This window comes from Xanthobacter versatilis, assembly GCF_043193975.1.
Classification (GTDB): Bacteria; Pseudomonadota; Alphaproteobacteria; order Rhizobiales; family Xanthobacteraceae; genus Xanthobacter; species Xanthobacter autotrophicus_E.
Genome location: NZ_JBAFVB010000007.1, coordinates 1 through 55,785, shown reverse-complemented (window position 1 = coordinate 55,785; position 55,785 = coordinate 1). Strand labels below are relative to the sequence as shown.

The 55,785-nt window shown below is 64.8% G+C and carries 57 protein-coding genes (1 of these 57 only partly in view); 38 read left to right on the top strand and 19 right to left on the bottom strand.

Going from position 1 to position 55,785, the window contains the following annotated elements; genetic code table 11:
- A protein-coding gene (locus V5F66_RS14720; RefSeq protein ID WP_394094125.1) for a type I restriction endonuclease subunit R crosses the window boundary here: on the top strand, positions 1-73 show its 3' portion. Its footprint begins 3,071 nt before the window's first position; only the last 73 of its 3,144 coding nucleotides appear in the window; the start codon falls outside the window, past its left edge; it ends in the stop codon at positions 71-73.
- Between the two features lie 115 nt (positions 74-188).
- Here V5F66_RS14720 and V5F66_RS14715 read toward each other — a convergent pair whose 3' ends face one another.
- The 4 genes from V5F66_RS14715 to V5F66_RS14700 form a co-directional block, all read right to left on the bottom strand.
- Positions 189-698 (bottom strand): hypothetical protein, encoded by a 510-nt coding sequence (locus tag V5F66_RS14715; protein WP_394094124.1) that lies wholly within the window; start codon positions 696-698, stop codon positions 189-191.
- Between the two features lie 268 nt (positions 699-966).
- Entirely contained in the window at positions 967-1,404 is a 438-nt protein-coding gene (locus V5F66_RS14710) for a type II toxin-antitoxin system death-on-curing family toxin (protein WP_394094123.1), read from the bottom strand.
- A complete protein-coding gene (locus V5F66_RS14705) occupies positions 1,401-1,625 on the bottom strand; it encodes an AbrB/MazE/SpoVT family DNA-binding domain-containing protein (RefSeq protein ID WP_229646284.1) in 225 nt (74 codons plus the stop codon). Before V5F66_RS14705 ends, V5F66_RS14710 begins: the two co-directional genes overlap by 4 nt.
- 99 nt (positions 1,626-1,724) lie before the next feature.
- Positions 1,725-2,729 (bottom strand): PGN_0703 family putative restriction endonuclease, encoded by a 1,005-nt coding sequence (locus tag V5F66_RS14700; protein WP_394094122.1) that lies wholly within the window; start codon positions 2,727-2,729, stop codon positions 1,725-1,727.
- Positions 2,730-2,885: 156 nt separating this feature from the next.
- Here V5F66_RS14700 and V5F66_RS14695 point away from each other — a divergent pair, with 156 nt between their 5' ends.
- Positions 2,886-3,734 (top strand): hypothetical protein, encoded by an 849-nt coding sequence (locus V5F66_RS14695; protein WP_394094121.1) that lies wholly within the window; start codon positions 2,886-2,888, stop codon positions 3,732-3,734.
- 105 nt (positions 3,735-3,839) lie between these two features.
- Here the strand turns inward: V5F66_RS14695 and V5F66_RS14690 are convergent, their stop codons facing one another.
- From V5F66_RS14690 to V5F66_RS14680, 3 genes are all read right to left on the bottom strand, one after another.
- A complete protein-coding gene (locus tag V5F66_RS14690; protein ID WP_394094120.1) occupies positions 3,840-4,112 on the bottom strand; it encodes a hypothetical protein in 273 nt (90 codons plus the stop codon).
- Between the two features lie 381 nt (positions 4,113-4,493).
- On the bottom strand, positions 4,494-4,874 hold the full coding sequence (locus V5F66_RS14685) for a hypothetical protein (protein WP_394094119.1): 381 nt from the start codon (positions 4,872-4,874) through the stop codon (positions 4,494-4,496).
- Entirely contained in the window at positions 4,874-5,065 is a 192-nt protein-coding gene (locus V5F66_RS14680; RefSeq protein ID WP_394094118.1) for a MerR family transcriptional regulator, read from the bottom strand. The genes V5F66_RS14685 and V5F66_RS14680 overlap by 1 nt, the downstream gene beginning before the upstream one ends.
- Before the next feature lie 465 nt (positions 5,066-5,530).
- On the opposite strand from V5F66_RS14680, the gene V5F66_RS14675 reads away from it, so the two are divergent.
- Together V5F66_RS14675 and V5F66_RS14670 are read left to right on the top strand one after the other, a co-directional pair.
- Complete coding sequence (locus V5F66_RS14675; RefSeq protein WP_394094117.1) at positions 5,531-6,775, top strand: MBL fold metallo-hydrolase; 1,245 nt, start codon at positions 5,531-5,533, stop codon at positions 6,773-6,775.
- Positions 6,776-7,669, top strand: a complete 894-nt coding sequence (locus V5F66_RS14670) for a hypothetical protein (protein ID WP_394094116.1) — start codon at positions 6,776-6,778, stop codon at positions 7,667-7,669.
- 16 nt (positions 7,670-7,685) lie between these two features.
- Here V5F66_RS14670 and V5F66_RS14665 read toward each other — a convergent pair whose 3' ends face one another.
- The 4 genes from V5F66_RS14665 to V5F66_RS14650 form a co-directional block, all read right to left on the bottom strand.
- Positions 7,686-7,871: a hypothetical protein gene (locus V5F66_RS14665; RefSeq protein WP_394094115.1), complete on the bottom strand. Its 186-nt coding sequence runs from the start codon at positions 7,869-7,871 to the stop codon at positions 7,686-7,688.
- A 509-nt stretch (positions 7,872-8,380) separates the two neighbouring features.
- Positions 8,381-8,818 (bottom strand): hypothetical protein, encoded by a 438-nt coding sequence (locus V5F66_RS14660; RefSeq protein ID WP_394094114.1) that lies wholly within the window; start codon positions 8,816-8,818, stop codon positions 8,381-8,383.
- A gap of 17 nt (positions 8,819-8,835) precedes the next feature.
- Positions 8,836-9,282, bottom strand: a complete 447-nt coding sequence (locus V5F66_RS14655; RefSeq protein ID WP_394094113.1) for a hypothetical protein — start codon at positions 9,280-9,282, stop codon at positions 8,836-8,838.
- 55 nt (positions 9,283-9,337) lie between these two features.
- A complete protein-coding gene (locus V5F66_RS14650) occupies positions 9,338-10,315 on the bottom strand; it encodes a helix-turn-helix transcriptional regulator (RefSeq protein ID WP_394094112.1) in 978 nt (325 codons plus the stop codon).
- A 151-nt stretch (positions 10,316-10,466) separates the two neighbouring features.
- Between V5F66_RS14650 and V5F66_RS14645 the strand changes: the two genes are divergently transcribed.
- Entirely contained in the window at positions 10,467-10,727 is a 261-nt protein-coding gene (locus tag V5F66_RS14645; RefSeq protein WP_394094111.1) for a helix-turn-helix domain-containing protein, read from the top strand.
- A gap of 36 nt (positions 10,728-10,763) precedes the next feature.
- Here the strand turns inward: V5F66_RS14645 and V5F66_RS14640 are convergent, their stop codons facing one another.
- Positions 10,764-12,065 carry a tyrosine-type recombinase/integrase gene (locus tag V5F66_RS14640; RefSeq protein WP_394094110.1) on the bottom strand — a complete coding sequence of 434 codons (1,302 nt, stop codon included), beginning with the start codon at positions 12,063-12,065 and terminating at the stop codon, positions 10,764-10,766.
- Between the two features lie 532 nt (positions 12,066-12,597).
- Here V5F66_RS14640 and V5F66_RS14635 point away from each other — a divergent pair.
- From V5F66_RS14635 to cysG, 10 genes are all read left to right on the top strand, one after another.
- Positions 12,598-13,206: an ANTAR domain-containing response regulator gene (locus V5F66_RS14635; RefSeq protein ID WP_012113105.1), complete on the top strand. Its 609-nt coding sequence runs from the start codon at positions 12,598-12,600 to the stop codon at positions 13,204-13,206.
- Positions 13,203-14,450: a CmpA/NrtA family ABC transporter substrate-binding protein gene (locus V5F66_RS14630; protein WP_394052812.1), complete on the top strand. Its 1,248-nt coding sequence runs from the start codon at positions 13,203-13,205 to the stop codon at positions 14,448-14,450. Before V5F66_RS14635 ends, V5F66_RS14630 begins: the two co-directional genes overlap by 4 nt.
- Before the next feature lie 330 nt (positions 14,451-14,780).
- On the top strand, positions 14,781-16,184 hold the full coding sequence (locus tag V5F66_RS14625; protein WP_394094109.1) for a CmpA/NrtA family ABC transporter substrate-binding protein: 1,404 nt from the start codon (positions 14,781-14,783) through the stop codon (positions 16,182-16,184).
- Positions 16,185-16,254: 70 nt separating this feature from the next.
- Positions 16,255-17,343 (top strand): ABC transporter permease, encoded by a 1,089-nt coding sequence (locus tag V5F66_RS14620; RefSeq protein WP_012113102.1) that lies wholly within the window; start codon positions 16,255-16,257, stop codon positions 17,341-17,343.
- A 9-nt stretch (positions 17,344-17,352) separates the two neighbouring features.
- Positions 17,353-19,074, top strand: a complete 1,722-nt coding sequence (locus tag V5F66_RS14615; protein ID WP_012113101.1) for an ABC transporter ATP-binding protein — start codon at positions 17,353-17,355, stop codon at positions 19,072-19,074.
- On the top strand, positions 19,074-20,006 hold the full coding sequence (locus tag V5F66_RS14610) for a GAF domain-containing protein (protein WP_394094108.1): 933 nt from the start codon (positions 19,074-19,076) through the stop codon (positions 20,004-20,006). The genes V5F66_RS14615 and V5F66_RS14610 overlap by 1 nt, the downstream gene beginning before the upstream one ends.
- A gap of 11 nt (positions 20,007-20,017) precedes the next feature.
- The gene (gene nirB, locus V5F66_RS14605; protein WP_394094107.1) at positions 20,018-22,462 is read left to right on the top strand and encodes a nitrite reductase large subunit NirB; all 2,445 of its coding nucleotides are present in this window, start codon (positions 20,018-20,020) and stop codon (positions 22,460-22,462) included.
- Positions 22,463-22,467: 5 nt separating this feature from the next.
- Positions 22,468-22,797 carry a nitrite reductase small subunit NirD gene (gene nirD, locus V5F66_RS14600; RefSeq protein WP_041576434.1) on the top strand — a complete coding sequence of 110 codons (330 nt, stop codon included), beginning with the start codon at positions 22,468-22,470 and terminating at the stop codon, positions 22,795-22,797.
- A 1-nt stretch (position 22,798) separates the two neighbouring features.
- On the top strand, positions 22,799-25,492 hold the full coding sequence (locus tag V5F66_RS14595) for a nitrate reductase (RefSeq protein ID WP_394094106.1): 2,694 nt from the start codon (positions 22,799-22,801) through the stop codon (positions 25,490-25,492).
- Positions 25,464-26,936 carry a siroheme synthase CysG gene (gene cysG, locus V5F66_RS14590; protein ID WP_394094105.1) on the top strand — a complete coding sequence of 491 codons (1,473 nt, stop codon included), beginning with the start codon at positions 25,464-25,466 and terminating at the stop codon, positions 26,934-26,936. The genes V5F66_RS14595 and cysG overlap by 29 nt, the downstream gene beginning before the upstream one ends.
- Positions 26,937-27,115: 179 nt before the next feature.
- Here cysG and V5F66_RS14585 read toward each other — a convergent pair whose 3' ends face one another.
- Together V5F66_RS14585 and V5F66_RS14580 are read right to left on the bottom strand one after the other, a co-directional pair.
- Positions 27,116-28,450, bottom strand: coding sequence for an ATP-binding protein (locus V5F66_RS14585; RefSeq protein ID WP_394094104.1), 1,335 nt, complete (start codon positions 28,448-28,450; stop codon positions 27,116-27,118).
- A complete protein-coding gene (locus tag V5F66_RS14580; protein ID WP_012113094.1) occupies positions 28,447-29,109 on the bottom strand; it encodes a response regulator in 663 nt (220 codons plus the stop codon). Before V5F66_RS14580 ends, V5F66_RS14585 begins: the two co-directional genes overlap by 4 nt.
- Positions 29,110-29,184: 75 nt before the next feature.
- Here V5F66_RS14580 and dsbD point away from each other — a divergent pair, with 75 nt between their 5' ends.
- From dsbD to V5F66_RS14565, 3 genes are read left to right on the top strand one after another with little or no spacing between them, the layout of a single operon-like run.
- Entirely contained in the window at positions 29,185-31,008 is a 1,824-nt protein-coding gene (dsbD, locus tag V5F66_RS14575) for a protein-disulfide reductase DsbD (protein ID WP_012113093.1), read from the top strand.
- 22 nt (positions 31,009-31,030) lie between these two features.
- On the top strand, positions 31,031-31,660 hold the full coding sequence (locus V5F66_RS14570) for a DsbA family protein (protein ID WP_394052829.1): 630 nt from the start codon (positions 31,031-31,033) through the stop codon (positions 31,658-31,660).
- Positions 31,661-31,667: 7 nt separating this feature from the next.
- Positions 31,668-32,345 carry a L,D-transpeptidase gene (locus tag V5F66_RS14565; protein WP_394094103.1) on the top strand — a complete coding sequence of 226 codons (678 nt, stop codon included), beginning with the start codon at positions 31,668-31,670 and terminating at the stop codon, positions 32,343-32,345.
- A 103-nt stretch (positions 32,346-32,448) separates the two neighbouring features.
- Here the strand turns inward: V5F66_RS14565 and V5F66_RS14560 are convergent, their stop codons facing one another.
- On the bottom strand, positions 32,449-34,548 hold the full coding sequence (locus V5F66_RS14560) for a c-type cytochrome (protein ID WP_394094102.1): 2,100 nt from the start codon (positions 34,546-34,548) through the stop codon (positions 32,449-32,451).
- Between the two features lie 526 nt (positions 34,549-35,074).
- Here V5F66_RS14560 and V5F66_RS14555 point away from each other — a divergent pair.
- Positions 35,075-35,305: a DUF6429 family protein gene (locus V5F66_RS14555; RefSeq protein ID WP_100079116.1), complete on the top strand. Its 231-nt coding sequence runs from the start codon at positions 35,075-35,077 to the stop codon at positions 35,303-35,305.
- Positions 35,306-35,374: 69 nt separating this feature from the next.
- On the opposite strand, the gene V5F66_RS14550 is transcribed toward V5F66_RS14555, so the two are convergent.
- On the bottom strand, positions 35,375-35,803 hold the full coding sequence (locus V5F66_RS14550; protein ID WP_100079115.1) for a hypothetical protein: 429 nt from the start codon (positions 35,801-35,803) through the stop codon (positions 35,375-35,377).
- Positions 35,804-36,193: 390 nt separating this feature from the next.
- On the opposite strand from V5F66_RS14550, the gene V5F66_RS14545 reads away from it, so the two are divergent.
- Together V5F66_RS14545 and V5F66_RS14540 are read left to right on the top strand one after the other, a co-directional pair.
- Positions 36,194-38,305 carry a ParB/RepB/Spo0J family partition protein gene (locus tag V5F66_RS14545; RefSeq protein WP_394094199.1) on the top strand — a complete coding sequence of 704 codons (2,112 nt, stop codon included), beginning with the start codon at positions 36,194-36,196 and terminating at the stop codon, positions 38,303-38,305.
- A 181-nt stretch (positions 38,306-38,486) separates the two neighbouring features.
- Entirely contained in the window at positions 38,487-38,903 is a 417-nt protein-coding gene (locus V5F66_RS14540; protein ID WP_100079113.1) for a hypothetical protein, read from the top strand.
- An 8-nt stretch (positions 38,904-38,911) separates the two neighbouring features.
- On the opposite strand, the gene V5F66_RS14535 is transcribed toward V5F66_RS14540, so the two are convergent.
- Both V5F66_RS14535 and V5F66_RS14530 read right to left on the bottom strand, forming a co-directional pair.
- Positions 38,912-39,442, bottom strand: a complete 531-nt coding sequence (locus V5F66_RS14535; RefSeq protein ID WP_100079112.1) for a GNAT family N-acetyltransferase — start codon at positions 39,440-39,442, stop codon at positions 38,912-38,914.
- On the bottom strand, positions 39,430-39,771 hold the full coding sequence (locus V5F66_RS14530; RefSeq protein ID WP_100079340.1) for a type II toxin-antitoxin system TacA family antitoxin: 342 nt from the start codon (positions 39,769-39,771) through the stop codon (positions 39,430-39,432). Before V5F66_RS14530 ends, V5F66_RS14535 begins: the two co-directional genes overlap by 13 nt.
- A gap of 797 nt (positions 39,772-40,568) precedes the next feature.
- Between V5F66_RS14530 and V5F66_RS14525 the strand changes: the two genes are divergently transcribed.
- The 4 genes from V5F66_RS14525 (at position 40,569) to V5F66_RS14510 (ending at position 43,198) form a co-directional block, all read left to right on the top strand.
- A complete protein-coding gene (locus V5F66_RS14525) occupies positions 40,569-40,886 on the top strand; it encodes a DUF736 domain-containing protein (protein WP_100079111.1) in 318 nt (105 codons plus the stop codon).
- A 373-nt stretch (positions 40,887-41,259) separates the two neighbouring features.
- The gene (locus tag V5F66_RS14520) at positions 41,260-42,105 is read left to right on the top strand and encodes a DUF932 domain-containing protein (RefSeq protein WP_100079110.1); all 846 of its coding nucleotides are present in this window, start codon (positions 41,260-41,262) and stop codon (positions 42,103-42,105) included.
- Between the two features lie 309 nt (positions 42,106-42,414).
- Positions 42,415-42,630: a transcriptional regulator domain-containing protein gene (locus V5F66_RS14515; protein WP_100079109.1), complete on the top strand. Its 216-nt coding sequence runs from the start codon at positions 42,415-42,417 to the stop codon at positions 42,628-42,630.
- 88 nt (positions 42,631-42,718) lie between these two features.
- Positions 42,719-43,198 carry a DUF2285 domain-containing protein gene (locus V5F66_RS14510; protein WP_100079108.1) on the top strand — a complete coding sequence of 160 codons (480 nt, stop codon included), beginning with the start codon at positions 42,719-42,721 and terminating at the stop codon, positions 43,196-43,198.
- A 10-nt stretch (positions 43,199-43,208) separates the two neighbouring features.
- Here V5F66_RS14510 and V5F66_RS14505 read toward each other — a convergent pair whose 3' ends face one another.
- Positions 43,209-43,496, bottom strand: coding sequence for a DNA -binding domain-containing protein (locus V5F66_RS14505; RefSeq protein ID WP_100079339.1), 288 nt, complete (start codon positions 43,494-43,496; stop codon positions 43,209-43,211).
- A 471-nt stretch (positions 43,497-43,967) separates the two neighbouring features.
- Here V5F66_RS14505 and V5F66_RS14500 point away from each other — a divergent pair, with 471 nt between their 5' ends.
- The 13 genes from V5F66_RS14500 to V5F66_RS14440 all read left to right on the top strand — a co-directional run.
- Positions 43,968-44,237 (top strand): helix-turn-helix transcriptional regulator, encoded by a 270-nt coding sequence (locus V5F66_RS14500; RefSeq protein ID WP_100079107.1) that lies wholly within the window; start codon positions 43,968-43,970, stop codon positions 44,235-44,237.
- Positions 44,238-45,266: a replication initiator protein A gene (locus V5F66_RS14495; protein WP_100079106.1), complete on the top strand. Its 1,029-nt coding sequence runs from the start codon at positions 44,238-44,240 to the stop codon at positions 45,264-45,266.
- Positions 45,263-45,916 carry a ParA family partition ATPase gene (gene parA / locus V5F66_RS14490; RefSeq protein ID WP_100079105.1) on the top strand — a complete coding sequence of 218 codons (654 nt, stop codon included), beginning with the start codon at positions 45,263-45,265 and terminating at the stop codon, positions 45,914-45,916. Before V5F66_RS14495 ends, parA begins: the two co-directional genes overlap by 4 nt.
- The gene (locus tag V5F66_RS14485; RefSeq protein WP_100079104.1) at positions 45,913-46,167 is read left to right on the top strand and encodes a hypothetical protein; all 255 of its coding nucleotides are present in this window, start codon (positions 45,913-45,915) and stop codon (positions 46,165-46,167) included. Before parA ends, V5F66_RS14485 begins: the two co-directional genes overlap by 4 nt.
- The gene (locus tag V5F66_RS14480; protein WP_100079103.1) at positions 46,164-46,682 is read left to right on the top strand and encodes a DUF2840 domain-containing protein; all 519 of its coding nucleotides are present in this window, start codon (positions 46,164-46,166) and stop codon (positions 46,680-46,682) included. The genes V5F66_RS14485 and V5F66_RS14480 overlap by 4 nt, the downstream gene beginning before the upstream one ends.
- The gene (locus V5F66_RS14475) at positions 46,679-47,224 is read left to right on the top strand and encodes a S26 family signal peptidase (RefSeq protein ID WP_100079102.1); all 546 of its coding nucleotides are present in this window, start codon (positions 46,679-46,681) and stop codon (positions 47,222-47,224) included. Before V5F66_RS14480 ends, V5F66_RS14475 begins: the two co-directional genes overlap by 4 nt.
- Before the next feature lie 34 nt (positions 47,225-47,258).
- The gene (locus V5F66_RS14470; RefSeq protein WP_100079101.1) at positions 47,259-47,591 is read left to right on the top strand and encodes a DUF736 domain-containing protein; all 333 of its coding nucleotides are present in this window, start codon (positions 47,259-47,261) and stop codon (positions 47,589-47,591) included.
- A 3-nt stretch (positions 47,592-47,594) separates the two neighbouring features.
- The gene (locus tag V5F66_RS14465; RefSeq protein ID WP_100079100.1) at positions 47,595-48,497 is read left to right on the top strand and encodes a lytic transglycosylase domain-containing protein; all 903 of its coding nucleotides are present in this window, start codon (positions 47,595-47,597) and stop codon (positions 48,495-48,497) included.
- Positions 48,400-50,874, top strand: coding sequence for a relaxase/mobilization nuclease domain-containing protein (locus V5F66_RS14460; RefSeq protein WP_341769962.1), 2,475 nt, complete (start codon positions 48,400-48,402; stop codon positions 50,872-50,874). The genes V5F66_RS14465 and V5F66_RS14460 overlap by 98 nt, the downstream gene beginning before the upstream one ends.
- A gap of 100 nt (positions 50,875-50,974) precedes the next feature.
- Positions 50,975-51,688 carry a MerR family transcriptional regulator gene (locus V5F66_RS14455; protein ID WP_100079098.1) on the top strand — a complete coding sequence of 238 codons (714 nt, stop codon included), beginning with the start codon at positions 50,975-50,977 and terminating at the stop codon, positions 51,686-51,688.
- Between the two features lie 12 nt (positions 51,689-51,700).
- Positions 51,701-52,597, top strand: coding sequence for an alpha/beta fold hydrolase (locus tag V5F66_RS14450; RefSeq protein ID WP_100079097.1), 897 nt, complete (start codon positions 51,701-51,703; stop codon positions 52,595-52,597).
- Between the two features lie 108 nt (positions 52,598-52,705).
- The gene (locus V5F66_RS14445) at positions 52,706-53,617 is read left to right on the top strand and encodes a LysR family transcriptional regulator (protein WP_100079096.1); all 912 of its coding nucleotides are present in this window, start codon (positions 52,706-52,708) and stop codon (positions 53,615-53,617) included.
- 183 nt (positions 53,618-53,800) lie between these two features.
- A partial coding sequence (locus V5F66_RS14440) for a conjugal transfer protein TraG (RefSeq protein ID WP_100079095.1) occupies positions 53,801-55,785 on the top strand: 1,985 nt, incomplete at its 3' end.

Sequence of the window (55,785 nt, the reverse complement as noted above, 5' to 3'; positions counted from 1 at the left end):
ACCAGACCTTCAAAAGGCTGCGGTCGACTTGGTTGTTCGCCAAGCCGAGGCAATCGCTATCGACTGGGGCTAAAGCTGTGCATCACCATATAAATTGCATTCACCCAAAGGACTTTCTGTTGTGAACAGTGCTTCAAGTGCAGCTTATTCATCGGATCGCTACAGCGAAAACGTAGTGCTCATCGCCGTCACCCGGCACGGCCTCGGCCCGTCAATCCTTCGGCCAACAACGGTAGCGCGTCCACCAGGAACCGCATCGCCCATCGCTGAGAGACGACGCTCTCCATGGCGCCGAACGAAAGACTGCAGAAGGTCCTCGGGGTGGTCGGTCCATTGTCGGCGCTTGCGACGAGATGAAGGGTCGGTGACAGCGTCAGGCAGAGTCGCATTGCGTACCAGTCGTCAATGGGACCGGCCACATAATGTTCGCGGCCCGAGCCCGCAGGTTGATAGCTCATGCAGAGGGGCAGGCGTTCCTGGGTATCGGCGTGGGGAGCGCCAAGGGTGATGCTGGCGCGGTGCGTGGCTGCGGGATCGATGCTGAACGTGACGCCCATGTGGGGTTCGGTCGTGTCGAGCGAGGCGAAGAGAGCCGGATTGCACCAAGCTCCGATGATGGCTTCCGACGACGCATGAATAAGACGGCGGTGCCGGACGAGCAGCGGACGCCGGTGGGCTGAGGAAACGTGCGGGAACATGAGGTGACCTCTCGCGTGAGAAGAGCGCCTCACCCCGGCCTGGGTGGTGTTATGGAGCAGGTCGAGAGAAGACCCAACGATGATATTCGCTGGACGAGGATAGAAGGGGAGGGAAAGTACTGCTTCTGGCATTGAGACGGAGGGAGCCAGGCCGGGCATGAGACGCTGCCGGGCAGAAGCGCGTCGGCTCAACTCATATAGAAGTATCGTCTGCGTCAAAACACCGGGCACCTGTTCAGGGTAAGCGCCGCGTTATCTAAACAGAATGTCACCCTATGTTCAGCGATGCCTCTATTTTTATTGCGAGGTCATCTTCGGTCAACTCACTCGCGGCCAGCGCCAACCATGTTGTCACCGCTGCGGCATCATCCATAGTCAGATCGTAGCCGTTGAGGGCGAGAAACAGCTCGCACACCACGAAGGAGGTGCGCTTGTTGCCGTCCACGAAGGGATGGTTCTTGGCGATGCCGTAGGCGTAGGCAGCTGCCAGGGCCGCCACGTCAGAGGCGGACAACTGCTCTTGGCTGGCTTCGTCCTGCTGCATGTAATGGTAACGGTTCTTCGGGCGATCAAGGGCTGTTTCCAACAACCCCTCGTCGCGCACGCCCCTGCCGCCGCCATGCTCCGCGAGCTGGGCGTCATGAACGGCGAGCACCACGGCCTTTGTGACCCAGCGCGGTTCCTGCCGGACGGCCGGCTCGTTCACTTCGCCAGCTCACGCAGCACGTTGCGCCGCTTCTTCATGATCTTACGGGCTTCCTCCATCTGCGCCTCGAACTCGGGTTCGTAGGGCGTGAGGTGATAGCCATCCGGCGTCTCGGTCAGATAGAGCGTATCGCCCTGCTCCACCTTGAGGCGGGCCAACACCTCCTTGGGCAGCACGGCGCCGACCGAATTGCCGATCCTTCCAAGCTTGAGTGCGACCATGGCGATGGCTCCTTCCGTATGTACAGATGTATGAACGAACGCGGGACGTCAAGGCAGGTCCGCTTCCGCGCCCAGCAGAGCGGACCTGCATCAGCCCAATCAGGCCTCGGTGAAGGGCTCCCAGTCGTCGATGAGACGATGAACCGGCGAGAAGTCCGTGTACCGCGCATGCAGGCGCGCGGAAAGGTCGGGGTCGCCCGCAGCGCCAACGGCCGCGATCACATCCTCCAAGGCCAGCGCCATGAAGGGTACCCCGTCAGGTCGGCGGTCGAGCATGGAGCGGTAAAGCTCCACGGCATACCAGGCCTCCCGGTTGGCGGCAGGCGCGATCGTGACGAAGAGGCCATGAGCACCCTGCCCCCACTGCTCCCGGATCAGAGCGGCCAGGAGATGCTCGGCGGTGAGCTGGGCGAGGTGACCGGTCAAAAGGCTCGGCGCCTCGGGATCGAGATGAAGGGCGCAGGCACGGGTGAGTTCCCGATACCGGGCAGACCCGCTCCGCCCCGGCTGTCGCATATCCTCCGAATACTTGACCTCGATGGCGATGAAGGCGGGCCGACCGTTTGGGCCGGTACCGCTCACGAAGAGGTCGAAGGCGGTGTAGTCGCCAAGATAGCGCGGGTCACCACGGCCCGGCGAGTGCTCAAAGGCCAACTTCTCCACCTTCGCGAAGAAGCCGGGGAAGAGGCGCTCGAAGAGCCGATGGCAGCGCTCCTCGTCCACCTGGCACAGTGCGAACAGGTTGAAGGTGAGCGGCTGGCTCGACAGGAGATTTTCCCACAGGCGCTGCTCATCGATGAGGGCGCCATATTCTCGATAGGCTACGGCACGGCGAGCCAGCCGGGCGATGTCCGGCGTCAAGAAATTACGGCCACGACGCGCATCCGCGGGATCCAGGCGACTGCCCAGGACGCGGAGGCGCCCATCCCGCCCTCGATGCCGGCCGGCAGCAAGTCCACGCCCTGCACGCCACAAAGATTGCAAAAGGCGCGCACAGCTCGCAAATCGGGTATCCCCCGCCTCAAACACGTGATGCCTCTGGAGAATATCCCGCGGCACAAGGGGGAGATGTATATTGCCGTAAGTGTCTTTATTTTCAGTCATTTCGTCACCAAAACGCTTATTGGTGACGAAGCTTCCCGCGCATCAGCGACAATATAACGCAGACCTGCGCCAACTTGAAATTTCAGCAAAACACTATATGTTTAAAGCTTGGGCATCCCCCAGGCGTTTGGATAAATTGCCTGGAGTCACCTTCGGATGTCCCTTCCGACTTCTCAGCCCCTCCCGCCTTCTGCAACTCAGCCGCAGGTCACGGCGCGCTTTGGCGCTCATTTTGCGCCGGCCTTTCCCGTTGGCGCTCGTTCAGCCGAATTCACTTGGCGGAAGGCGCCCCCAGCGACAACCAAGTATATTAGCCGCGATCAGGCCATCAAACTTTACAGTTCTATACTTTTTGCAAACTATCAGGGCGTCGTTCTAAACGTAGAACTGACGATAGCGTGGAAGGTGGCGAATATCGTCAGCGCCAAGGCTGTTACCCAAAATTTGGAAAGGTTCCTCGATCGATTTCGCAAGTTTATGGCACACCGAAACCTTTCTGCATTCTATTACGCAGTGCATGAAAACGGGAAGACGCTTGGATACCACACACATTTAGCACTACATGTGCCGGATCGGTATCGAAAGGATTTTCACCGATGGTGGCACAATATTGACAATGCATCAGACGGCTCTGATGGCACGGAGAGCTTCATGAACGCGCGCTTTCATCGCGACGATTCGGTGCATAGCCAGTGGCGTTGGTTCCAGTACTGCATGAAGGGCCTCGACCCCAGGCTAATGCCCAAGGAAAAACCGATTAATGGGCAAAAGAATACTGACCTGAATACATTGGCTGGCGTTTGGCGCAGAGAAACCGGGCGGGTCGAAATGCGGAGGGTGCTGACATCACGGTCACTCGGCCCGGATGCCCGAAGCAAGGCGGGCTACCAGCCGCCCTTTTCCTTCAACCGTGCGCCCTTTGAAGAGCGCTATACGGATGCGGAGTATAAACGCGGCCAGTCGGAGCGCATGGCGACAAAATTCCCCATTTTAGAGCCGTGTTGATTAGGCCGTTTACGGAGGCTCCGCTTATGAAGATACTCAATAAGCGGAGCCTCCGTATCCCATCTTCCGCCTGGAGCCCGGCGAAGCGATCGATAAATCAATGGATTAGGAGGGGCATTTTTGGCTAACGCGATTGGAACCCCATTTCTTGGCCAACCGCGCAAGCAATGCCTCCAGGCCCCGGTCCTCCTCGGGCAAGCCGCCATCACGAACGATGGTCCCCCGGCCGGGGTAGAAATTCCACTGGTCAATCTTGAGCTGGTACAGGGTCTTGCGCTCGAACATGATCCCGAGGCTGTTGAGGCGGTCGATGGCCTGCACCATTTTGGGCGGATCATCGGGGAGAGGGGCATCAGTCTGGATCGTGGTCTTGGGCACGGTTTCCTCCTTTAGCCCGCTCCTGCTCAGCATTGGGCGCAGGGGGGCATTGGTGCTGGGGCTAGGGGGAGTGCTGGTGGTCATGGAGATGTTGGTGGGTGGATGGTGGGTGGATGGTGGGTGGACCGATCGTGATCGAAGGGGGGTATTGCGATATTGCGCGTGACGCGCAGCCTGAACACCGATGACCTGCGTCGCGTTTGGGGTGTGGCTCAGACAAGCTCGTGCGCTTCGGGAGCGGGCAATCATCGTTAGAAGCCTCGACGGGGCACCGATACAGCGTTCGCTCTAATTGCGTGACCCGGGGGCTGCACCGACAAAAAAGGCCCCGTCTCCCTTGGCTTCAGGAGACGGGGCCTTGTCCGGCTATCGCTTTAGAGGTCAATCCTTTTTGGCCGTCAATCCGAAGGAAGGCAGCCAAGAAAGATCGGGGGGTGGCGGAAGCTCGTCGCGGCTGTGGCCGAGCAGCTCGAGCATGCCGTCAATCCCTTTCTGTTCAAGCACTTGACCGTCACGGACAATCAAACCCTTTCCGGGATAGAAAGTCAGGTCGCGCACCTTGAAGTAGGTCTGATCCTCATCCATGCGGAAAGGAATGTTGAAGATGAATAACATCTCCGAAAACTCTTCCGTATCGAAGATTTCACGGACAAACTGCTGGTAGGTTTCCACCTCGTATGGCGACGTCTCCGTTGGCATGTTTGGCTGGTCCTCGTGCGGCGGTTGTCCGGAGCAGGCCGCGGCTCGGTTACGCTCCTCCATCACCCTGCTCCGCCAGGCAGTGCGTGGAGCCAGTCCCGAGCTGCATCCATGGTGACCAGAGTGCGGCGGCCGACCTTCTTGATCTTCAGCTGTCCGGATTCGATTTCCTTGTAGGCGAGTGACCGGCCGATCCCGGCCCACTTACAAAACTGCAGAACTGAGAGGGCACCATGCCCGTTTTCTTCTGCCATATTCAGCCTCCATTTGATGTTGGCTCCGACGATATAGAGGCGGCTTCGCGGATGACTCATCGCGGTCGCGATTTTTTTGCTGGGCTTCGAAGCAATTGGGCGGGACCTCTACGCGGAGGCTTGGCCGTCGGACTAAAGCAGGCCGTCGGGGGCGGGCCGGAGCTGCGGCAGCATTGGCCGCAACCCGATAACGGTATCCAGACAATCAGCTTGTAGGGTCCTGGATAGGCGCTGGGAACACAGCGCGTCCGCCAAGGCTGAGTGCGGGTGCTCGCATTCGCCATCCCACGCGCGCTCGGCAGGGGCCGGACGAACATCGACAAGATCGCTGTCCACGACTCCGCTTGGCGCCCGTCGCCTCCTGCATCCGGATTTGACGTAGCGGCGTGGTAGCGCTCAACCGCGATCTGTCTGGAGCGGACGGCGGCAATTTGCCGGGGTTCGCGTCCGGTGGTTGGGGGAAGCATGCGGGCGCGTATCCATCGCGGGACAAAGCAGATCGGCGGCTCCGTGATTGAGCTGGAAGCGCAGGGGCAACGCCTTCTGCTCGACTGCGGCCTGCCTCTGGATGGCGATGCCAATGATGAAGCCGCGCTTCCGCCTGTACCCGGCTTCTCGGAGCCCGACCCGTCGCTGCTCGGCGTCGTGATTTCCCATGGCCATCGCGACCATTGGGGATTGCTCGGGCGGGCTCATGCAGGGTTGCCCATCTTCCTGGGCGCGGCCACCGAACGTATTCTGAACGCCTCCGCCTTCTTCATTCGCGACCTGCCGGCCATCTCGGCGGCCGAACACCTCGCGGATGGCCGGCCACTGTGTATCGGCCCATTTACAATCACGCCGCATCTGGTCGACCACTCGGCGTTCGACGCCTATGCGCTGACAGTCGAAGCAGGCGGGCGGCGCCTCTTCTATTCGGGCGACATCCGCAGCCACGGCCGCAAGGGCGCCCTGTTCGAGAAGCTGGTGAGCCGGCCGCCCCGAGGCATCGACGTGATGCTGATGGAGGGATCGAGCCTCGGACGGCTGGATGAAGACGCGCGTTTTCCCACCGAGACCGAGATAGAGGCCGCTTTGACGGACGTTATCCGTCGCACGCCCGGCATGGCGTTGGTGGCCGCATCGGCCCAGAACATCGACCGCGTGGTCTCCATCTTCCGCGCGGCGAAGCGCAGCGGGCGCACGCTGGTGGTTGATCTCTATGCCGCCGAGATGCTGCACGCGACGGGCAGGGACAGCATTCCCCAGACGTCCTGGCCTGAGGTCGCCATGTTCACCCCGTGGCACCAGCGGGTGAAGGTGAAGAAAGCCGAGCGCTTCGACCTGATCGAGCGGCACAAGAGCGGTCGCCTTTATCCGGAAGACCTCGCAGCGCATCCCGAGCGCTATGTGCTGCTGTTTCGCGGCAGCCTGCTCGACGATCTGCTCGAAGCCGACTGCCTCTCGGGTGCCCATGCCATCTGGTCGCAATGGGCTGGCTATCTGAAGGATGAGAAGATCGCCGCGCTCCTCGCAAAGCTGAAGGCGCACGGCGTCGGCTTTGAGGTCATCCATACCTCGGGCCACGCCTCCATCCCCGATCTGAAGCGGCTCGCGGGCGCCATCGCGCCGCGGGTCTTGGTGCCGATCCACACCTTTGAGGCGGACCGGTTCCCGTCCCTGTTCGAGAACGTCTTCGTGCGGCACGACGGCGAATGGTGGGAGGTCTGAATGGCTGGGTTCAAGCGTGGCATCCGCAAGAGCGGCATGATCGAGGCCCTTGCGGAGCTTGCGACCAAGGATAGCTGGTGGCGGGATGTCCTCCACGACAAGAGCCTCGTCATCGGCGTGCGGGACGACTATCTCAACGTCTACTGGCGCGGCCAGTCCATCTTCAAGGTGGAGATGAAGCACGACCGCATCGTCGCCACCACACACCCCAAGTACCTGCTCAACCCGGATCTTTCCGGCCAGGTCGCGCTCGACGCCGAGACCGGCGCTTTCGCCCTGGATGGCTTCGATGCGCTGACCCGCGCCTATGTGCCGGGCGAGACGCTGGGCAAGCTGAAGCGGGCGGCGGGCCTGTTCGCGGGCGAGGAGAAGGAGGGTGTGCAGGCGATCGTCAGCGCCAATCCCAACGTGGTTGATGTGGAGGTCGCCTTCCCCGCTGAGCCCGGCAGCCGCAGCGTGCCCCGCATCGACATCGCCACCTTCAACGAGACCGAGGACGGCGTGAAGCTGGTGTTCTGGGAGGCCAAGGTTCTCGGCAATCCGGAGCTGCGCACGGCGGGGGACAAGAACGTGGTCAAGCAGATCGAAAACTACCGGACGCGCCTGACGCAGCATGCTTCAGAGGTCATCGAGACCTATCGGCTGATCGCCCGGCATCTCGTCGCCTTCGCCGACATGAGCGGCGGCGCCCGCATGGTGGCCCCGGCGGTACGCAATGTGGCGGACGGCGCTCCCCTCTCCCTCTCGTCCCCTCCCGATGTGCGCCTCATCGTCTATGGCTTCGATGCCGACCAGCGCGATGGGGCGTGGAAGAAGCTGCTGGCCGCCAATGCGGAGCAGCTCAAGGACATCGAAATCCTCGCGCGCGGCAACCCCGGCGACATCAGGCTGTAGGCTCCCGGTGTCGGGCTCATGCTGCGATGCCCGCCGCCAGCGCCCGCAAGAGCTGCTCTGCATCCGCCCCGGCCCGGTGCCGAGGCGGGGCTTCCTCCACCGCCGCCATGGCGCGTTCGCGGCACCGCTCCGGCAGGGTCCGCAGCAAGCCGGCCCAGTTGCCGAGGACGAAGCTGGGCCTGATGCCGGCGGCACTGAACAAGGTGCGCAGCCAATGGGCGTCGTAGGGACCGCCATCGCACCAGACGAAGCCATCCCCAGCGTCTCGTTCAGCGTCTTCGCCACTTCTGACGGTGGTGCGCCGCCGGCCAGTTCGCTCATGGCGATGCCGTGCACCTTGCGGGAAGCCGGGCTCCAATGGCCGAAGCGGCGCCAGTCGTCGGTGGGGCGGATCAGGGTGGACCAGACCGTGATGGGGTCGCCTTCCCGAGACCAGACGGCGAGGCCCACCTCGATGGGGTAACTGCCCTCTTCCAGCGAACTCGCCTCGAAGTCGATGGTGCGAACGGGCCAGGAGAGCTTCGTGTTGCCGGACATCGCTTCCATTTTCCTGCGGTTCCGGGAGAGCGCACCCCTCCCCTGAGCTACACCTCGTTGTCCTCGCGCGAGCCCGCCTATCGGCAGAACCGGCTGAGAGGAGCGCTCTCTTTCCAAAGTGTTAGGGAGCGTCAAACCGGCCGGAACTGTGAGATGTGCGGGTGCGGGCGGGCTTCAGGGCTGCCCCTTCACCTTGAACTTCGCGCCGCTGTAATGGGCGTCGAAGGCGAACGTGGTCTTGTCCGCAGGCAGGGCGAAGTGGGCCAGCAGATGGGCCTTAAAGGGGGCTCCGGCAAGCTGTCGGTCGATATAGACCGTGAAGCGGTCGTCCCGCACGTTGTAGACGACGCGACCACGCGGCCAATCCTCGTATTCTCCGATCACCTTGAGCCTGCGCTGCAGGGTCGGCCAGAACTCATAGTGGGCAGTGGACTCGGTCTTGAAGTCTCCGTAGTCCTCCGCCTCCTGCCACGGCGTTTTGCAGGAGGCGAGTTCCGGCCGGCCACCACGCATGACGAACCAGAAGATGCCCACGCACGCCGCTGAAGGCTCAGCCCCGTTCTCCCGCACCTCATCCGGGGCTTGGGCGGGCTCGGTCACATGTGCCGTCATGGTGTGGCCTCCTTGCTTCAGCGGTAGTTGTCGGCCTTCGGGCTGTGCTGCGGCACGACGCAGAGGCGGTAGAGGATGGGGTCGCCGGTCCCCGACATCAGGCCACCCTTTCTCAGCTGGACAGCGAGGGTGCCGAGATAAAGCGGAGCAATCTCGAATTTGATGCTCCCCCGCTCTCCCACGGCTTCGCAATCGGTGTCGATCTCGTAGAAATAGCCCTGCGCGGAGATCCGGCGGATGCGGCAGTGGGTCTCGTAGAGATGAATCTCGGACTTAGTGATGAGCATCCGGTCCTTACTGTCCGGGTCATCGCAGCCACCGTCCTGCCCCGATGAATAGAGCCCCGGCTGGATCGGCTCCAGCTGTCGGTTCAGGGCGTAGCTAGCGCCCGGCCCCAAAAGAAAGCCTGTACCTGCGATAAATATCGAAGCCAGAAGCCCGACCGGAATAGCCAAACGGCGCATGACGCGCTCCCCTTGATCGTGAACTCAGCTGGATCAGCAACCGGACCAGGGCCGATCAGGGTTGGCCCGGCTCGACTGTCGCCGCGCCCATCAGCCCCCTCAGCCGCTCCGGCTTCATCACCTTCACCATATTCACGTAAGGGGTCAGAAATTGTGCGAGCTCGGTGAAACCTCCCGCTTCGAAGGTCACACGCAGGCTGCCATCCGCCAGCATTTCCATCCTCTGATCGGGATGCAGGGACTGGTCCCTGAACTCCGGTGCAATCGACGGGTCGAACACCAGTTCGATGGGCTCCGGCTCCTCCTGGAAGAACCCGAATGAGCGCTCCGCATAGGCGCGCAGGCTGAAGCCCTCCGGGCGGCTCGCCCGCTCCTCCAGTTCAGCAACGGAGTCGATGCGGTCCAGTCGGAGCTGGTGGGGCTGGTCGTTATCGGGAAAGCCCACCACCAGATAGTGGGACCGACCGAAGATCAGTCCATAGGGGATGGCCCTATAGCTCCGCGGTGTTTCGTCGCCGACCTTCCGATACCGGATTTCGAGCAGACGGGCGGCGAGGATGGCATCTCGTATGGCCTTGAGGACCTCGGGCTTGCAGAGCTGTGCCGGCCCCGGTGTATGCGCCCAGACCTCGGTTTCCAGATGCAATTCGACGTCCGGTTCCAGGCGCCGACGGTCCGCCGCGCGCAGGCCGGCACTGATCTTCTGGGAGAGGCTGTCCAACAGGCTTGCGCGCGCGGGATCGCGCGCCCGCATGGCCTGGGCGAGATTGCGCAACTCCGCCAATTCCGCGGCCGTGGGCGTGGCGATGAACTGAACCCCCTTGGGGAGATTGGGAAGCCGGAAGCGGACGATCTTGCCGTCGTGCATGCGCTCTAGCGGCCCGAACATATCGGCGACGAGATTGCGCATGCGCTCCGCCGTGCTTCGGGATACGCCGTGCCGAACGCTGATCTCTTCCAGACTGAGGCCGGTGGATGAAGCAGCCAGGTTCAATGCGAGTTCAAGCGACGCCCGCACCTTGTCGAAACGCATGACGTAAGCCCGCAATTATCCGGTGACCGCCACAGGAGCAGGGCACCACCCAATGATGCAACCTATTGGCGAAGCCTGAGCCCGGCAATGCGAGATTCTATCTGAAATCTCGATTATCTGAAAAGCCGATTATTTCGGCGTCCGCTCCCCCATGCGGATGCTGGAATTGCCGCGCGACCTTCGTCAGCCCCGTTACGCCAGACTGCGCGAACTCATGATTGAGGCGCGCAAGGCGGCTGGGCTGTCACAGGCGGCGGTCGCGGCAAAACTCGGTCGGCCGCAGTCGTACATCGCAGACATCGAACGCAACGAACGGCGCATCGACGTCATCGAGTACCTGGCGCTCGCCGACGCCATTGGGTTCGACGCAATCGGCATTCTGGAGCAAGTTCGCGCAGAACCGGGAGAGTGACCAAGAGCGGCAGTCGCTGGTTCTGACCACCAGGCCTCACCCCTTCTTAGGCGCCAACTCCTTCACATTGCTCTCGGGCACAATGCCCAGCTTCGGGAAGGCCGCGCGGATAGTGTCGGCCACATAGGACGGCGCGAGGTGGGCGTAGTGCTTCTCGGTGATGCGCGTGTCCGCATGCCCGAGCTGTGCGGCGATCACGCCCATGGGCACCCCGGCCATGGCCAAAGTGCTGGCATGGGTGTGACGGAGCACATGAAAGCCGATGGCCGGCACGATCTTCGCCGCAGCGCAGGCCTCCGCCAGCGGCCGGGTCTGTTGCGCCGGCTTCCAGGGGCCGCCGTCATCGCGCGCGAACACCAGCGCGCTGCCGTCCTTGCCATGGGTCAGACTGCGGAACAGCGCCGTGGCTTCGTCGGTCAGGACGATGTGACGAGGCTTGCCCCCTTTCGCCTCCCGCACTGCGGCCGTGCGAGCATCGAGATCGATGTCCACAACCTTCAAGCGGGCCAACTCGCTATATCGCGCACCTGTCAGCAGTGCACCGCGCACCAACGAACGAAGTGGCTCCGCACAAGCGTTCACCAGCCGCGTGCATTCGGCGGGCTTCAAATAGCGGATCACCGGCGCATCCACCGCGGCGAAGGGCTTCACTGCGCGCCACGCTTCGTCACTGCTGATGTGCCGTTCGTGCCAAGCGTGGTTCAGGGCCGCCTTCAACACCGTGAGGATGCGATTGGCGGTGGCGCGGCGTGAGCGCACCGCATCCGTGTCGTCATGATCCACCGCCTGTGTGGCCCGTTCCTTGGCGGTGCTCTTGGTGCGGACCATCTTGGGTGCGGTGGCGATGCCCCGATGCCAATCGCGGATGCGGCGCGTGGTGAGCTTCGCCAGCTCGACACCGCCGAGCGACGGACGAATGTGGATCTCAATGACCCGGCGGGTGGCATATTCCGACCGGCCGCCTTTCCCCACATAATGGGCGATGTAGTCGTCGCAGGCGTCGCCCACGGTGTAGGGGCCGGCGCTGGCGGAGAGCCCCAGCGCACGGCGCTCCTCTTCCTGGAACCAGCCGCGAGCCGCCGCCTGGGCTTGGCTGAAGGACAGGTGTGCGACGCCATCCGCATCCTGCACGTCGTCCGTCGAGCCGAGCGCATGTTCCGTGTAGCGCTTGCGCTCGCCATCCCATCGCCGGGCCAGCCAGCTGCCGCCACTCTTCTTCCGCCGATAGCCGAGGGCGAGCCCGCCATCGAGCTGTTTCCAATAGGGCTCGCCCCGCACGGCTAGTCGTGCTCGGGCGGTGCGGGTTTCGAGGGCTGTATCTCGGACGGTGCGGGCCATGGGAAGAATGGGAAGATTTTGGGGAGTAAGTGGAGACGAACGTCAGCGGATTCTCGCGAACGGGAGGAGATTAACATATTGTGATTCAATGATCTAGCAGGATCCACCCTGGTCCGCCGATGCCCATGCATTCTCCCTCTCACGGCGAAAACAGGGGTTCGATTCCCCTTGGGAGCGCCATTTCTTTCGAAGGTCCAGCCCCGCCCTCCGCGGGGCTTTCGCATTTCTGGGACGCGCTTGGGATGCATGCGTCGGCGACGGCCGGCATCCTGGCGAGGGCCCGTCGCAGTCCTTATCCGGCGAACGATGTGATTTCGTCGGAGAAACGCGTTCAGCCCCCCGCCCCCGCGCTCTGCGCAGCGCGATGCCGACGAAAGTCGTGCGGGCTCATACCCGTCCCCGCGTGCACGGCGCGGGGCGTTGATCGCAGCAGCGTGCGCCACCGAAGTGTCGGCCCCGACGATGGGGGCAATATCGAAAAATATCCGCCCGGCGCATTGAACAATGGGTCGCCCCCTCCCTACGATGGGCCATGGCCGAGCGTTCACTGAGTATTTTGGTGATTGATGAGAACCCTATCCGAGCCTCGATCATCGAGGCGGGATTGCACGACTCCGGTCACCGCAACGTCAGGATCGAGACCGAGATCAGGGGCATCGCCGCCAAGATTTCGGAATTCTCGCCCGAGGTCATCTTCATCAACCTTGGAAATCCAAATCGCGACATGCTGGAAGACATGTTCCAGCTCTCGCGCGTCGTCAAACGCCCCATCGCCATGTTCGTCGACCGTGCCGACAAGGCTTCAATTGAACGCGCCGTCGATGCCGGCGTTTCGGCCTATATCGTGGACGGCCTGAAGAAGGAGCGCGTGAAGCCCATTCTCGACATGGCGATCAGCCGTTTCAATGCATTCACGAGCATGCAGCGCGAGCTGGAAGAAGCGCGCAACGAGCTTGAGAACCGACGGACGATCGAGCGGGCAAAGGGCATCATCATGAACGCTCGCAACCTTTCAGAGCCGGAGGCCTATGCCCTGCTCCGCAAAACGGCGATGAACCGAAACCGCAAGATCGTCGACATTGCGCACGGGCTCATCATCGCCGCGACTCTGCTGGACCCGACATCGGAGCGACAGAAATGACCGCAGCCTATGAAATCACGGCCGGCTTCATTCCCTTGCTCGATAGCGCACTGCTGGTCGCGGCGTCGGCCAAGGGCTTCGCGGAAGCCGAGAATGTCGCCCTCACGCTCGTGCGCGAAACCTCGTGGGCCAACATTCGCGACCGGATCGCAGTCGGTCATTTTCAGGTGGCCCATATTCTCGCTCCCATGCCGATCGCGTGCAATCTGGGATTGACCCCATTTGCCTCGCGCATGATCGCACCCATGGCGCTCGGGCTCGGCGGCAATGCCATCACGGCATCGAAGGCGCTTTGGGAGAAGATGGCCGAATTCGGCGCGACCTCCGACATGGAGCCGCGCTCGGCCGGCGCCGCCCTTGCGAAAGTGATCGCCGCCCGCAGGACGCACAGTGCTCCGCCATTGCGCTTTGCCGTGGTCCACCCGCATTCCGCGCACAATTACGAACTGCGCTACTGGCTCGCCGCCTGCGGCATTGACCCGGAGGAGGATGTCGAGATCGTCATCGTGCCTCCGCCCATGATGACGGCCGCGCTCAACGACGGCTCCATCGACGGATATTGTGTCGGCGAGCCTTGGAACACGGCGGCCGCGCTCTCCGGAACGGGCCATATCGCCACCACGAAGGCGGCCATATGGAAGTCCAGCCCGGAAAAGGTGCTCGGCGCCGACGCCGACTGGGCAATGGCGAATCCCGAAGCGCTGGCGGCGCTTCTTAGGGCCATCTACCGCGCGGCCCAATGGTGCGCCGATGTGAACAACCACGCCGAACTCGCGGCCCTGCTGGCGGGCGCCGACTACGTCGGGACGCCGCAGGAATGGATCCTGCCGGCGCTGTCAGGCGTGATGGGGAGCGCCGGAGGCCGGACCATCCGGGTCGAGGACTTTTTCGTGCCCCTCGCCAAGGCCGCGACATTCCCCTGGAAGAGCCATGCCCTGTGGTTCTACTCGCAAATGGTCCGCTGGGGACAGGTGCCCCATACCCCGGCGAACCAGGCCGTGGCCCGCGACACCTATCGCCCCGACCTTTACCGATCGGCCCTCCTGCCGCTCGGAGCATCGCTTCCGGGCGCGAACATGAAGGTCGAGGGCGCATTGCGCGAAGAGACCTTCGTGGGCGCCTCGGGCGCAAATCTCCTGCTCGGACCGGATGGTTTTTTCGACGACAAGGTTTTCGATCCGGAGCGGATTGAAGCTTACATCTCCGATCAGACATCCTGCGATCAACACTTAGGCGCGCGCTGACGGCACCTTGTGCAGCATTGTCAATTCAGAGCATCAAATGCCCAATCCATAAGCTGGCGATGCATATTTTTTGTGCGCTGCACCTACGCCTAACGTATTGAGACCACGTCGCTTTTCCGCTTGTGCTCGGACGGCGAACTGGTTTATTCATTCTCCAAGGCCAACGCTGGCCCTCCGATATCGCGTCTGACGCTGGGCGCATTCAGGCAGAGTTGCCGCCAGAATAATGTTCGCTCCGAGGTTTCGGAGGCGACAGCTGGTTGTCGGCCACACTCCCCATCAGAATCAACAGCACGGGCTGCCTTGCAGTCCGGGCGGTCGGAGATATCGATGAAGATCGATTCCGTGTGCATTTCTGTCAGCCGCCGCGTGATGCTTGCCGCTTTGGCGGCCCTTGCGACAATGCCTTTTGCCATCTCGCTGGCTGGCGCAGCACCGCTCAAGCTTGAAAAAGACGAGTTGAAGCTTGGCTTCATCAAATTGACCGACATGGCCCCCCTCGCCATTGCCAAGGAAAAGGGGTTCTTCGAAGATGAGGGGCTCTATGTAACCCTGGAGCCGCAAGCAAACTGGAAGGTTCTGCTTGATCGTGTCATCGACGGCGAACTCGATGGCGCGCAGATGCTCGCCGGCCAACCGCTCGCGGCGACGATCGGCTTTGGCACCAAGGCGGAACTGGTGACTCCCTTCTCCATGGACCTGAACGGCAACGGCATCACCGTTTCCAACGAGGTCTGGGAGATGATGAAGCCCTATGTCGAGATGAAGGATGGAAAGCCGGTCCATCCGATCAAGGCCGACGCCCTGAAGAAGGTCATTGAAAAATTCAAGGCGAGCGGAAAGCCATTCAACATGGGGATGGTGTTTCCCGTTTCGACCCATAATTACGAGCTGCGCTACTGGCTGGCGGCCGGCAACATCAATCCCGGATTCTATTCGAAAAATGATCTGTCCGGCCAGATCAAGGCTGACGCGTTGCTGTCGGTGACGCCGCCGCCTCAGATGCCCTCGACGCTCGAGGCTGGAACCATCAATGGCTACAGCGTTGGCGAGCCCTGGAACCAGGCCGCCGTGGCCAAGGGCGTGGGCGTGCCGGTCGTCACCGATTACGAAATCTGGAAGAACAATCCGGAGAAGGTCTTCGGCCTGACCAAGGCGTTTACTGAAAAGTATCCGAACACGACCATTGCCCTCACCAAGGCTCTGATCCGCGCTGGCGAATGGCTGGACGCGAACAACAATGCCAACCGCAAGGAAGCGGTGAAGATTCTGTCGAAGTCTGAATATGTCGGCGCGGACGCGGCCGTCATTGCCAATTCGATGACCGGAACCTTCGAATACGAGAAGGGTGACAAGCGGGAGGTCCCGGACTTCAACGTCTTCTTCCGCTACAATGCCACCTATCCCTTCTATTCCGACGCCGTCTGGTACCTCACTCAGATGCGTCGCTGGGGGCAGATCCCCGAAACGAAGGACGATGCCTGGTACTCGGATGTCGCAACCAAGGTCTATCGCCCGGACCTCTACCTGAAGGCGGCGAAACTCCTGGTTGAGGAAGGCAAGGCGAAGCAGGCCGACTTCCCCTGGGATTCCGATGGCTACCGGGCGCCGACGTCCGACTTCATCGACGGCGTCACCTACGACGGCCGCAAGCCGAACAGCTACATCGATTCTCTCCCCATCGGCCTGAAGTCGAAGCAGGTCATGGAAGGAAGTGAGATCGTCAATCGTTGATCGCTCCTCACGGGGCCGGCGCGCGACGCCTCTGGCCCCGACCGGACCTACAGCCAGATCAGGACGCATCATGTCGAATGCTGCCCAAAATACTGCATCTGCCTCCAGCGCGGCATCGGCGCAGAGGGGGGCCGTGCTTTTCACACGGATCAACAAGGCGGCCAAATGGCTTGATGCCCTTGGCTTTGCCTGGGTGACGCCCATTCTCAAGATCGCCGCCGGCGACAATCCGCGCGAGCAGCTTGGGGAAATCAAGCGCGTGCTGATCATTCCCCTGATCGGCATCGCCCTGTTCCTCGCCGCCTGGGGGTTCCTGGCCCCGCGGGTCCACACCTCGCTCGGCGCGATCCCCGGTCCGCTGGCCGTCTGGCAGCAGGCCGGCGCGCTCCTCGCCGACCATTCGGCGGAGCGGCAGAAGGAGGCCGAATTCTATCGCCGGCAGGACGAACGCAACGCCAAGCTCGTCGCCGACGGCAAGGCGGACCAGGTCAAGCAGCGGGCCTATACCGGCAAGCCGACCTACGTGGATCAGATTTTCACGTCTCTCGTCACGGTCGGGCTCGGCTTTCTCATTGCCACCGTGATCGCCGTTCCGCTCGGCATTGCGTCTGGCCTGTCGAAGACCTTTGCGGGGGCGATCAATCCGCTCGTGCAGATCTTCAAGCCGGTGTCTCCGCTAGCCTGGCTTCCGATCGTGACCATGGTGGTTTCCGCGCTTTATCTGGATCCCAGCGCGGCGGTTCCAAAATCCCTCGTCATTTCGGCGGTCACGGTGACCCTGTGCTCGCTGTGGCCGACACTGATCAACACCGCTCTCGGCGTTGCCTCGATCGACAAGGATCTCGTCAATGTCGGCAAGGTGCTGCAATTGTCGACCACGACCACCATCCGCAAGCTCGTGCTGCCGTCCTCGCTGCCGCTGATCTTCACCGGCCTGCGCCTGTCGCTGGGCGTGGGCTGGATGGTGCTGATCGCCGCGGAGATGCTGGCGCAGAACCCCGGCCTCGGGAAGTTCGTCTGGGACGAGTTCCAGAACGGATCCTCCGACTCGCTCGCCCGCATCATGGTGGCGGTGCTGACCATCGGCATCATCGGCTTCATGCTGGACCGCATCATGTATGCGCTGCAGTCGGCCTTCACCTTCTCGGCCAACCGGTAGGAGGGCGCCATGGCAATCCTCGACATCAGCGACCTCTGCAAGGGCTACGGCGAAGGCGACAAGCGCACGCAGGTGCTCACCAACATCAACCTCGAAGTGGAGGAAGGCGAGTTCATCGCCATCGTCGGCTTCTCCGGATCGGGGAAGACGACGCTGATCTCGTCCATCGCCGGGCTGGTCGCGCCCGACAGCGGACGCATCCTGGTGCGCGGCAAGGAAGTGACCGGCCCCAGCCGCGACCGCGGCGTGGTCTTCCAGTCCTATTCCCTCATGCCCTGGCTGTCGGTCCAGGGCAATGTCGCCCTGGCCGTGGACAGCGTGCTGAAGGACAAGCCGGCGGACGAGCGGCGGACCATCACCCGCAAATATATCGAGATGGTCGGCCTCGCCCATGCGGCGGACCGCAAGCCCTCGGAGCTGTCCGGCGGCATGCGCCAGCGCGTGTCGGTGGCCCGCGCCCTCGCGACGCAACCCGATATCCTGTTGCTGGACGAGCCCTTGTCCGCGCTCGATGCGCTCACCCGCGCCAAGCTGCAGGACGAATTTTCCGAGATCTCCCAGAAGGAAAAGAAGACGATCATCCTCGTCACCAACGATGTGGACGAGGCAATACTGCTGGCGGACCGGATCATCCCGCTCAATCCGGGGCCGAACGCTTCCCTTGGCCCGTCGTTCAAGGTCACCATTCCGCGTCCCCGCGACCGCACCGAGATGAACCACAACGAGGAGTTCATCCGGCTGCGCGCCGCCATCACGGGCTATCTGATGGAGGTCGGCGCGGCCCGCAGCAACGATCTGCACAGTGACGTGTCGCTGCCCGAGAACGTGGTCCCGATCACGCAGACCAGCGACCTTCCCAAGGCCTATTCGGAGGCCGCGCACTCGCCCATCGACAAGCGCTATGTGGAGTTCCACGAGGTCCGGAAGATCTATGCCACGCCGAAAGGACCGCTCACCGTGGTCGACGGCTTCGACCTGAAGATGAAGAAGGGCGAGTTCATCACCCTCATCGGTCATTCGGGCTGCGGCAAATCCACGGTTCTGTCCATGGTCGCCGGCCTCACCGATGTCTCCACCGGCGGCATCGTCCTCGACGGCCGGGAAGTCGCCGGCGCGGGGCCTGAGCGGGCCGTGGTGTTCCAGGCCCCGTCACTGATGCCGTGGCTGACGGCGCGCGAGAACGTGGCGCTGGGCGTGGACCGGGTCTACCCCTCCGCGACACCTGGCGAACGCAAGGATATCGTTGAATATTACCTGCACCGCGTCGGGCTGGGCGATTCCATGCAACGGCTGGCGGCCGAGCTGTCGAACGGCATGCGCCAGCGCGTCGGTATCGCCCGTGCGTTCGCGCTTTCACCGAAGCTGCTGCTGCTCGACGAACCCTTCGGCATGCTGGACTCCCTCACGCGCTGGGAGCTTCAGGACGTGCTGATGGAAGTGTGGAAGCGGACCCACGTCACGGCCATCTGCGTCACCCATGATGTCGACGAGGCGATCCTGCTCGCCGACCGGGTAGTGATGATGTCGAACGGTCCGAATGCAAAGATCGGCAAGATTCTTGAAGTCGATCTGCCGCGTCCGCGCAGCCGCAAGGCGCTTCTGGAACATCCTGATTACTATCTTTATCGCGAGCAGGTCCTCAACTTCCTGGCCGAGCACGAGCATGGTCCCGCTCGCAGCCAGCCGGCCGCTCCCAGCAAGGCATCTGGCCACAAGAAGGAGGCCGCGTGATGGACGCTGTACTCGACATGCCGACACGCGCATTCATCGAAGTCACCGAGGTCTGGGTGCCGGAGGGCGAACGCCTGGTCCTGGCCAGCGGCAATTATGGCGGTCTCGACGGCTTCGCGACCGTCTCCGGCGAGCAGAGCTTCGCCAAGGGCGAAGGCCTGCCCGGAAAGGCCTGGCAAGAGGGCCGGCCGGTGGTGCTGAAGGGCTTTGACGGCTCCTATTTCAAGCGCATCGACGCGGCGAAGGCGGCCGGGCTGACCAGCGGCGTTGCGGTACCGATCTTCGCCGGCGACACCCTGAAGGCGGTCATCGTGGTCCTGTGCGCCGACGATGACATGCGCATCGGCGCCATCGAGGTCTGGCACGACAAGGATAGCCTGCTGGTGCTGGACGACGGCTATTACGGTGCCGCCAAGCACTTTGAATGGGTGTCGCAGCATACCCATTTCCCGCACGGCCAGGGGCTTCCCGGTGGAGTCTGGGCCTCCAACACCCCCATGCTGATGCGCGACCTGGGGTCCGGCTATCGCTTCATCCGCGCCGAGAGCGCGGGCAAGGCCGGCCTGACCACCGGGCTTGGCCTGCCCATCCCGGTGCCGGGCGACAAGACCTATGTGCTGACCCTGCTTTCCGCGCGGGGCACCCCCATCGCGCGGCGTTTCGAGCTGTGGGATGCCCGCGCCAGCAAGGTCGGCAGCGCCCACGGAGCCGTTCTTGCCGACGGCATCTGCGCCGTCGAGGGGCCGCTGTGGGACGAGGACAACCAGCGGCATGTGGCGCCCTGGCACGGGCCCATCGGCCGCGTGCTCGGGTCCGGGCTCCCGTTCGTGGAGCGCGGCGCTCCCGGCCTGCCCGCCGGCTACGAATCGGTGGTCGCGATCCCGGTCTATCGGGGCGCCGAAGTCGCCTATGTCGTGGCCTGGTATTCCTGAAGGAACGAGCGATGCAAAAACTGGTCGTTATAGGCGCCGGCATGGCTTCCGGCCGGGTTCTGGAACATTTGTTCGAAACCGATCCCGACGCCTATCAGGTCACCCTCTTCAATGCTGAGCCGCGCGGCAATTACAACCGCATCATGCTGTCGCCGGTCCTGTCCGGCGAGAAGAGCTATGAGGAAATCGTCATCCATGATGACGCCTGGTATGCCCGCCACAACGTCATCTGCCGCTTCGGCGAACGGGTTCTCGAAGTCGACCGCGCCCGCAAGGTCGTGGTCGGGCCGAAGGGTGAGATCGCCTATGACAAGCTGCTGATCGCCACCGGCTCAGTGCCATTCATCGTGCCGGTGGACGGCCACAAGCTGCCCGGCGTGATCTCCTATCGCGATCTCGACGATACCAACGCGATGGTGGAAGCGGCCGGCGTGCCCGGCGCGCGCGCCGTGGTCATCGGCGGCGGACTGCTGGGTCTGGAGGCGGCCGCAGGTCTCCGGCTGCGCGGCATGGAGGTGACGGTGGTGCACCTCGCCGGCCATCTGATGGAGCGGCAGCTCGACGAGGCCGCCGGCTATCTGCTCAGCAAGGACCTCGAAAGGCGGGGAATCGCGGTCATCACCCGCGCTTCGACCAAGGCGATTGTGGGCACCGAGCGCGTCGAGGGCGTCCAGCTTGAGGACGGCACGCTCCTGCCGGCGGACCTCGTGGTGATGGCCGTGGGCATCCGGCCCGCCGCCGACCTGGCGAAGCAGTCGGGGCTGGATGTTGGCCGCGCCGTGCGGGTGAACGCGCAGATGCAGACCTCGGACCCCGACATCTACGCCGTGGGCGAGTGCGTGGAATTCGAGGGAACACTGTTCGGCCTGGTCGCACCGCTTTACGACCAGGCGAAGGTGGTCGCCAAATCGCTGCTCGGCGAGGCCGACGCCTTTGCCGTGAAGGAACTGTCCACCAAGCTCAAGGTCACCGGCTGCGACCTGTTCAGCGCCGGCAGCTTTGCCGACGGCGCGGGACGCGAGGACATCGTCCTGCGCGATCCCGCACGGGGCATCTACAAGCGGCTGGTGATCGAGGACGACCGCCTGGTGGGCGCGGTGATGTATGGCGACACCTCCGACAGCAACTGGTTCTTCGGGCTCATCCGGGACGGCGTGAAGATCGCGGACATGCGCGACACGTTGATCTTCGGCCCGAGCTTCCAGGGAGGAACGCCGCTGGACCCTATGGCGGCCGTTGCAGCGTTGCCCGATGAGGCAGAGATCTGTGGTTGCAACGGCGTCTGCAAGGGAACGATCACGGCGGCGATCGCGGCCAAGGGGCTGACCAGCCTCGACGACGTGCGGGCGCACACCAAGGCATCGGCGTCCTGCGGTTCCTGCACCGGCCTCGTCGAGCAGATCATGCAGATCTCGCTCGGCGACAGCTACACAGCCGCCGCCGTGCAGCCGATCTGTTCCTGCACCACCCTCGGCCATGACGACGTGCGCCGGCTGATCAAGGCCAAGTCGCTGAAGACCATCCCGCAGGTGATGCAGGAGCTGGAGTGGAAGACCTCCTGCGGCTGCGCCAAATGCCGGCCCGCGCTCAACTATTACCTCGTCTGCGACTGGCCGGATGAATATGCCGACGACTACCAGTCCCGGTTCGTCAATGAACGCATCCACGCCAACATCCAGAAGGACGGAACCTATTCCGTGGTTCCGCGCATGTGGGGCGGGGTGACATCGTCCAGCGAACTGCGCGCGATCGCCGATGTGGTCGACAAGTTCGCCATTCCCGCCGTGAAGGTCACCGGCGGCCAGCGCATCGACATGCTCGGCATCAAGAAGGAAGACCTTCCGGCGGTGTGGGCCGATCTCGGCAAGGCGGGCTTCGTCTCGGGCCAGGCCTATGCCAAGGGGCTCCGGACCGTGAAGACCTGCGTTGGCACCGACTGGTGCCGGTTCGGGACCCAGGATTCCACCGGGCTCGGCATCCGCATCGAGAAGTTCATGTGGGGCTCGTGGACCCCGGCCAAGCTCAAGATGGCGGTGTCCGGCTGTCCGCGCAATTGTGCCGAGGCCACCTGCAAGGACATCGGCGTCATCTGCGTGGATTCCGGCTACGAGATCCATTTCGCTGGAGCCGCGGGCCTCGACATCAAGGGAACCGAGGTGCTCGGCCTGGTGAAGAGCGAGGATGAGGCGCTCGAGCATATCGTGGCGCTCACCCAGATGTATCGCGAGCAGGGCCGCTATCTCGAGCGCATCTACAAGTGGGCCAAGCGGATCGGACTTGCGGAGATCCGCCAGCAGATCATGGAGGACCATGACAAGCGCCGGGCCTATTACGACCGCTTCGTGTTCTCCCAGAAGTTCGCGCAGGTCGATCCCTGGTCGGAGCGTGTCTCCGGCAAGGACAAGCACGAGTTCCGGCCCATGGCGGAACTGGACATCACGCAGGCAGCGGAGTGACGGTGGTGAACTGGATTGCAATCGGCTCCATCAGCGACATTCCCAGCCGCGGCGCGCGCTGCGTGACGACGCCTAACGGCCGGATCGGCGTGTTCCGCACCGTCGATGACCAGATCTTCGCCATCGAGGACCGCTGCCCCCACAAGGGCGGCCCGCTGAGCCAGGGCATCGTGCACGGCGCAGCCGTGACCTGCCCCATGCACAACTGGACCATCGCGCTGGAATCGGGCCAGGCGACGGGCGCCGACGAGGGCTCGGTGAAGACCTTCCCGGTGAAGGTCGAGCACGACCAGATCTTCATCGGCCTCGAAGCCGCCATAGCGAAGGTCGCGTAACATGGCGACGGGCGCTGCTCACGACGTGAAGACCACCTGCCCGTATTGCGGCGTCGGCTGCGGCGTGATCGCCACGGTCACACCGGACGGGTCGGTTTCGGTGAGCGGCGACCCCGAGCATCCGGCCAATTTCGGCCGGCTCTGCTCGAAAGGCTCGGCGCTGGCCGAGACCATCGATCTTGACGGGCGCCTTCTGCGCCCGCACATCGACGGCCGGCCGGCAGACTGGGACGAGGCCCTCGATCTGGTGGCCGCGCGGTTTGCATCCACCATCGCCGAGTACGGCCCGGACTCGGTGGCCTTCTACGTCTCCGGCCAGCTTCTGACCGAGGATTATTACGTCGCCAACAAGCTGATGAAGGGGTTCATCGGCTCTGCCAACATCGACACCAATTCGCGGCTTTGCATGGCCTCGTCCGTGGCCGGCCACCGCCGCGCCTTCGGCACCGACACCGTACCCGGCAACTATGAAGACCTCGAGCTCGCAGACCTGATCGTGCTAGTGGGCTCGAACCTCGCCTGGTGCCATCCGGTGCTCTACCAGCGCATCGCCGCGGAGAAGGAGCGGCGCCCCTCGCTCAAGATCGTCGTGATCGACCCGCGCCGCACCATGACGGCGGACATCGCCGACATGCATCTGGCGATCTCGCCCGACGGCGACGTGGCGTTGTTCGGCGGCCTTCTGAGCTGGATCGCGAACACCGGTGCGCTCAACTATTCCTATATTTCGAATTTCACGACAGGGGCGGCACAGGCGCTGCGCTTCGGCGCGCAAGACCTCCGGGCGGTCAGCCGAAAGTGCGGCATCGCCCCCTCTCAGCTTATTGAATTTTATTCCCTTTTCACCCGCACCGAGCGCACCGTCACGGTCTACAGCCAGGGCGTCAACCAGTCGGAAACCGGAACCGACAAGGTCAATGCGATCATCAATTGCCATCTGGCCACCGGCCGGATCGGCAAGCCGGGCGCCTCGCCTTTTTCGGTCACCGGCCAGCCCAACGCGATGGGAGGTCGCGAGGTGGGCGGCATGGCCAACATGCTCGCCGCCCATATGGATATCGAGAACGAAACCCATCGCGCGCGGGTTCAACGCTTCTGGCAGGCGCCCACCGTCGCCACGCGGCCGGGCCGCAAGGCCGTGGAGATGTTCGAAGCCATTGGCCAGGGCCACATCAAGGCCGTCTGGATCGCCGGGACCAACCCGGTGGATTCGATGCCCGAGGCCGACCGTGTCAGGGCGGCGCTTGCCGCCTGCCCCTTCGTCGTGGTCTCCGATGTCCTCGCCGACACCGACACCACGCGCGTCGCCCACGTCCTGCTGCCGGCAGCCGCCTGGGGCGAGAAGGATGGCACGGTCACCAATTCGGAGCGGCGGATCTCGCGGCAGCGTCCGTTCCTGCCGCTGCCGGGCTCGGCGCGGCCGGATTGGGACATCATGGCCGATGTGGCGCGACGCATGGGCTTTGTCGAAGGCTTTTCCTACACCACCGCCGCCGAGGTCTTTGCCGAACACGCCGCCCTGTCGGCCTTCGAGAATGACGGCGAGCGGGATTTCGACATCGGGGCTCATGCCGGGATCGACGCCGTCGGCTATGAGGCGCTCGCTCCCTTCCAGTGGCCCCAACGCCGCGGGGAGGTCACCGGTACGGAGCGCTTCTTCGCCGCCGGAGGCTTCTTCACGCCGGAGGGCAAGGGACGCTTCGTGGCCCCGCGCGAAACCCGGGCCGGTGCCGCCCCGCTGGCAAGGCTGCCGGCGCAGGAGCCGACCGATCAAGGCTTCATCCTGAACACCGGTCGCGTGCGGGATCACTGGCACACCATGACGCGGACGGGAAAAAGCCCCCGCCTGTCCCAGCACATGGCAGAGCCGTTCGTGGAAATTCATCCGGACGATGCGGCCCAGAGCGGCATCGCGGAAGCGAGCCTCGTGCGGCTGTCCAAGGGTCCGGCGCAGGCCATCGCGCGCGCCCTGATCACCAATCGCCAGCGTCGCGGCTCGGTGTTCGTGCCGATGCACTGGAACGACCAGTTCGCCTCCAACGCTCGCATTGATGCGCTGGTCGATGCCGTCACCGACCCGGTCTCGGGCCAGCCTGCGCTGAAGCAGGCGCGGGCATCGCTGGCCAGCTTCAATGCCGCGGCCTACGGCTTTGCGGTCGTGGCCCGCAAGCCGGCGGACATCCCGGCCGACTATTGGGCCATGGCCAGATGCACCGGCGGCTGGCGGCTGGAACTTGCGTTCGGGCAGGTCAAGGACGACTGGCACGCCTTTGCCCTGCGGCTGTTTGGCGGCGGGGAAAATGTGGACATCCTGGCCTACAACGACGTTGGAGCGGGCCGCTATCGGATCGCGGCGTTCGACGGCGCGGCGCTTCTGGGTGCGCTCTTCATCGCGCCGCAGCCGGTCGGCGTGGCCCGTGGCTGGCTGGTGGAGCAGCTTGCGACCAGCCACGACCTTCAGCGGCAGCGGCTGGCGGTCCTGGCCACCAGGCCCAGCGCCGGCCAATCGGACAAGGGGGCGATCGTGTGCTCCTGCTTCGGGGTGGGAAGCAACGAGATCGCCGCCGCCATTGCCAGCGGGTGTCGCACGGTGAAGGCCGTCGGCGATGCAACGCAGGCCGGTACCAACTGCGGGTCATGTCGGGCCGAGATCAAGGGGATCATCGATGCGAAACATCTCCAGGCAGCCGAGTGACCAGGACGCGGCGCGCATCCGCCCGCTCACCGTGCTGCCCGTGTTCCTCGATCTGGCCGGCAAGCGCGCCGTCGTCGCCGGCGGCTCGGCAGCCGCGTGCTGGAAGGCCGAGCTGCTGCTGTCCGCCGGAGCCAAGGTCTTTGTCCATGCGCCCGACGAAGACCTGTGCGAGGATTTCGCCAAACTGATCGAGCGGCATGGCCCGGCCGCCCTTCACCACGGCAGATCGTGGGACAGGACCGATCTCGCCGGCGCGGCCGTCGCCATCTGCGACGCGCGGGACGAACAGGAGGCAGCGGCGTTCGCGGCAGCCGCAGCCGCAGCCGGCGTGCCCTGCAACGTGATCGACCAGTCGGCCTTCTGCAGCTTCCAGTTCGGCGCGATCGTCAACCGCTCTCCCGTGGTGATCGGTATTTCCACTACCGGAGCAGCGCCCATTCTGGGGCAGGCCATCCGCCGGCGCATCGAGACGCTCTTGATGCCGCCGCTGGCGGAATGGGCCGCGCTGGCGGCCCGCATCCGAGGCCGGGTGGCCGCGACCCTGAACCCGGGCGCGGAGCGGCGGCGCTTCTGGGAGCGGCTTGCGGAACGTGCTTTCGGCGACGCCCCGGGGCGGCAGGTGGAACAGGAGCTGTTTGAGGAGGCGCGAACGGTGGGCGCATCGCGTGCGAGCGCGGGCAGGGTCACGCTGGTGGGCGCCGGCCCGGGCGAGGCTGAGCTGTTGACCTTGAAGGCGGTTCGCGCGCTGCAGTCGGCCGATGTGATCCTGTTTGACGATCTGGTTTCCGACGAGGTGCTTGAGCTGGCCCGCCGCGAGGCGAAGCGCATCCAGGTGGGCAAGCGCGGCGGACGGCCGAGCTGCAGGCAGGAGGACATCAACGCCCTCATGCTGAGGCTCGCCAAGGCCGGCCGCCATGTGGTGCGGCTCAAATCCGGAGATCCGATGATCTTCGGCCGCGCCGGCGAAGAGATTGCCATGCTGGAAGCGGCCGGCATTCCCGTCGCAATCGTCCCCGGCATTTCCGCTGGGGTGGCGCTCGCGTCGGCCCTGCGCATGTCTCTGACCCATCGCGACCACGCGAAATCGGTCCGCTTCGTGACCGGCCATTCCCGCAACGGCGGCCTTCCCGAGGATCTCGACTGGCGGTCGATTGCCGATCCCTCGGCCACGACCATTTTCTACATGGGCGGCCGCAACGCCGGGCAGATCGCCGACCGCCTCATCAGCCTCGGCGTGCCTGCATCCATTCCGGTCGCGGTCGGTGCGGGCCTTGGGCGTCGCGAGCAGCAATTGCGGATCGCGGACCTTGCGACACTCGGCGAGGCCGTCAACCAGATGAACAGCGACCAGCCGATCGTCATCGGCGTTGGCCGGGCCTTCGCGCAGCACCGCGCGACCGGCCTCGAAAGGGATCCGCCACTGCCGGTTGCTGCGACGGGCTGAGACGGCGCCGAAACCTCGCCAGCATTCCAGATGCCATCGCCCGATCGCTGGGCCGTTTCGCTGTTTCCCTCGTCGTCGCGGGCTGAGCACCAGACAGGTCGCGGCCTTCGGCCAGGCGTGGCCGGGCACGAGCGTTGCCGGGCCGCGTCGGCTTTCACGACAAGGCCTGAAACGCGACATCAGGCGGCGCCGCGCGGCCACACGACGCTCGCCCTCAGGCCATCGCGATCGCGGCGGTTCTCCAGCGTGAGCCGGGCGCCGGCCCGGGCGGCGGCCATGGTGGCGATGGTGAGGCCAAGGCCGCTCCCCGCTCCGCTCCGGCTGCGGCCCCGGTAGAAACGACGCGTCACCAGCGGCAGCTCGTCCTCGGGAATGCCCGGCCCCTCGTCCTCCACGCACAGCCCGCCGGCGCATTGACGCCACGCGATGGTGCCGCCGCCGGCCATATGCTCGACGGCGTTCTCGTGCAGGTTCCGCAGCATCAGGTGCAGCGCCTCGTGGTCGCCCTTCAGCTTCACCGCGTCGAGGGCGTCGTCCACCTCCACATGCGCCGACCCGGGCTTCGCCGTCTGGCGCACGATCTCACGCAGCAGCGCCCCGGCCTCGGCCTCGCCCACGGCTTCGAGCGGCGGAGACGGCGTGCCTTCGAGCTTGGCGAGCGCCAGCAGCTGCCGCACGAGGCGGGTGGTGCGGTCCACGGAGACGAGGATCTGCCTGAGCGCACCCTCCCGCGTCGGCGCGTCGTGCGCGGCGAGCGCGATCTGGGCCTGCGTCTTCAGGCCGGCGAGGGGTGTGCGCAGTTCGTGCGCGGCGAAGGCGGTCACGTCGCGCTCCTGCCGCCGCGCGGCCTCCACCTTGGCGAACAGACCGTTGATGGCCTCCAGCAGCGGGCGGATCTCGGCCGGGGCGGCGGCGGGCGCCACGGGGCGCATGTCTTCGCCGTCGCGGGCGGCGATGTCGCCGGCCACGACATGGAGCGGCTTGAGGCCACGGCCGACGCTGATCCAGATGAGCAGGCCGAGCAGGGGCACGACGAGGATCATCGGCGCGAGCAGCCCCGCCACCAGATCACGCACCAGCCGGTCGCGCAGGCCGATGCGGTCGCCCACCATCACCCGCACGCCCTTGTCCGGATCGAGGATGGTGTAGACCCGCCACGGCTCGCCATTGACCATGCGTTCGGAGAAGCCTTCCGCAGGACCTGCCAGCGCCTCCTCCGGCGCGCCGCCCGATTTCGCGACGAGGCGCCCGTCCAGTGACCAGATCTGGCACGAGAGCTGGCGCTCGTAGCCGGACTCGGGCGGATTCGCCGCCTGTGCCACGGCCGCGGCGGCGGCGATGTTGCCGCCGGCCACCAGCGAGTGGACCATGCGCGCCGCCTCCTGCAGGCGGGTATCCAGAACATGCTCCAGCTCGCTGCGGCTGGAGGCGTAGATCCAGCCGGTGGCGCACAGCCAGATGACCCCCGTGGCCGCCAGCAGGATCAGCACCAGCCTGCGCTTGAGCGAGCTCATGCCGGCCCCCTGACGCGATAGCCGAGGCCGCGCACGGTCTCGATGGTCTCGCGGCCGACCTTGGCCCGAAGATTGTGGATGTGCACCTCCACCGCGTTGCTCTCCACCTCCTCCTGCCAGCCGTAGAGCCGCTCCTCGATCTCCATCCGGGAGCGGATCACGCCCGGCCGCTCCATGAGCGCGGAGAGCACCGCGAACTCCCGACGCGACAGGGCGATGGGCAGCCCATCCAGCGTCGCAGCGAGGGTGGCGGGATCGAGCACCAGCGCGCCCGCCTTGAGCAGCGGGCCGGCCCGGCCATGGCCGCGGCGGGCGATGGCGCGCACGCGGGCGTTCAGTTCGTCGAGGTCGAAGGGCTTGCCCAGATAGTCGTCAGCGCCGCCGTCGAGGCCCCGCACCCGGTCCGGCGCCTCGTCGAGGGCGGTGAGCAGGAGGACGGGCGTTGCGTTGCCCCGCGCGCGCAGGCCGGCGAGCACGTCGAGGCCGGAGCCATCCGGGAGCATCACGTCGAGCACCACCGCATCGAACCGGCCGGCCGCGAGCGCCGCCCGCGCATCGGCGCAGGTCGTCGCCTCATCCACCGTTGCTCCCGCGAGGCCGAGCCCCACCTTGAGCCCGTCCATCAGGACCGGATCGTCCTCGACGACCAGTATGCGCATCAGACCGCTCTCCTCGCCCCTTCCCTTCTATCCCGACCTTAAGGCCCGCTTAAGGTGGACATCCGAGGGAGCGTCATGGTCGCGAACCCGCCTCGCTCTCCCCTGTCGCCCCTCCGCCGCGCACTCGCCACGCTGGTGGTGGTCGTGCTGTGGGCCACCGGCGCCGCCCCTGTGCTGGCGCAGGGCGGCATCCTGAAGGCGGACGAGGCCTTCACCGTCTCCGCGACACGGGCGACCGACGGCACCCTCTCCCTGAGCTGGCGCATCGCGCCGGGCACCTATCTCTATCGCGAGAGCCTGAAGGCCGGGAAGGACGGCACCGCTGTCCCTCTCACACTGCCGCCGGGCGAAGAGAAGGACGATCCGAACTTCGGGCCGGTGGACATCTATCACCGGTCCGTCACGGCCAGCGCGCCTGCCCTGCCGGAGACCGGGGCGCTGGAACTCTCGTTTCAGGGCTGCGCCGAGCAGGGGGTCTGCTACCCCGCTGTCACGCGGCAAATAGACCTCGCCACGCTGACGATCACCGCGGCCCGTCCGCGCGTCGAAGCGTCGCCGGTGGATCAATGGGGGACCGCCGCGCCCCCGCCCAAGCCTGCCGCAGCGCCCGGGACCCCCGCGCAGCCCGCCGCCCTAGATGCGCTGTTCCGCAGGGACCTGTTGCCCCTGCTCGGGGCCTTCTTCGGCCTCGGCCTGCTGCTCGCCTTCACCCCTTGCGTCTTCCCCATGCTGCCGATCCTTTCCGGCATCCTCGCCGGCGGCGGCGCGAAGCCGACACCGGCCCGCGGCCTCGTCTTGTCCGGGTCTTATGGACTGGCCATGGCCGCCGCCTATGGCGTGCTCGGCATGGGCGCTGCCTGGACCGGCGCCAACCTGCAGGCGGCGCTGCAGACGCCGTGGGCCATCGGCCTGATGGCTGCGGTGTTCGCCGTGCTGGCCGGCGCGATGGTCGGCCTCTTCGATCTCGCAATCCCGTCTGCGCTGGCCGCACGTCTGCCGTCGGGCGGGAGCGGCTCCATCGCGGGAGCGGCGGGGCTGGGCTTCGCTTCGGCGCTGGTGGTGGGGCCGTGCGTGACGCCGCCGCTCGCCGCCGCCATGCTTTATGCGGCGCAGACGGGCGATGCCGCGCGCGGCGCCTCCGCCCTGTTCATGCTCGGCCTCGGGATGGCGGCGCCGCTGGTGGCGGTGGGTGCGTTCGGCGCGCAGATCCTGCCCCGGTCGGGACGCTGGCTTCTCGCCGTCAAGCAAGGCTGCGGCGTGCTCTTCCTCGCCATCGCCGCATGGCTCGCGGCGCGCGTGTTGCCAGATTCTGCCGGCCTTGCCCTCTACGGCCTTCTCGCCATCGGCCTCGGCGTGTTCGCCGGCGGCTTCGATGCGCTGGCCTCCGACGCCGATGCCGGCCGCCGCATCGGCAAGACGGCGGGCATCGCCGCCGTGGCGGCCGGGCTCCTGCTCCTGGTCGGAGCCGCCGGCGGGGCCAGCGATCCGCTGCGGCCTCTCGCCTTTCTCGCAGCACCGGCCCGCCCCGCCGCTGCGGCGGAGCGGGAAGTGCGGGTGTCCTCTCCCCCCGCTCTGGCGCGCGCGCTCGCCGCGGCCGGTCAGCATGGCCGCCCGACGCTCGTCTCCTTCACCGCCGACTGGTGCACGGTCTGCAAGTCCAACGAGACGACCATGGCGGAGCCCGCTGTGGCCGCGCGCCTGTCCGGGCTCGAACGCATCGCCGTGGACGTGACCCGGTATGGCGACGGCGCGCGCGCCCTCATGGGCCGGTACGAGGTCATCGGCCCCCCGACCCTGTTCCTCCTCGATCCGGACGGCCGCGAATTGCCGGGATCGCGCCGCGTGGGCGCGCTGACCCTCGCCGACATCGACCGCCTCGCCACCCAGGCGGGGCTGTGACCCCATGACCGAAGGATACCCCATGCGACGCAGGGACTTCATCCGCATCGCCGCGCTCGCGGCGCTGATGCCGGCCGCGGTGGCGGGCGCAGACCGGGCACAGGCGGAGGGCGTGGATGTGAACGCCATCCTCCACGACCCGGCAGCGCCAAATTCTGGCAATCCGGACGGCGACGTGACCATCGTCGCTTTCCTCGACTACAACTGCCCCTACTGCAAGAAATCGGCCCCGGACCTCGCCCGCGTGGTGAAGGAGGACGGGCACATCCGCCTCATCTACAAGGACTGGCCGGTGCTCACCGAGGCTTCGGTCTACGGCGCGCAGCTGGCGCTCGCGGCGACCTATCAGGGCCGCTACGAGACGGTGCACGACGCACTGATGTCCATCCCCGGCCGCCGCATCGACGAGCAGACCATGCTGAAGGCGGTGGCCGCCTCGGGCGTCGATCTCGACCGGCTGATGGCGGACCTGAAGGCCCACATCGCCGACATCGGCGGGCTTTTGAAGCGCAATGCCGCGCAGGCGGACTCGCTCGGCCTCAGCGGCACCCCCACCTATCTGGTTGGCCCGCTGCTCGCATCGACCCTCGACTATGCCAGCTTCAAGCGCGCGGTGGCCGAAGCCCGCCGTCGCCAGACCTCCGGGGAGTGAGCCGCTCTTGGACTCTCCTCCCGCTTCCCCCCTGCTGTCGCGTCGTGGTCTCTTCACCACCCTCGTCCTGCCGCTGGCCCTCGGCGCCTGCGTCACCACGCAGGACCAGCCGCCGGTAAAGGCGCCGCGCGTCGCGCCGGCCGATGCCGCGCGCTATGGCGCGCTGGACGATGGCGGCTTCCGCATTCCCGCCGCCGATCCGGACGACATCAAGCCGCGCAACGTGCGCCAGCTGCTGAAGGACACGACTGGGCAGGAGCCGGGCACGCTGGTGGTCGATCCCAGGAACCGCTTCCTCTACCTCGTGCAGGAGAACGGCAAGGCGCTGCGCTACGGCGTGGGTGTCGGGCGCGAAGGGCTCGAATTCTCCGGCACGGCGAACGTGGGCAACAAGCGCGAATGGCCGAGCTGGCGGCCCACCGATGCCATGATCGCCCGCGAGCCCGCCAAGTATCGGCCCTGGGTCGGCGGCATGGCCGGGGGCGAGACCAATCCGCTCGGCGCCCGTGCGCTTTATCTGTTCAAGGACGGCAAGGACACGCTCTACCGCATCCACGGCACCAACGAGCCGTGGACCATCGGCGAGGCGGTCTCCTCCGGCTGCATCCGCATGATGAACCAGGACGTGATCGACCTTTACCGCCGCGTGCCGAACGGCACGAAGGTGGTGGTGCTTCCCGTCTGAATTCTCCCAATTCAACACCTTTCCGCCCGTCCATCGTCCCGCGACGGGGGGATGCGCGAGCGCCCGGACCCTGCACGGCCCGGGCGCTCGTTGCTTCAGACGGTCAGTAGCGGGCGTCCGCCGGCTTCTTGTCCTTCGGCCAGTCGTTCACCTTGGGCGCGAAGTCCGGCCGCGGCATGTGGCTGAAGTATTCGGCCACATCCACCGCCTCCTGGTCGGTGAGGCCGCCCTGGCCCAGCGGGAAGCCGCCGTGGAAGCCGATGGGCATGTTGCGCTTCACGAAGGCCGCGGCCGTATAGGTGCGCGCCATGCCCGCGCCGATGTTGAAGGACTGGTCACCCCAGAGCGGGGGATAGACGAAAGCGCCGGCGGCGTCCTTGACGCCCTCTCCGCTGGACCCGTGGCAGACGGCGCACTGGGCGGCGTAGACCTTGGCGCCGTTCTCCGTGTCCGGCTTGATCTGCTGGCTGATCTTGCCGACGCCGCGGCCCTCCACCTTGTCCTCGGGCTTGGTCTCCCGCTTCATCCAGTCGAAATAGGCGACCATGGCCTTCATGTCGTCGCCATCCTTGGCGAGCGGCTTGCCGTTCATGGAGCGCAGGAAGCAGCCGTTGATGCGGTCTTCCAGCGTAATCTCCCGCCCGGCCCGCGGCGCATAGCTCGGGAAGAAGGCGGAGACGCCCACATAGGGCGAGCCGTCAGCCACCGTGCCGGCATTGAGGTGGCAGCTCGAGCAGTTCAGCACGTTGCCGACATTCTTCGGCAGCAGGGTGTGCGTCTCGGTGTTGAGGCGCATGCCGCGCACGAGCTGGGCTGCGTTCGGCTCGCCCAGGACATCCGCGATGCGCGGCGTGTCGAACGCTCGCGTGTCCACCTTCGGGTCGAGCGTCGCGCGGGCGGCCTTCACCTCCGAGGCCGTGACCGGCGTGGCATTGCCGCCCCAGCTGGCGCGGACGAAGGAGAGGATGTCCGCGATCTCGTCGTCCCCCAGCCGGGCGAAGCCGGGCATGGTGAAGACGCGGGAATGGGCCTGCGTCTCAGCCGTCGCCCAGCCGGTCAGCGTGATGTGGACCAGCGTCGAAGGGTCCTTCGCCGCAACGGTCGGATTGCCGGCAAGCGGCGGGAACACCTTGGCGACACCCGTTCCGTTCAGGCGGTGGCAATCGGCGCAGAACTGGGCATAGGCGAGCCCGCCGCGGGTGGTAAACATGGCCTCGGGAACGGCGGCGGCGACGCCCCCAGACTTCGCAGGACGCGGCGCCCGGGCCTGGCCGGACGGCAGGCCATCAAGGTAGGTGGCGATGGCCACGAGGTCGGCGTCGGCGAAGTTCTGGGTGGAGTTGTGGATCACCTCGGTCATGGAGCCGGAGACGGTGCCGAAGCGGTTCTGGCCGGTCTTCAGCAGCTCCACCGTGTCATCCACGTCGCCGAGGCCGCGCAGGTTGACCGCGTTCCACTCCTCGACCTTGGAGCCGGAAAGGAACTTGTCGCCGCTGCCGCCGGTATCGCCCATGGCGAGTTCCTGGAAACCGATGCCGCGCGGCGTGTGGCAGGCGCCGCAATGGCCGAGGCCCTGCACCAGATAGGCGCCGCGATTCCAGACCTCACCCTTGCGCGCATCGGCGACGAAGGGATGGTTGTCGAGGAACATCTCGTTCCAGAAGGCGAGCGTCCAGCGCTGGTTGAAGGGGAAACCGATCCCCGACGGCCGGTTGGGACTGTCCACCGGCTTCACGCCCTTCATGAGGTAGACGTAGAGCGCGTACATGTCGTCCGACGTCATCTTCGCGTAGGACGGGTAGGGCATGGCCGGGTACATGTGGGTGCCGTCGGCGGTCACGCCCCGGCGCATGGCACGATCGAAGGCGCCGAAGCTGTAGCGGCCGATGCCGGTCTGCGGATCGGGGGTGATGTTGGTGGAATAGAGCATGCCGAACGGCGTCTCCAGTCCGCGACCACCGGCCATGGGCTGCCCGTCCGCCTTCGTGTGGCAGGCGACGCAGTCGCCCAGCTCGGCGATGTATTTGCCGCGCGCCACCAGCTCCGGGGCGGCCGCCTGCGGCAGCGCACGGCCGCCATCGTCGATGCGCGGCGGGGTGACGATCCACCAGAACACAGCCGCCCCAACCACCGCGACGCCGGCTGCGGCGACCGCAAATGTCTTCAATCGCGGCGTGCGCCGGACTGTACCTTCGTCGTTCATGGAACGACCTCCTGTCATGGCCGGCGTCTCAAAAGCGCACACAAACCCTTCCGGAGAAATGGCATCCCATCCCTCCGGCGATTCGCGGCTGCTCGCGCGCCGCCGTCCAAGTCCCGCATCACACCTCTAGCACGGCAGCGCAGCACGGCATTGACGCACCGCAACTGTGAAATCGCCGCGTGCCTTGCTGCGCGGATGCGGCCTCCTATCTGAACGGGAGAAAGGAGCGGCCGCGAGCGAACTGGATCCGGCGCCCGGCGGTCGTCATCCACATCATCTCCGACAAGATCATCCTTCCCTGCCCCCACGGCGGCGGGCCGTGCCGCGCATGTGGGCGGGGCAAGGCATGGCGCTCACGTGAAACAGACGGTTGGCGGGCCATGCGGGATAGCGATGAGAACTATGTCTACTCCATAGCCCTCCATGACCCTATAAAATAGACGTAGGCATGAATGTTGATGGTCATCATGGTGCGGCCGCTCTCTCACCGACCAACCGCACCATGGAACGCAGCGGGTATCGAATCATGGAGATCGACAAAGAAAAAATAGACGATGCAATCCTTGCGTTGCTTTTCCTCTCACTCGACCGAGATGGCCGCTCATGGAAGGGCTTCGATTGGGATGCCATGAACCGGCTGCATGAAAAGGGATATATCAGCAATCCGATCAGCAAGGCGAAATCCGTCATATTGACCGATGAGGGCATTGAGCGATCGGAGCACCTGTTCCGGGCGCTCTTCTGCAAACCCGAATAAGCGCCCGTTCCTTCCTCGCGCCCAAGTATCCGACCCGCGTTTCCCCGCAGGCGCGTGAGACGCTTCGGCTCAGGGGCGCTTGGGCACATCTCCGAAATCGTGCTCCTGCCATTCCTCGATCGTCCATCTAAAGGGCAGTTTCGCCGGCTGTTTGCCGGCGAGCGCCATCCATTTCACGATCGCGCGCCAGACCGGCTCCTCGCAGGAGAAGTTGCTTCGCCAGAAGCCCCGTCTCTCGACATCATCCGGCGTGAACTCCGCCTTGCCGCAGAACTCGGCCAAGAGTTGCCGCACCCAGGGGTCGAGATGAAGCAGATTCGGCTGATCGGCACGGCGGTCGGCCTCCGCCAGCTCTTTCCGACGTAGATCCTTTCTTTCCTCGCGTTCGAATATCTGGCGGACGCGTGGGACGGACACACTATGGTCGCGCGCGATTGCGGCGAAGGTCTCGCCAGCTCGACGACGCTTCAAAATCTCCCGGTTCCGTTCCTCGGTCATGGCAAAGCCGCACTGCCGATCACCCGATGATGCTCACATTCTACTCTCTTCTCTCGCAAGATGAAGCTGCGATCAGGAAGTCAGGACTTCCGGCTTTCAGACCTCTCACCTCCTGATCCGATTCTTGTGCCGGGCCTCCACTTCGCTTTGGCCGGGCGAGCGCTTGGGGGCGCTGCCCCCTGGCGCGGCACAAGGGCGGCCGGGCGGTATCCCCAGCCTTCCGCGCGGATGCCTGCTCTCGCACCTTCGTCATGACTTCGATCCGCTTCGTGCAGGCCGGGTGATCCCCCTCCGCCCGTCCACCCTTGCGCCTTGCACCCCCCGGTCTCGGCGACGGCCAGGGTTGCAGCGCAGCGCTGCGCTCCAACCCAAGCCAAAAGGATCAAGATCATGACGAACAATGCACAGATCACGACCGTTCCCGAACATGGCGAAACGGTTTTCATCCCGCTCAACAAGCTCAAGAAGCACCCGAAGAACGCCCGGAAGACCCCGCACAGCGAGGCGTCTATCGAGGGGAAGGCGGCGAGCATCGCCGCCAAGGGTATCCTGCAAAACCTTGTGGTGGAGCCGGAGCTTGACGCGGAAGGCGAGCCGACCGGTTTCTATCTGGTCAGCGTCGGAGAAGGCCGCAGGCTGGCGCAGCTTCTGCGCGCCAAGCGCAAGGAGATCAAAAAGACCGAGCCGGTCCGCTGCGTCATCGACACGGCGAATGATGCCGCCGAGATCAGCCTTGACGAGAACGTCAACCGCGAAAACCTTCACCCTGCCGACGAGTTCGAGAAGTTCCGCGAGCTTTCCGAAGATCGCGGATGGGGCGCGGAGGAAATTGCGGCCCGGTTCGGCACGAGCGCGCATGTGGTGAAGCAGCGGCTTCGCCTTGGAGCCGTCAGCCCCAAGCTCATTCAGATTTACCGCGACGGCGGGCTGACCATGGACCAGTTGCAGGCGTTCGCCATCACCGACGATCACGACCGGCAGGAACAGGTTTACGAAAACCTGTCCTATAACAAGGAACCGTGGATCATCCGCCGCGATCTGACCGCGAGCAACGTGGCGGCTTCGGATCGGCGCGCGGTGTTTGTCGGGCCGGAAGCCTATACCGAGGCGGGCGGCTACATCATCCGCGACCTGTTCACCGAGGATCGCGGCGGCTTCTACGAGGATGCAGCGCTTCTGGACCGGCTTGCCCTCGACAAGCTGGAACGGATCGCCGCCGAGGTTCAGGAGGCCGAGGGATGGAAATGGGTTTCGGCCTATATCGACTGGCCCCACGCCCATGGCATGCGCCGCACCTATCCGCAGGGGGTGGAGCTATCCGAGGAGCAGGAAGCCGCCTACGATGCCGCGCAAGAGGAACTTGAGCACCTGTCGGCGGAATGGCAGGACGCGGACGAGGACCTGCCGCCCGAGGTGGATCAGCGCCTTGCGGAGCTTGAAGCCGAGATCGAGCGCATCGACGGGCTGCGCCATGCCTATGATCCCGACGAGATCGGGCGCGGCGGGGTTTTCGTGGTTCTGAACCATGACGGCGCCGTCCGCATCGAGCGCGGTTTCATCCGACCCGAGGACGAGGCCCCGGAACCGGAGGAAGAAGAAGGCGCGGACGGCGAAACCATCATCGACGGCGTTCGCGTTAACGGCGATGGCGAGATCATCGGAGAGGACGGCGAGTATGACGAGGACGGGAACCATGTTTCCGCGCTCGACATCGAGGACGAGGAAGCGGAGGAAGACGGCAAGCCGATTTCCGACCTTCTCATCCGCGACCTGACCGCCCACCGGACGCTTGGCCTGCGTCTCGCCCTTGGTGAGCAGCCGGACATGGCCTTGATCGCTGTCACCCATGCGCTCGCCGCGCAGACCTTCTATCGTGGTAGCGGGGAAGCGCATTGCCTCGAAATCCGTCCGATCAGCGCCAGCCTTGGCGGGCATGCGGATGGGATCGAGGACACGGCAGCGGCGAAGGCGCTGGCGGATCGTCATGCCGGATGGGCGGCGGACATGCCGCGCGACGTGTCGGACCTTTGGGGCTTCATTGCCGGGCTGGACCATGCCAGCGTCATGGCGCTGTTCGCCCATTGCGCCGCGCAGACCGTCAATGCGGTCAAGGTGCCGTGGGAGCAGCACAAGCGCCGCGCCTACGAAACGGCGGACAGGCTGGCGACGGCGGTTGCGCTTGACATGACGGCGCACTGGACGCCCACCGTGCGGGCCTATCTCGGTCGCGTGACCAAGGCTCATATCCTCGCCGCCGTGCGCGAACCCCTTGGCGACGAGGCAGCCGAGCGTATCGCGGGCAAGAAGAAGCCGGAGATGGCCGAAGCCGCCGAACGGCTTCTGGCCGGAACCGGATGGCTTCCGCCTCTGTTGCGCACCGAGCGGCCTGCGTGGCTGGCCGACGCGCAGCAGGAGGCACCCGCCATGGAGGCCGAAGTTCTGCCGGAGGCCGACAACGCCGAAACCGTGGAGGACGAGCCTTTCACCGTCGCGGCGGAATGAAGCACCGGCCGGGATCGCGTCAGCGGTCCCGGCCTTCAATTGGAAAAAAATCCGGCCGCGCGGCTACCCCGCGCGGCCGGATGACCTCGACAGATGAAGGACATAGAGGCACCTTTAGAGCGCGCAGCAGTTTTCGTAACGATTGCACGAAAGGCGGTGCAGTAGGACAAAGGTAAAGATCATGGTCGCAGTCATGTTCATGAGCGTAGCGCTGGTCGCGCTTCTTTGTGTCATCGCTTATACGCTCGCCGTCTATGCGCTGCCTTTCATGCTTGGTCTGACCGCCGCGCAATTCGCCTACCAGACCGGCTCCGGCCTGATCGGCGCGGGACTGGTCGGCCTGTTCGCCGCAGGCATTGCCTTCGGCGTTCTGGCGGTGCTGTTCGAGACGATTCGCATTCCCATCGTCCGCCTGATCGTCGCGCTGATCTTCGCCGCCCCCGCTGCCGTTGCGGGCTATGCGCTGGTCCATGGCGTCACCAAGGAAGCCGTGCCGTCCGACATCTGGCGGCAAATCTTCTGTGTCGTCGGAGGCGGTTTCGCGGGCATGTCCGCCTTGGCGCGGCTGGCGAGCGGCGTCGGCCAGCCCGCCAGATAGAGGGGCACCTAGCCGAAGCCCGCGACCACCGTTTCGATAGGCAGGAACAGCGTCCGGCTGTCCTCGGGATATTCGATGAACTCCGCGCAGCGCAGATAGAAGCGTCTGGCGGCATCGTCCTTGGCCTGGACCATCACAGCCCCAATGCCGATGCTTTGCGAGGCCAGCGCGATCCGGCGCAATGCGTCCGAAAGCAGGTCCGCGCCGAGACCCTTGCGCGCATGGTCAAGACTGACAGCCAGCCGACCGATGATCGAAACCGGAATCACGTCCGGGGCGTTGCGCCTCACCTTACCGGGAGCCGCTCCCCGTTCGACCGATCCCGCTGAAATGCAGAAATAGCCGACGACCCGATTGCCCTCGCACACGACGTATGTGCGCGAGAACCGGCTTTCGTTCTTCAAGGCCCGATGACGCAGCCAGTCATTCAGCACCGGCTCGCCGCAGTCGAACTCGGAAAGATCGTGTTCAGCAGCCAGGGGAACAGGAGGCGATAGCGGCAATTCGGGATCGTCCGCCGCTTCGTCTATTTCTGCCATGCCGGGGTCCGGCGTAGCAGAGCCTTGAGCTTAGGCCCCGGTGCAGGCGGATTGTCGAGCGCCCGCATGAAGGCGTCGTAGCGTTCCGGATCGAGTGTGAACAGGCGCTGGTCGAGCAGCACATCGACCGCCTGTCGCCTCGCGCTCTCCACCATGAACTCGGTGCGCGTCTTGCCGAGGACCGCCGCCGCATCGTCGATGAGCTGGCGGGTGTCGGTCTCGATCCGCAAGTTGATGCTGCCCTTGGCCTCGGACGTAGATGCGCGGGCCGCGACGGCAGGAGACGCGGAGCGGGTAGATTCGGAAGGGGCGAGACGAGTTTTTGCCATGACCGCAATATGGGTGAACGTATCTACAGTGTCAATACATGGAAATGTCGATAAGGTTTGGGCGTTGCCCTTCGGGCCGGGCTTTCGGCTTCGCCGGAACCACGCCGTCGGCGCGTTTCCGCCATTCGGCTTCAATCCCATAACGCGAAGGGTGGCGTCGGCCATTTCGCAGATAGCCCCATCCGGTTGAGCAAGGCTGTATCGGAAGGCCGGTCATGGTCGCCATGGCAAGCCTATGATGGGGTTGGGCTGTCCGTCCGCATCGACTGGCAGCCGGATCAGCGCTGGGAAGCTCGGATCATCCGCTTGGCACAGGCATGGCAGACGTCCCGCACGCGATGTTTCGGCCATACCGGATACGGCAGCATCGGCGAAGGTCAGCCGAAGCCGCACCCGCTGTCGCCCCCGCTGGCGATAGGCGAACGGCCTTGCCGGTCGGGTCAGGGAAGACGGCGGCCACAGAACCACGCAAGCATCCCCGATCCCGGCGAGGCGCGGGACGGGCGCCATTGCCGTATTCCCCTTGATTACCTGTTTGGGCGCTCCATCCGCGTCCTCGATTGGCACGGTCTGACCGAAGACCGCCGCCGCTGAAGCGGCGTCTCGCTCGTCTTCCCGCAACGTCCGTCGCCAACTTTTTTCCGCCGCCTTCGGCTTTGCATCGCGAGGCAAAAAAGCCGTCGCCGGCCGCCCTCCACTCCGTTCCAGCCCCGAGGGGTGCGGGGCCGATCGTCCCCGGTTTCACGACCACCATCGAGGTCGCAATGGTGCGACCCGACAGGAAAAGGAATACGACAATGGCGACCATCGGCACCTTCACCAAGAACGAAAACGGCGCGGGCTTCGCTGGCTCGGTCAAGACCCTGACCCTCAACGTCAAGGCCAAGTTCACCGCCACCGAGGGCGACAGCGAGCGCGGCCCCGACTTCCGCATCTTCGCCGGCGCCACCGAGTTCGGCGCGGCCTGGAAGAAGATCGCCCGCGAGACGCAGCGCGAATACCTCTCCGTCAAGCTGGACGATCCGAGCTTCCCGGCGCCGATCTACGCCAGCCTGGTCGAAGCCGAAGACGGAAGCGGTCACAACCTCATCTGGTCCCGCCGCAACGGCGACTAAGACCGGCCCCCGGAACAGCCCCGCTCACCCGAGCGGGGCTTCTTTTTTGCTCATGGCCGCCGCCTGTCAGGGAATACGGAGATCGGGATTCACGGCTCTCCGGTTTTCAGACTTGACGTATCCCGATCGGATCTTCTCCCCGGCTACCGCTTCACTCTGGCCGGGCTGTTGCTTGGGGGCGCCGCCCCCTGGCGCGGCGCAAGGGAGCCGTGACGGTATCCCCAGCCTTCCTCCACTTCGTTCCTCGTTCCGTGCAGGCCGGGTGATCCCCCTCCGTCACGGCCCCCTTGCGCCTTGCACCCCCCGGTCTCGGCGACGGCCAGGGTTGCAGCGCAGCGCTGCGCTCCAACCCAGACCCATAAGGATCAAGATCATGACCTATCATCACCTTGCCACCCGGTTCGGCCGCAATTCCCATCAGATCACCGGGCGGGAAGCGCTCGACAACGAAGCTCTTTACCGACACGTCCCGTCCATCTTCGCCCGCGAGGCGCATGACAGCCGCTCGGAGCGTTACGTCTATGTCCCCACCATCGACATCGTGGAGGGGTTGCGGCGGGAAGGATGGTTCCCGTTCTTCGCCGTGCAGTCCGTTCCGCGTGACGGCAGCCGCCACGGCCACGCCAAACATATGCTGCGCCTGCGCCGCGATGACGGCATTGGCAAGCAGGAGGCGGCGGAAGTCATCATCGTCAATTCCCATGACGGAACCAGCAGCTACCAGATGTTTGCCGGGATGTTGCGTTTCGTCTGCACCAACAGCCTTGTGGCGGGCGAGCGGTTTGAGGACGTTCGCGTCCCCCACAAGGGCAATATCCAGCATGACATTATCGAAGGCGTCTATACCGTTGCCGAGGACTTCCCGCGCCTGATCAACGCCAGCGAAACCATGAAGGAAATCCAGCTTGGCGAAGATGAGCGCCGCGTTCTGGCCGAGGCCAGCCTTGTCGCCCGCTACGGCGAAGAGGAAAGCCCCGTCCGCCCTGATCAGATCATCCAGCCGCGCCGCCGCGAGGATGCCGGACAAAGCCTCTGGATGACCTACAACACCATTCAGGAGAACATGATAAGAGGCGGCTTGCATGGGCAGCGGCGCAATGCCGAAGGCCGCATCCGCCGCAGCCAGACCCGCCCCATCAACGGCATCGACCAGAATGTGACCCTCAATCGCGCGCTCTGGACGCTGGCCGAGGGCATGCAGCGATTGAAGACGCGATGACCGTCATGCCGTAGAGCCGGAAAACCGGCTCTACGGCTTTCCGCTTTTCAGGCTTTGCGCTTCCACCATTTTTCCGCCGATCCGGCTTTGCGGATCGGCGGCGCGGCCATGCCCAAAACATAGCCGCCGCTCGCCGGGCTATGCCCGGCTCGCGAAGCAGGCTAAGCACGGTTAAGAAGAAAATAACTAATAAACTGATCGGGTTACTCGAACAAGGTTCCGTATCAAAGCAACTACAGTTAGCTCCCCAAATCCGGCAGGCTTCCCTTTCGGGCCTCTTCTGGATGCCCACGATTCGGAGGAAACGCCATGCTACGCATCGACTGGCGTTCACCGGCAGCCTATGGGGACATCAGACATCTTCCCGCTGCCGGTTTCGCTTGGGAATATCTTCGTCGCAATGACGAATATCGGCATGATTTCCAGACCATCGCCCTGACCGGAAAACCCGGTGCAAGGCAGTTGGAGAGATTTGCGCAACGCTGGGGGTTGCGATTTCCCGAGCGACCCCGACGCATCGCCTGATCAACTATCCCTGTTCTGGTCTCCACGCCTCCAGCCACAAGCGATCAAGCTCTCGCCTGCCGAACAAGAGGACGCAGAGACTGAGCCGATGGTCACGCTCGCCCATCTCGCCGGCCTTAACCTGCGCCGCGCGGCCGATGGCTGGCACGGCGTGTGGCAGATAGACGACATCACTCACCAGTTCTGGCTGTCCGATGCGGTGCCGAATACGGCGGCTTTCTATGCCGTGACTTTGCCGTTGGATTCATTTCTGGAGCTTCGCATCCACGCCACGCGGCGGCTCTGGCGATCCCTGGCCCGGCGACCACCTGGCCTGCCCATCGGTATCCTGCCCGAGCAACTCCGGGAATGGCACATCCTGTCCCTGCGCGCGCTGGATGCGAACCTGCGAGGCGAGAGCTACCGAACTATCGCGGAAGTCCTGCTCGGTTTCCGCGGCACCAAGGAGGATTTTGAAAGTGACCCGAGCAAGAACAAGGCGCGTCGCCTCGTCGCGCATGGCATCAGGATGATGCGCGGCGGCTATCGGCTCCTGCTGCACTATCCGGTCAAAGTCGGCAAGCGATAGCCCCACGGCATCACGCCTTGTTGGCGGCTGCCTGTTCCAGTATCCGCTTGTAGCCCTCGCGCGAGAGCCATTGCGCACGTTCGAGATGGCTTTGCCAGCACCGATAGCTGCGCAGTTCCTCCGCGACCGGATCGCGGTGGAGCACGATCTTAGCTACTTCCTTCCACTCCGCATCCTCAGCTTTGGCGTCGAGGAGCCGCAGATAGGTCACGAAATGCCGCTCGTCATATGTGGTGATCCCATCGCCCGTCGGCGCCACGTCATCCACATCGGGATCAAGTTCAACGGGAACCCGCATCGTCATTCCCCTTCCTTCAGGAGAGCGCCTGCGGTACGCCCCCGCAGATAAGACTCTCTGACTCCTGGTGATCGGGGAGTTAGTAACCGTGACTAGACGGCCCCATGGCCTTTAGCTCGGAGAGCCTGTTGTATACGCCACAGGCTCCCCGACCATAGGGTCAAGGAGTGTGGTGCCGTCACGGCCGGCACCAACCGCTAGTCAGGGGTTACTACGCCCCCGGAGCAGCGCGTCTGCTCCGTTGGCACATTTAGCCGACCCGCGCGCGATTGTCTCGACCAATTCCGCGCAACGCGCAATCACACGCTGAAATCTCTCGGCTTTTTCGGCCTGATAGTCGCCCTAGCAGGGGTGCCGCCAGCGCATAGGCTTAAATGCGGCACGCTACAGGCCGCCGGTCCTCCGCCACGGTTCGCCACAGCCCGCTGTCGCTTCCGACAGCCGCCTGTCTGACGAATCCGAGGTGATCCCATGGCCATTCGCAACGCGGACCTACCACCGCGACTTCTACGCACCAAGGAGGCCGCGCGCTTTCTCGGTATTTCGCTCCGCACCCTTGAGAAACACCGGACCTATGGCACCGGACCGCTCTATCGCAAGATCGGCGGCCGCGTCCTCTACGCCGTGCGCGATCTCGAAGCCTGGAGCGCAATCGGCACGCGCAAATCCACCCGCGACAAGAGCGCCGGCACGGTCTTTCCCGCGCGCCCGCTGACACCCGCAGAGCGGGATGAACTCTGAATGCTGCGCGACGACGATCATGTCCCGGCGCAGCCAAGCGACGCCAGCGAACGCACGCGCCTTGACCCCTTCGTGGTCGCGACCGGCGACGCCGCGCCGCGCGACCAGCGCGACTTGATGGAACGGCCCTTCTTCTCGCTGGCGAAGCGGCCGCGCACCGCGCCAATCCTCTACCGAGCGGCCGATGTCGAGGTGCAGGTGCTCGCCATGCCCGAGCACGGCATGGCGACGATCTGGGATGCCGATGTCCTGATCTGGGCCGCCTCGCAGATTGTCGCAGCCGAGAACAACGGCTTCCGCACGTCGCGCTTCTTTCGTTTCATGCCCTATCAGCTCCTGCGCGCCGTTGGGCGGGCGACGGGCAACCGCGACTATCTGTTGCTCAAGGCGGCGCTCGCGCGCCTGCAATCCACCGTCATCGCCACCACCATCCGCAACGGCAAGCATTGGCGTCGCCGTCAATTCTCCTGGATCAACGAATGGGAGGAGATGACGACGCGCGGCGGCCGCGTCGAAGGCATGGAATTCGTCCTGCCGGAATGGTTCTACAACAGCGTCATCGACCGCTCGCTGGTGCTCACCATCGACCCGGCCTATTTCCGGCTGACCGGCGGCATCGAGCGCTGGCTATATCGCGTCGCCCGCAAGCACGCCGGTCGCCAGCCCGAGGGCTGGGCGTTCGAGATTTCCCACCTTCACCAAAAATCCGGCAGCGCGGCACGGCCGTCCGACTTCGCGCTCGACTTGCGCCGGATCGCGAACCGCCAGCCGCTACCCGGCTATTGCCTTCAGATCGAATGGGAGGACGGGCGTGAATTGCTGCGCTTTCTCCCTGAAAAACAATTCACAGTGCCTGTGGACAAGCATGTGAATCCTATCGGGACATTAGGCGCACGCAGTATCGGGACATTAGGCGCAAATTTCGCGCGGGACTCTATAGAAGAATCTAACAGAGAATCTAACTCTTCTTCTTTGACGCGCGCGCACGCGATCCGTGGTGCCGGTGCCACCCGGCGAGGTGCGCCATGATCGTCGCGCTCCTCAACCAGAAGGGCGGCGTCGGCAAGACCACGCTGGCGCTCCATCTCGCCGGAGCCTGGGCCGCTCAGGGACGGCGCGTCATCCTGATCGACGCCGACCCGCAAGGCTCCGCGCTCGACTGGTCGCAGACGCGCAGCCATGAGGGCCTGCCGAGGCTGTTCAGTGTCATCGGCCTAGCCCGTGACACCTTGCACCGCGAAGCCCCGGAGCTGGCGCGTGACGCCGATGTCGTCGTCATCGACGGGCCTCCCCGCGTCGCCGGTCTCATGCGCTCGGCGCTGCTCGCCGCCGATCTGGTGCTGATCCCGGTGCAGCCGTCCCCCTTCGACGGCTGGGCCTCGGCCGAGATGCTGGCGCTGCTCAGGGACGCGCGGATCTATCGGCCCGAGTTGGCGGCGCGGTTCATCCTCAACCGTTGCGGCGCACGCACCGTCATCGCTCGCGAGACGGCCGAGACGTTGGCCGAACACGACCCGCCTTTGCTCGCCACGACCATCGGCCAGCGCGTCGTCTTCGCCGACGCCGCGCGGTCCGGCCGGCTTGCCAGCGAGATCGATGGCGACAGCCCCGCCGCACGCGAGATCGCGGCGCTGGCCACCGAGATTGGCCGGCTGCGCATCGGGAGGACCGCGCCATGACCCGTGCGCCCGGAAAGTCTCGCTTCGCCTCGCGTCCGCGCGATCCCGAAAGCTGGATCAAGGCGGCCGACGCGCCGCCGGACAGCAAAGCCGCCGGCGAAGCGTTCACCGCCCGCCTGACCATCGACATCACGCCGGGGCTACGCGGCCGCATCAAGGTCGCGGCCTTCCGGCGCGGCATCACCGTCACCGACATGCTGCGCGGCCTTCTCGCGCGTGAGTTTTCACACTCCGAAGGAGATCCGACATGACCGGCAGTGCTCCCCGCCGCATGCACGGGCGTCCGCTGCTGGACGGACCCGCGCCATTCACCACACTCGTCGAGCTGACCTTCGATAAGCGCAAGGTCGAGCAGTGGATACGGTTCGGCCGCAAGAGCTACGAACAGATCATCGACCGCCGCCGCAGCGTCGTCGGCTTCGCGCCGAACAGCGTCTTCGCCTTCGTCCGCTGGGCGGCTGGCGAGCACGGCACGATCATTTCCCGGCTCGACATCGTGCGCGCTATCGGTCGCGGCGAGCCGTTCCAGACGTTGCCCTTCGTCCGGCCAGGCGGCGACATCCTGTTGCGGCTCGACGGCTGGCCGAAGGTGCAGCGCGCGCTTGCCGTCATCGACGCCGTGGAAGCGCTCGGCCTCAATCCGGTCGACGTATCGCCGGACTACTGGCGGCACGCGCACAACCGCCTGACTGCCAATCTGGAGCCGAGCGACTACACGCCGGAGCGACATGCGGCATGGATCGGGCGTCGGAGAATCGACCCGTGACGCGCCGCCGCTATGTCGCCGTCACGGCGCTGGCCGTTCTCGGCATCGCCACCGCAAGCGCGGTCGAGACGCCGACGAAACTCATCTGGAACGCAACCGCCAGCGCGCCGGTCGGCTTCTACACCGTCGAGCCGGCCGCCCGGATCGAGGTGCCCGATCTTGTCGCCGTCATGCCACCCGGCCCGCTCGCCACCTTTATGGTCGGGCGCGGCTATGTCGGGCGCGGTGTGCCTCTGTTGAAGCGCGTCGTCGGCCTGCCAGGGCAGCGGGTTTGCCGCGCCGGCCGCGCGATCACGGTTGACGGGATCGAGATGGCCGAGGCGCTGGAGCGCGACCGGATCGGCCGCGATCTGCCCGTCTGGCAGGGCTGCCGCACCGTCGCTCCCGGCGAAATTTTCCTCCTGAATTGGGAGGTCCGCGACAGCCTCGACGGCCGCTACTTCGGACCCATCCCCACAGCTTCCGTCATCGGTCGGGCAGTCCCGCTCTGGACCGATGAGGAAGGCGTCGGCCGCTACGAGTGGCGCGCGCCGACGCACTGACTTCGCGCTTCCCCCACCAACAAGGAGACTGACAATGCCTGCCAATATCTTTGAACCTACCGCCAACGGCTACGCCGGCCGCGTCAGGCTGTTCGGAATCGACGAGGCAATCACGCTTGTCGAAACCGAACCGAGCGACGCCGACAATGCGCCGGCCTATCGCATCCACCTCGACGACGAGGACGGCCCCGACATTGGCGGCGCGTGGAAACGTGTCGGCGAACGCGCCGGAGACTACATCGCCCTGGAGATCGACAGCCCACTTTTCCCCGCGCTGTTTCGCCCGGCGCTGTTCCAGGCCGACGACGAGGGGCGCACCTTCCGGCTGGCGTGGAAACGACCGAAGGCGCGCGAGGACCGGAGCTGATCGGTGCGCGTTCCTCCCATCCCTTTGTTCGCGGGAAATCCGTCTCATCCCTTCGTCCCGCTCGACGACCAGACGGCCGGCGCGCGCAGCGAAGGTCAAGGGCGGCCCCCGGCCGGCGCTTCGCGCGCACCCTTTACCGAAGCGAGCACGCTGGCAGGCTGGCGTCGTGGTGGAGACAGGGCGGCATGGCGTTGTGCCTTTCTGTTGCTCGCCGGGGCGCTTTTCGTCTGCATGGGATCGGGCGTCGTGGTCGCGCAATCCGCGTCGGTCGCGCTCCTGATTGCCGCCGATCCCCATGCGGACCACATCGCGGAGGCGTCGCAGCGGTTCGGCATCCCCGAACGCTGGATTCGCGCCGTGCTGCGCGCCGAGAGCGCGGGCGACGTGCGCGCGGTTTCGTCAGCCGGGGCGATGGGATTGATGCAGGTTATGCCCGACACATGGGCCAGCTTGCGCGTCCGCTATCGGCTCGGCCGCGATCCCTACCAACCGCGTGACAACATCCTAGCAGGCACGGCCTACATGCGTGAAATGTGGGATCGCTACGGCAACGTCCCGGCCATGCTCGCCGCTTATAACGCTGGTCCCGGCCGTTATGACGAGCACCGTTCGACCGGCCGCCCGCTGCCCGCCGAAACCCGCGCCTATGTCGCGACGCTTGCGCCGATCCTTGGCGGCGTGGCGGCGTCCGATGCACCAGCTCGCCAGGCTGCACCGCCGCCCGACTGGCGCGAAGCACCGCTCTTTATCGTGCGCCCGAATGACAGCTGGGCCGCCATCATGCCGTTGTCCGAGACGCAATCCGGTGATGCTCGCGCGACCGTTCCGGTGCGCGATCAGACCGCTACGGAGCCGCAAGACGGCAGCATTTTTGTTGCCCGCGCGAGCGTCGGGGATACGCCATGAAGGTGGCGTTCCCGCGTTCGGCGGCGCTCGTTCCGGTGTGCAGGCAGGCAGGTTTGCGCTTAGCGGCATACCGGGCCGAAAGGGCAGAAGGGATCGAAGGAGCGGAGGGCAAGATAAAGGAACATGGCACCACGTCGCCAATGTTCTCGAAATTGTTGTTGTCTGCACACTGGTTAGGGGAGCCGCGAGCGGCACCCTGTTTTTGGATGGCGCGAGCCGTGATCTTGCGCAAAGCCTTGGCTTTGCTTGGTTTATACTGGCACCATGGCCGCCGATCGCGCGATTTCCCGGGGTTTTGGCCGGAGGCGCAGCCATGAACGCCGACGACGAGAACCGCTTCCGGCCCAAGCCCGGTCGCATCCGATCCGACACGCCGAAGGCGGGCAAGGCCAAGAGCTTCCTGACCCAGGCGAAGAAGCTCGCGCGCCAGCACAGCAATACCCATCCCGAATACGCGCCGCGTCTCGGCTCACGCACGGCCGCGAAATCCACCGCCAAGGGTGGCAAGGCCGCGCAAGCGTCCGGCGGTCCTGGCGTCCGGCGAGGCCGTGGCGCGGCCTTCGTTCGCGCCCGCACCTTGTCGGGCGGCTGGCGGCACAGCGCGCCGGGAATACGCCGCGTCGTCGTCAAAACCCGCTACGTCCAGCAGGCTGGGAAGAACGGCAAGGCTGCCGCCCATCTGCGCTACATTCAGCGCGACGGCACCTCGCGCGACGGCGAGCGCGGCCAGCTTTATTCGGCGACCGAGGACCGCGCCGATGGCGACGCCTTCCTCGATCGCGGCAAGGAGGACCGGCACCAGTTCCGGTTCATCGTCTCGCCGGAGGACGGCGCGGACCTGACCGATCTGACCGCGCACACCCGCGATCTCATGCGCCAGATCGAGGCCGACCTTGGTACGAAGCTCGATTGGATCGCGGTCAACCACTACAACACCGGCCATCCCCATGTGCATGTCATCGTGCGCGGCAAGGACGACCTCGGCGAGAACCTTGTCGTCAACGGCGACTATCTCGCCAACGGCATCCGCGAGCGCGCGAGCGAGCTTGCGACGCTCGAGCTCGGCCCAGTGACCGAGATCGAGCAGACCCGCAAACTCTCGGCCGAGATCGATCAGGACCGTTTCACCCGCATCGACCGGGCGATGACCGAGGAAGCCGAAGACCGCTTCCTCGATCTGCGCCGCGAACCCGAGGACCCACGCCGCCAGTTCGACCGGACGCTGCGACTGCGCCGCCTGGGCAAGCTGGAGCAGATGGGCCTCGCCACGGAACACGCGCCCGGCGTCTGGGAGTTGAGCGAACAGATGGAATCGACCCTGCGCGGACTGGGCGAGCGCGGCGACATCATCCGCAACATGCACAAGGCGTTGAAGGCCGATGGCCTGGAGCGCGATCCCATGACCTTCCATATCCATGACGGGTCGCCCCAGACGCCAATCGTGGGCCGCGTCGTGGATAAGTATCTGACTGACGAATTGGGCGAGAACCTGACCGTCGTGGTGGATGGGATCGACGGCCGCACGCATCATTTCGCCGGCATCGACCCGGCCCGCGTCGAAGACGCGCGGATCGGCAGCATCGTTGAGATCGGCCCGGCCGACACCACGCAGCGCCCGTCCGACCGGACCATTGCCGCCATTGTCGAGGATGGCGTCTATCGCCCGAGCCGCCATCTGGAGCATGCGAAGTTCGAGGGGCGCGTTCCGGGCGGCGACTATGAGGGCTTTGTCGATGCCCATGTCCGCCGGCTGGAGGCGCTGCGTCGGGCCGGGATCGTCGAACGGATCGACGCCGACCAGTGGCGTATCCCCGAAGATTTTGAGAGCCGCGCCGCCGCATATGATGCCGGTCGCAATCGGCAGGCCAGCATTCGCGTCATCTCGACATTCAATCTGGAAAGCCAGATCGGGTCCGATGGTGCGACCTGGCTCGACCGGCGGCTGGTTACGCCTGACGCATCGGATCTCGCTCCCGCCGGCTTCGGGCAACAGGTGCGCGAGGCCATGAACCAGCGCCGGGAACATCATATCGAACAGGGCGACGCGACCCGCAGTCGAGACGGCCGCATCTTCTACCGACGCAATCTTCTCGCCACCCTGCGCGAGCGCGAGGTTGCAAGCGTCGGCGCGGAGATCGCCGCGAGCAAGGCGCTGCCGTTCCGTGCCGCCACGGACGGCGAGAGCGTGAGCGGCAAGTTCACCGGCACCGTGCAGCTATCCAGCGGCAAGTTCGCCGTCGTGGAGAAGAGCCACGAGTTCACCCTTATCCCGTGGCGGCCGGTCATCGACCGCCAGCTTGGCCGGGAGGTCATGGGCGTCGTGCAGGGCGGATCAGTGTCCTGGCAGCTCGGGAAAGCTCGGGGCTTGGCACTTTAGGTAGAGACTTGCCCCTCCCTAGCCACTCAAAAAAAGGCTTGAACCTCACGTGACGTGAGGTTGTATCCTGCCCAACGTCCAAAGCGATTGGAGGGCATGCATGCGGAGTCGTCGATGGCGCGTTGGCGAATTGGCAAGCGCCACGGGCACGACCGTCCGCGCCTTGCATCACTATGAGGAAGCCGGACTGCTTGCCGCAGCCGAGCGCACCAGCGGCGATCATCGCCTATACGACGAAGCCGGTGTCGAGCGACTTTACCGAATCCGTGCACTTCGCGGGCTCGGAATGTCGCTTGAAGAAATCAAGAAGGCGATTGAGGACGGCTCCATACTTGCCGATCTCCTGCGAACACACTTGAACCGAGTAGAGTTGGAAGTCGATCGCATTGTACGCCTGCGTGATCGACTTCGCAGCATCACACAGTCGGGGAAGCAAGTTAGCGCTGACGACTTGCTCGCAACATTAGACGCGATGTCTTGCGTAGAGAGGCATGTCCATGCACGCCGACGGAAGAAGAAAGCGAACGATAGCGATGTCGAATCGCAGTGGCGGATTCTAGCAGACCAACTCCGCGCCTGCATGAGCGGCGGTGAGCGTCCGTCGAGTAAGCGAACAATCGCGCTCGCTTCGCAGGCGCGTTCGCTGATGAAGTCTTTCGCGGACGGTGATGCAGAGGTTCTTAGCGCTCTAGCACGGTTACGAATAGCCGACCCTCCTAGAGACCTTGCGGGTTGGACCCCCGATCTCATTCGCTATCTAGATCGCGCCTTGGCGGCCTTGGATAAGCATCTCACCACTAAACTCGAACCGTAGGACTAATGAGGAATGTTGAACGAACAGATTGCTAAGGCTGTAGGCCCGGCGCACATAGACATCGCCTATGAGCAGCGAGGAAACGCAGGCGACCCTGCGGTTCTACTCATCATGGGACTTGCCGGACAGCTTGTGCACTGGCCCACCAGATTTCTAGATGAATTGGTCTCCCGTGGATTTCATGTCATCCGTTTTGACAATCGGGACTCCGGTCATTCGACTCATCTGCACGACGCGCCGAAGCCCGATCTCGCAGCGGCGTTTGCCGGAGACCTTTCCTCTGTCTCCTACACGCTATCCGATATGGCTGCCGATGCTGTCGGACTACTCGATTTTCTTGGCATAGAAGCGGCGCACGTAGTCGGAGCATCCATGGGCGCAGCAATTGCACAGACCATGGCCATCGAGCATCCAGCTCGTGTTCGCACACTTACTTCGATGATGTTCAGCACGGGAGGCAAAGGTGTCGGTCTGATGCATCCTGAAGCACAGGCCCTTTTTACCGACTCGCCGCCAACCACTCGGGAAGAAGCTATCGAACAGGCTATTCGTAGGGCGCCTAAGGTTAGATCGCCAGCTTATCCGACCCCGCCGCAGGAGATTGCAAATATCACAGGGCAGGCATGGGATCGTGACCATGACATACTCGCCACTGCACGCCAATCGGTTGCAACTGTCGCATCCGGGGATCGAACTGAAATGCTGCGTGGCGTAGCTGTCCCGACTCTTGTCATTCACGGAACAAAGGACACGATATGCGACGTGAGTGGAGGCCAAGCTACTGCTGCGGCGATTCCCGGCGCTGAACTCGTGCTCTTTGAGGGTATGGCCCATGATTTTCCCGCCGCGTTAGCGGGTCGCATTGCCGACTGCATTGCCGCCACGGTCCAACGCGGCAAGAAGCGCTAGGCGAGTGTGCCGATGGCCAACCTCAGTGTCTTGAGATGAGGGAGTTCGGAAGAGTTGGTCATCGGCTCTCAGCAACCCCGTCATCTTCGCACAACTGGTCGGGCATCTATGCTCGGCTCACGCATCAACCTGCCATCGCTGATACAGACGCTCGCCGTCGCCGAGCATTTGAATTTTCGCCATGCGGCCCATGCGCTCGGCGTCAGCCTGTCGAGCGTCAGCACCCGCGTAAAGGCGCTGGAGGAAGACCTTGGTGTCCTGTTGTTCGAGCGCCATGCGCGAGGCGTCCGGCTGACGGAAGCCGGTCGCCGCTTCGTCGAGCATGTAGCGGTGGGCGTCGATCAAATCGACCATGCCGTGAAAACGGCTGGCATGGCGGCATCGGGGGAGTGCGGCCGCCTGCGCCTCGGCGTTCATGCCTTCATCCCCGGTAGCTTCCTCGCAGAGTTGATCGAGCGATACCGCACCGAGCATCCAGGCATCGAAGTCGAGATCACGGAAGGCACGGCCCGCGATGCCGTCATGCAGCTTCGCGCCGACCGGCTGGACATCGTGTTCGTAGCCGGCAGGCCCGAACTGCCCGATTGCCATGCCCGGCGAATCTGGACCGAACCGCTTCTGGCCGCGCTGCCGGAGCGGCATCCACTCGCCGGACAGTCCACCGTCACATGGGCCGACCTTGCAGGTGAGACCTTCCTCGTCCGCTATGGCGGCACCGGGCCGCAGGTGCATGACCATATCGTGCTGCGCCTCGCCGGGCGCTGGTCGGCGCCGTCGATCCTTCGTTTCGATGTCGAGCGCGGCACGCTGCTGTCGATGGTCGGACAAGGCTTCGGCATCACCGTCACGGGTGCGGCAACGTCGCTTCTGCAAACATCAGGCGTTGTTTTCTTGTCCATCACGGATGAGCCCGAGCCAGTTGCATTCTCGGCCATCTGGTCGCCGTTCAATCAAGGCGCGGCCCTCCGAAACCTGCTCACCCTTGCCAGCGAAATGGCCCGGCAAGTCCGCACCGGCTGAATTTCTCCGCGATTCGTTTCGACCATCCTTGTAAGACACCAGCGCGGGCGGCTGCCCTGACGCAACCCGTCCTATTTGCCGCCGATAGTATCCGGCAGCCCTCCCGCATCATCTTTCCTGTTGCCTGTCCCGATTTTGCCTACTCTCTGATCGGCTCCGTCTCTTTTGCCGACTGGAGTCCGTATGCGCGGAGGCCGAATCCTATGGGGTCAGATCGCCGTGGTTTTCACCATCGTTGTGGTGACGACGTGGGCGGCGACGCAATGGACCGCCTGGCGGCTCGGCTTTCAATCCCAACTCGGCAATCCATGGTTCGAGTTGGCCGGCTGGCCGATCTACTATCCGCCTGCACTGTTCTGGTGGTGGTATGCTTTCGACGCCTATGCGCCTTCGATCTTTGTCGAGGGCGGCGGCATCGCGGCGTCGGGCGGCCTCACGGCCATAGCCGCCGCCATCCTCATGTCGATCATTCGGGCGCGGGAAGCCCGAAACGTCGCGACCTATGGTTCGGCGCGATGGGCGGAGGACAGGGAAATCCGCACCGCCGGATTGCTCGGCCCCGATGGCATCGTGCTCGGCCGCTACGACTGCGACTACCTGCGCCACGACGGGCCGGAACACGTCCTATGTTTCGCGCCGACGCGCAGCGGCAAGGGTGTCGGCTTGGTCGTTCCCACCTTATTGACATGGCCGGGCTCGGCCATCGTCCACGACATCAAGGGCGAGAACTGGACTCTGACAGCAGGCTTCCGGGCGAAGCACGGCCGCGTCCTGTTGTTCGATCCGACCAACGCCAAATCCTCGGCCTACAACCCGCTGCTGGAGGTGCGGCAGGGTGAATGGGAAGTCCGCGACGTGCAGAATATCGCAGACATATTGGTCGATCCCGAAGGCAGCCTCGACAAACGAAACCACTGGGAAAAGACATCGCATTCGCTGCTTGTCGGCGCGATCCTGCATGTCCTCTACGCGGAGAAGGACAAGACGCTGGCAGGCGTCGCCAACTTCCTGTCCGATCCACGCCGTCCGGTGGAAGCCACCTTACGCGCGATGATGGACACGCCGCATCTCGGAGAAGCCGGCGTCCATCCCGTCATCGCGTCGTCGGCGCGAGAACTGCTGAACAAGTCCGAGAACGAGCGGTCGGGCGTGTTGAGCACGGCCATGTCGTTCCTGGGCTTATATCGCGATCCTGTCGTGGCCCGTGTAACGGCACGCTGCGACTGGCGCATCGCCGATCTGGTCGGCACCCTGGAGCCGGTCACGCTCTACCTCGTTGTGCCGCCCTCCGACATCAACCGCACCAAGCCTCTCATCCGGCTCATCCTCAACCAGATCGGGCGCAGGCTGACCGAGGAATTGCATACGTCCGGCAAGCGTCATCGCCTGCTCTTGATGCTCGACGAGTTTCCGACGCTCGGTCGTCTCGACTTCTTTGAATCCGCGCTGGCCTTCATGGCCGGTTACGGCCTCAAGAGCTTTTTGATCGCGCAGTCGCTCAACCAGATCGAACGCGCTTATGGGCCGAATAACTCGATCCTCGACAACTGCCATGTCCGCGTCGCCTTCGCCACCAACGATGAGCGCACGGCGAAACGGATCAGCGATGCGCTCGGCACCGCGACCGAGCTACGAGATTCCACCAACTACGCTGGGCACCGACTCGCGCCGTGGTTAGGGCATCTCATGGTCTCGCGACAGGAGACTGCCCGGCCGCTCATGACGCCCGGAGAGATCATGCAGCTTCCGCCGACCGAGGAAATCGTCATGGTCGCCGGCACGCCGCCGATCCGGGCAAAGAAGGCGCGCTACTTCGAGGACGCACGGTTTCAGGAACGCCTCCTACCGCCGCCCGATCTGGCATCCGTTCCGTCCGCGCCAAACCCATCATCCGACGACTGGTCGAGCCGCGTAGTGACGGCAGCAAAGGCCACGCACACGACCGCAAACAGTGGGAGCGAGGGCGATCCTGACAATGCCGGCATCCGCCGCGAGCCGGAATTGCCCGAGCATGAGGAAATCGTTGCGCTGCCACACCCGCCCGACCAGGAGTTCGATTTGCTGGACGACGAACCGGACGTTGACGCGGCCAAGGCTCGCGCCATGCGTTCGCGTATGCGGACGGTGGCGCGGCAAGCCTCGCTCGACCCCGGCGACGGCATCGAGCT

Coding starts and splice junctions, on each gene's coding strand:
- V5F66_RS14715 (WP_394094124.1), bottom strand. CDS start 698: ATGTTCCCGCACGTTTCCTCAGCCCACCGGCGTCCGCTGCTCGTCCGG.
- V5F66_RS14705 (WP_229646284.1), bottom strand. CDS start 1,625: ATGGTCGCACTCAAGCTTGGAAGGATCGGCAATTCGGTCGGCGCCGTG.
- V5F66_RS14700 (WP_394094122.1), bottom strand. CDS start 2,729: ATGACTGAAAATAAAGACACTTACGGCAATATACATCTCCCCCTTGTG.
- V5F66_RS14695 (WP_394094121.1), top strand. CDS start 2,886: ATGTCCCTTCCGACTTCTCAGCCCCTCCCGCCTTCTGCAACTCAGCCG.
- V5F66_RS14685 (WP_394094119.1), bottom strand. CDS start 4,874: ATGGAGGAGCGTAACCGAGCCGCGGCCTGCTCCGGACAACCGCCGCAC.
- V5F66_RS14680 (WP_394094118.1), bottom strand. CDS start 5,065: ATGGCAGAAGAAAACGGGCATGGTGCCCTCTCAGTTCTGCAGTTTTGT.
- V5F66_RS14675 (WP_394094117.1), top strand. CDS start 5,531: ATGCGGGCGCGTATCCATCGCGGGACAAAGCAGATCGGCGGCTCCGTG.
- V5F66_RS14670 (WP_394094116.1), top strand. CDS start 6,776: ATGGCTGGGTTCAAGCGTGGCATCCGCAAGAGCGGCATGATCGAGGCC.
- V5F66_RS14660 (WP_394094114.1), bottom strand. CDS start 8,818: ATGACGGCACATGTGACCGAGCCCGCCCAAGCCCCGGATGAGGTGCGG.
- V5F66_RS14655 (WP_394094113.1), bottom strand. CDS start 9,282: ATGCGCCGTTTGGCTATTCCGGTCGGGCTTCTGGCTTCGATATTTATC.
- V5F66_RS14650 (WP_394094112.1), bottom strand. CDS start 10,315: ATGCGTTTCGACAAGGTGCGGGCGTCGCTTGAACTCGCATTGAACCTG.
- V5F66_RS14645 (WP_394094111.1), top strand. CDS start 10,467: ATGCGGATGCTGGAATTGCCGCGCGACCTTCGTCAGCCCCGTTACGCC.
- V5F66_RS14640 (WP_394094110.1), bottom strand. CDS start 12,065: ATGGCCCGCACCGTCCGAGATACAGCCCTCGAAACCCGCACCGCCCGA.
- V5F66_RS14635 (WP_012113105.1), top strand. CDS start 12,598: ATGGCCGAGCGTTCACTGAGTATTTTGGTGATTGATGAGAACCCTATC.
- V5F66_RS14630 (WP_394052812.1), top strand. CDS start 13,203: ATGACCGCAGCCTATGAAATCACGGCCGGCTTCATTCCCTTGCTCGAT.
- V5F66_RS14625 (WP_394094109.1), top strand. CDS start 14,781: ATGAAGATCGATTCCGTGTGCATTTCTGTCAGCCGCCGCGTGATGCTT.
- V5F66_RS14620 (WP_012113102.1), top strand. CDS start 16,255: ATGTCGAATGCTGCCCAAAATACTGCATCTGCCTCCAGCGCGGCATCG.
- V5F66_RS14615 (WP_012113101.1), top strand. CDS start 17,353: ATGGCAATCCTCGACATCAGCGACCTCTGCAAGGGCTACGGCGAAGGC.
- V5F66_RS14610 (WP_394094108.1), top strand. CDS start 19,074: ATGGACGCTGTACTCGACATGCCGACACGCGCATTCATCGAAGTCACC.
- nirB (WP_394094107.1), top strand. CDS start 20,018: ATGCAAAAACTGGTCGTTATAGGCGCCGGCATGGCTTCCGGCCGGGTT.
- V5F66_RS14595 (WP_394094106.1), top strand. CDS start 22,799: ATGGCGACGGGCGCTGCTCACGACGTGAAGACCACCTGCCCGTATTGC.
- cysG (WP_394094105.1), top strand. CDS start 25,464: ATGCGAAACATCTCCAGGCAGCCGAGTGACCAGGACGCGGCGCGCATC.
- V5F66_RS14585 (WP_394094104.1), bottom strand. CDS start 28,450: ATGAGCTCGCTCAAGCGCAGGCTGGTGCTGATCCTGCTGGCGGCCACG.
- V5F66_RS14580 (WP_012113094.1), bottom strand. CDS start 29,109: ATGCGCATACTGGTCGTCGAGGACGATCCGGTCCTGATGGACGGGCTC.
- dsbD (WP_012113093.1), top strand. CDS start 29,185: ATGGTCGCGAACCCGCCTCGCTCTCCCCTGTCGCCCCTCCGCCGCGCA.
- V5F66_RS14570 (WP_394052829.1), top strand. CDS start 31,031: ATGCGACGCAGGGACTTCATCCGCATCGCCGCGCTCGCGGCGCTGATG.
- V5F66_RS14560 (WP_394094102.1), bottom strand. CDS start 34,548: ATGAACGACGAAGGTACAGTCCGGCGCACGCCGCGATTGAAGACATTT.
- V5F66_RS14555 (WP_100079116.1), top strand. CDS start 35,075: ATGGAGATCGACAAAGAAAAAATAGACGATGCAATCCTTGCGTTGCTT.
- V5F66_RS14550 (WP_100079115.1), bottom strand. CDS start 35,803: ATGACCGAGGAACGGAACCGGGAGATTTTGAAGCGTCGTCGAGCTGGC.
- V5F66_RS14545 (WP_394094199.1), top strand. CDS start 36,194: ATGACGAACAATGCACAGATCACGACCGTTCCCGAACATGGCGAAACG.
- V5F66_RS14540 (WP_100079113.1), top strand. CDS start 38,487: ATGGTCGCAGTCATGTTCATGAGCGTAGCGCTGGTCGCGCTTCTTTGT.
- V5F66_RS14535 (WP_100079112.1), bottom strand. CDS start 39,442: ATGGCAGAAATAGACGAAGCGGCGGACGATCCCGAATTGCCGCTATCG.
- V5F66_RS14530 (WP_100079340.1), bottom strand. CDS start 39,771: ATGGCAAAAACTCGTCTCGCCCCTTCCGAATCTACCCGCTCCGCGTCT.
- V5F66_RS14525 (WP_100079111.1), top strand. CDS start 40,569: ATGGCGACCATCGGCACCTTCACCAAGAACGAAAACGGCGCGGGCTTC.
- V5F66_RS14520 (WP_100079110.1), top strand. CDS start 41,260: ATGACCTATCATCACCTTGCCACCCGGTTCGGCCGCAATTCCCATCAG.
- V5F66_RS14515 (WP_100079109.1), top strand. CDS start 42,415: ATGCTACGCATCGACTGGCGTTCACCGGCAGCCTATGGGGACATCAGA.
- V5F66_RS14510 (WP_100079108.1), top strand. CDS start 42,719: ATGGTCACGCTCGCCCATCTCGCCGGCCTTAACCTGCGCCGCGCGGCC.
- V5F66_RS14505 (WP_100079339.1), bottom strand. CDS start 43,496: ATGCGGGTTCCCGTTGAACTTGATCCCGATGTGGATGACGTGGCGCCG.
- V5F66_RS14500 (WP_100079107.1), top strand. CDS start 43,968: ATGGCCATTCGCAACGCGGACCTACCACCGCGACTTCTACGCACCAAG.
- V5F66_RS14495 (WP_100079106.1), top strand. CDS start 44,238: ATGCTGCGCGACGACGATCATGTCCCGGCGCAGCCAAGCGACGCCAGC.
- parA (WP_100079105.1), top strand. CDS start 45,263: ATGATCGTCGCGCTCCTCAACCAGAAGGGCGGCGTCGGCAAGACCACG.
- V5F66_RS14485 (WP_100079104.1), top strand. CDS start 45,913: ATGACCCGTGCGCCCGGAAAGTCTCGCTTCGCCTCGCGTCCGCGCGAT.
- V5F66_RS14480 (WP_100079103.1), top strand. CDS start 46,164: ATGACCGGCAGTGCTCCCCGCCGCATGCACGGGCGTCCGCTGCTGGAC.
- V5F66_RS14470 (WP_100079101.1), top strand. CDS start 47,259: ATGCCTGCCAATATCTTTGAACCTACCGCCAACGGCTACGCCGGCCGC.
- V5F66_RS14460 (WP_341769962.1), top strand. CDS start 48,400: ATGCTCGCGCGACCGTTCCGGTGCGCGATCAGACCGCTACGGAGCCGC.
- V5F66_RS14455 (WP_100079098.1), top strand. CDS start 50,975: ATGCGGAGTCGTCGATGGCGCGTTGGCGAATTGGCAAGCGCCACGGGC.
- V5F66_RS14450 (WP_100079097.1), top strand. CDS start 51,701: ATGTTGAACGAACAGATTGCTAAGGCTGTAGGCCCGGCGCACATAGAC.
- V5F66_RS14445 (WP_100079096.1), top strand. CDS start 52,706: ATGCTCGGCTCACGCATCAACCTGCCATCGCTGATACAGACGCTCGCC.